The sequence below is a fragment of the Paenibacillus mobilis genome (genome assembly GCF_058267595.1).
Genome location: NZ_JBZCMS010000007.1, coordinates 230,428 through 288,098 on the forward strand (window position 1 = coordinate 230,428; position 57,671 = coordinate 288,098).

46 protein-coding genes and 1 pseudogene (1 of these 47 running past the window's edge) are annotated in these 57,671 nt (G+C 49.5%); all 47 read left to right on the plus strand.

The window, feature by feature from the left end; genetic code table 11:
- Positions 1 to 131: 131 nt before the first annotated feature.
- Complete coding sequence (locus tag AC3ZPD_RS14985; protein WP_490985080.1) at positions 132 to 4,334, plus strand: S-layer homology domain-containing protein; 4,203 nt, start codon at positions 132 to 134, stop codon at positions 4,332 to 4,334.
- A 174-nt stretch (positions 4,335 to 4,508) separates the two neighbouring features.
- Positions 4,509 to 4,850, plus strand: coding sequence for a hypothetical protein (locus AC3ZPD_RS14990; protein ID WP_490985081.1), 342 nt, complete (start codon positions 4,509 to 4,511; stop codon positions 4,848 to 4,850).
- Between the two features lie 510 nt (positions 4,851 to 5,360).
- On the plus strand, positions 5,361 to 8,690 hold the full coding sequence (locus AC3ZPD_RS14995) for an Ig-like domain-containing domain (protein WP_490985082.1): 3,330 nt from the start codon (positions 5,361 to 5,363) through the stop codon (positions 8,688 to 8,690).
- Between the two features lie 191 nt (positions 8,691 to 8,881).
- Complete coding sequence (locus AC3ZPD_RS15000) at positions 8,882 to 11,431, plus strand: hypothetical protein (RefSeq protein ID WP_490985083.1); 2,550 nt, start codon at positions 8,882 to 8,884, stop codon at positions 11,429 to 11,431.
- A gap of 94 nt (positions 11,432 to 11,525) precedes the next feature.
- A complete protein-coding gene (locus AC3ZPD_RS15005; protein ID WP_490985084.1) occupies positions 11,526 to 12,062 on the plus strand; it encodes a hypothetical protein in 537 nt (178 codons plus the stop codon).
- 143 nt (positions 12,063 to 12,205) lie between these two features.
- Positions 12,206 to 12,484, plus strand: a complete 279-nt coding sequence (locus AC3ZPD_RS15010; protein ID WP_490985085.1) for an alpha/beta-type small acid-soluble spore protein — start codon at positions 12,206 to 12,208, stop codon at positions 12,482 to 12,484.
- Positions 12,485 to 12,705: 221 nt separating this feature from the next.
- Entirely contained in the window at positions 12,706 to 13,908 is a 1,203-nt protein-coding gene (gene metK, locus AC3ZPD_RS15015) for a methionine adenosyltransferase (RefSeq protein WP_490985086.1), read from the plus strand.
- A 270-nt stretch (positions 13,909 to 14,178) separates the two neighbouring features.
- Positions 14,179 to 18,189 carry a SwmB domain-containing protein gene (locus AC3ZPD_RS15020; RefSeq protein ID WP_490985087.1) on the plus strand — a complete coding sequence of 1,337 codons (4,011 nt, stop codon included), beginning with the start codon at positions 14,179 to 14,181 and terminating at the stop codon, positions 18,187 to 18,189.
- Between the two features lie 269 nt (positions 18,190 to 18,458).
- On the plus strand, positions 18,459 to 21,152 hold the full coding sequence (locus AC3ZPD_RS15025; protein WP_490985088.1) for a stalk domain-containing protein: 2,694 nt from the start codon (positions 18,459 to 18,461) through the stop codon (positions 21,150 to 21,152).
- 52 nt (positions 21,153 to 21,204) lie between these two features.
- Positions 21,205 to 22,386 (plus strand): sensor histidine kinase, encoded by a 1,182-nt coding sequence (locus AC3ZPD_RS15030; protein WP_490985089.1) that lies wholly within the window; start codon positions 21,205 to 21,207, stop codon positions 22,384 to 22,386.
- Positions 22,373 to 23,101, plus strand: a complete 729-nt coding sequence (locus AC3ZPD_RS15035; protein ID WP_490985090.1) for a response regulator — start codon at positions 22,373 to 22,375, stop codon at positions 23,099 to 23,101. The genes AC3ZPD_RS15030 and AC3ZPD_RS15035 overlap by 14 nt, the downstream gene beginning before the upstream one ends.
- 234 nt (positions 23,102 to 23,335) lie before the next feature.
- Positions 23,336 to 23,767, plus strand: a complete 432-nt coding sequence (locus AC3ZPD_RS15040) for a hypothetical protein (protein WP_490985091.1) — start codon at positions 23,336 to 23,338, stop codon at positions 23,765 to 23,767.
- Positions 23,768 to 23,950: 183 nt separating this feature from the next.
- On the plus strand, positions 23,951 to 26,146 hold the full coding sequence (locus tag AC3ZPD_RS15045) for a helicase-related protein (RefSeq protein WP_490985092.1): 2,196 nt from the start codon (positions 23,951 to 23,953) through the stop codon (positions 26,144 to 26,146).
- A gap of 35 nt (positions 26,147 to 26,181) precedes the next feature.
- A complete protein-coding gene (locus AC3ZPD_RS15050) occupies positions 26,182 to 27,012 on the plus strand; it encodes a ComFC family protein (RefSeq protein WP_490985093.1) in 831 nt (276 codons plus the stop codon).
- A 119-nt stretch (positions 27,013 to 27,131) separates the two neighbouring features.
- A complete protein-coding gene (locus AC3ZPD_RS15055) occupies positions 27,132 to 27,539 on the plus strand; it encodes a flagellar protein (RefSeq protein ID WP_490985094.1) in 408 nt (135 codons plus the stop codon).
- A 110-nt stretch (positions 27,540 to 27,649) separates the two neighbouring features.
- On the plus strand, positions 27,650 to 27,931 hold the full coding sequence (gene flgM, locus AC3ZPD_RS15060; protein WP_490985095.1) for a flagellar biosynthesis anti-sigma factor FlgM: 282 nt from the start codon (positions 27,650 to 27,652) through the stop codon (positions 27,929 to 27,931).
- A 21-nt stretch (positions 27,932 to 27,952) separates the two neighbouring features.
- Positions 27,953 to 28,453, plus strand: a complete 501-nt coding sequence (locus tag AC3ZPD_RS15065) for a flagellar protein FlgN (RefSeq protein ID WP_490985096.1) — start codon at positions 27,953 to 27,955, stop codon at positions 28,451 to 28,453.
- 19 nt (positions 28,454 to 28,472) lie between these two features.
- Entirely contained in the window at positions 28,473 to 30,056 is a 1,584-nt protein-coding gene (gene flgK, locus AC3ZPD_RS15070) for a flagellar hook-associated protein FlgK (protein WP_490985097.1), read from the plus strand.
- A 26-nt stretch (positions 30,057 to 30,082) separates the two neighbouring features.
- A complete protein-coding gene (gene flgL, locus AC3ZPD_RS15075) occupies positions 30,083 to 31,012 on the plus strand; it encodes a flagellar hook-associated protein FlgL (protein ID WP_490985098.1) in 930 nt (309 codons plus the stop codon).
- A 20-nt stretch (positions 31,013 to 31,032) separates the two neighbouring features.
- Positions 31,033 to 31,596: a DUF6470 family protein gene (locus AC3ZPD_RS15080; RefSeq protein ID WP_490985099.1), complete on the plus strand. Its 564-nt coding sequence runs from the start codon at positions 31,033 to 31,035 to the stop codon at positions 31,594 to 31,596.
- Between the two features lie 75 nt (positions 31,597 to 31,671).
- Positions 31,672 to 32,124, plus strand: coding sequence for a flagellar assembly protein FliW (gene fliW, locus AC3ZPD_RS15085; protein ID WP_490985100.1), 453 nt, complete (start codon positions 31,672 to 31,674; stop codon positions 32,122 to 32,124).
- A gap of 1 nt (position 32,125) precedes the next feature.
- A complete protein-coding gene (csrA, locus tag AC3ZPD_RS15090) occupies positions 32,126 to 32,362 on the plus strand; it encodes a carbon storage regulator CsrA (protein WP_490985172.1) in 237 nt (78 codons plus the stop codon).
- A gap of 159 nt (positions 32,363 to 32,521) precedes the next feature.
- Positions 32,522 to 33,796 (plus strand): flagellin N-terminal helical domain-containing protein, encoded by a 1,275-nt coding sequence (locus AC3ZPD_RS15095; protein ID WP_490985101.1) that lies wholly within the window; start codon positions 32,522 to 32,524, stop codon positions 33,794 to 33,796.
- A gap of 122 nt (positions 33,797 to 33,918) precedes the next feature.
- Complete coding sequence (locus AC3ZPD_RS15100; protein WP_490985102.1) at positions 33,919 to 34,326, plus strand: flagellar protein FlaG; 408 nt, start codon at positions 33,919 to 33,921, stop codon at positions 34,324 to 34,326.
- An 18-nt stretch (positions 34,327 to 34,344) separates the two neighbouring features.
- Complete coding sequence (gene fliD / locus AC3ZPD_RS15105; RefSeq protein ID WP_490985103.1) at positions 34,345 to 35,868, plus strand: flagellar filament capping protein FliD; 1,524 nt, start codon at positions 34,345 to 34,347, stop codon at positions 35,866 to 35,868.
- A 15-nt stretch (positions 35,869 to 35,883) separates the two neighbouring features.
- Entirely contained in the window at positions 35,884 to 36,270 is a 387-nt protein-coding gene (gene fliS, locus AC3ZPD_RS15110; RefSeq protein ID WP_490985104.1) for a flagellar export chaperone FliS, read from the plus strand.
- Entirely contained in the window at positions 36,267 to 36,608 is a 342-nt protein-coding gene (locus tag AC3ZPD_RS15115; protein ID WP_490985105.1) for a hypothetical protein, read from the plus strand. The genes fliS and AC3ZPD_RS15115 overlap by 4 nt, the downstream gene beginning before the upstream one ends.
- A gap of 236 nt (positions 36,609 to 36,844) precedes the next feature.
- Entirely contained in the window at positions 36,845 to 37,042 is a 198-nt protein-coding gene (locus AC3ZPD_RS15120) for a cold shock domain-containing protein (protein WP_094094426.1), read from the plus strand.
- A gap of 195 nt (positions 37,043 to 37,237) precedes the next feature.
- Positions 37,238 to 37,801: a ribosome hibernation-promoting factor, HPF/YfiA family gene (gene hpf / locus AC3ZPD_RS15125; protein WP_490985106.1), complete on the plus strand. Its 564-nt coding sequence runs from the start codon at positions 37,238 to 37,240 to the stop codon at positions 37,799 to 37,801.
- Positions 37,802 to 38,040: 239 nt separating this feature from the next.
- Entirely contained in the window at positions 38,041 to 40,545 is a 2,505-nt protein-coding gene (secA, locus tag AC3ZPD_RS15130; protein ID WP_490985107.1) for a preprotein translocase subunit SecA, read from the plus strand.
- A 158-nt stretch (positions 40,546 to 40,703) separates the two neighbouring features.
- Positions 40,704 to 41,817, plus strand: a protein-coding gene (gene prfB / locus AC3ZPD_RS15135; RefSeq protein ID WP_490985108.1) for a peptide chain release factor 2 whose coding sequence is annotated in 2 segments (ribosomal slippage) — positions 40,704 to 40,775 and positions 40,777 to 41,817 — 1,113 coding nt in all. Because the reading frame shifts where the segments join, the coding sequence is not laid out codon by codon here.
- A gap of 132 nt (positions 41,818 to 41,949) precedes the next feature.
- A complete protein-coding gene (locus AC3ZPD_RS15140) occupies positions 41,950 to 42,837 on the plus strand; it encodes a YitT family protein (RefSeq protein ID WP_490985109.1) in 888 nt (295 codons plus the stop codon).
- A gap of 390 nt (positions 42,838 to 43,227) precedes the next feature.
- Positions 43,228 to 43,800: a GNAT family N-acetyltransferase gene (locus tag AC3ZPD_RS15145; protein WP_490985110.1), complete on the plus strand. Its 573-nt coding sequence runs from the start codon at positions 43,228 to 43,230 to the stop codon at positions 43,798 to 43,800.
- 258 nt (positions 43,801 to 44,058) lie between these two features.
- Positions 44,059 to 45,114 carry an N-acetyl-gamma-glutamyl-phosphate reductase gene (gene argC / locus AC3ZPD_RS15150; protein WP_490985111.1) on the plus strand — a complete coding sequence of 352 codons (1,056 nt, stop codon included), beginning with the start codon at positions 44,059 to 44,061 and terminating at the stop codon, positions 45,112 to 45,114.
- A gap of 20 nt (positions 45,115 to 45,134) precedes the next feature.
- Positions 45,135 to 46,364 (plus strand): bifunctional glutamate N-acetyltransferase/amino-acid acetyltransferase ArgJ, encoded by a 1,230-nt coding sequence (argJ, locus tag AC3ZPD_RS15155; RefSeq protein ID WP_490985112.1) that lies wholly within the window; start codon positions 45,135 to 45,137, stop codon positions 46,362 to 46,364.
- 289 nt (positions 46,365 to 46,653) lie between these two features.
- Complete coding sequence (argB, locus tag AC3ZPD_RS15160) at positions 46,654 to 47,433, plus strand: acetylglutamate kinase (protein WP_490985173.1); 780 nt, start codon at positions 46,654 to 46,656, stop codon at positions 47,431 to 47,433.
- 49 nt (positions 47,434 to 47,482) lie between these two features.
- A complete protein-coding gene (argD, locus tag AC3ZPD_RS15165; RefSeq protein ID WP_490985113.1) occupies positions 47,483 to 48,757 on the plus strand; it encodes an acetylornithine transaminase in 1,275 nt (424 codons plus the stop codon).
- Position 48,758: 1 nt separating this feature from the next.
- A complete protein-coding gene (gene argF, locus AC3ZPD_RS15170) occupies positions 48,759 to 49,715 on the plus strand; it encodes an ornithine carbamoyltransferase (RefSeq protein ID WP_490985114.1) in 957 nt (318 codons plus the stop codon).
- 60 nt (positions 49,716 to 49,775) lie between these two features.
- Positions 49,776 to 51,011, plus strand: a complete 1,236-nt coding sequence (locus AC3ZPD_RS15175) for an argininosuccinate synthase (RefSeq protein WP_094094416.1) — start codon at positions 49,776 to 49,778, stop codon at positions 51,009 to 51,011.
- A gap of 323 nt (positions 51,012 to 51,334) precedes the next feature.
- Positions 51,335 to 52,753: an argininosuccinate lyase gene (gene argH, locus AC3ZPD_RS15180; RefSeq protein WP_490985115.1), complete on the plus strand. Its 1,419-nt coding sequence runs from the start codon at positions 51,335 to 51,337 to the stop codon at positions 52,751 to 52,753.
- Positions 52,754 to 52,938: 185 nt separating this feature from the next.
- Positions 52,939 to 53,268, plus strand: a complete 330-nt coding sequence (locus tag AC3ZPD_RS15185; RefSeq protein WP_490985116.1) for a PadR family transcriptional regulator — start codon at positions 52,939 to 52,941, stop codon at positions 53,266 to 53,268.
- A 52-nt stretch (positions 53,269 to 53,320) separates the two neighbouring features.
- Positions 53,321 to 54,574 (plus strand): FtsW/RodA/SpoVE family cell cycle protein, encoded by a 1,254-nt coding sequence (locus AC3ZPD_RS15190; RefSeq protein ID WP_490985174.1) that lies wholly within the window; start codon positions 53,321 to 53,323, stop codon positions 54,572 to 54,574.
- An 11-nt stretch (positions 54,575 to 54,585) separates the two neighbouring features.
- Positions 54,586 to 54,903 (plus strand): annotated as a pseudogene (locus AC3ZPD_RS15195) (PD-(D/E)XK nuclease family transposase); the annotation flags it as partial.
- Positions 54,904 to 55,112: 209 nt separating this feature from the next.
- Positions 55,113 to 55,760, plus strand: a complete 648-nt coding sequence (locus AC3ZPD_RS15200; protein ID WP_490985117.1) for a YhbD family protein — start codon at positions 55,113 to 55,115, stop codon at positions 55,758 to 55,760.
- Entirely contained in the window at positions 55,753 to 56,484 is a 732-nt protein-coding gene (locus AC3ZPD_RS15205) for a polymer-forming cytoskeletal protein (RefSeq protein WP_490985118.1), read from the plus strand. Before AC3ZPD_RS15200 ends, AC3ZPD_RS15205 begins: the two co-directional genes overlap by 8 nt.
- Positions 56,485 to 56,505: 21 nt before the next feature.
- On the plus strand, positions 56,506 to 57,192 hold the full coding sequence (locus AC3ZPD_RS15210) for a hypothetical protein (protein ID WP_490985119.1): 687 nt from the start codon (positions 56,506 to 56,508) through the stop codon (positions 57,190 to 57,192).
- 130 nt (positions 57,193 to 57,322) lie between these two features.
- A protein-coding gene (locus tag AC3ZPD_RS15215; RefSeq protein ID WP_490985120.1) for an MDR family MFS transporter crosses the window boundary here: on the plus strand, positions 57,323 to 57,671 show its 5' portion. 1,256 nt of this gene lie beyond the right edge of the window; only the first 349 of its 1,605 coding nucleotides appear in the window; the start codon lies at positions 57,323 to 57,325; its stop codon lies off the right edge, out of view.

Sequence of the window (57,671 nt, forward strand, 5' to 3'; positions counted from 1 at the left end):
TCATATTTTTGCTAAAAAAATGGGACTTTGCCTCCGATAAAAGATAAGAGTCCTTATTGCTTATTGGACGGGCTTCCTAAACAAACTGTGTGACAAGGACAAATATCATTTGGACAAGGAGAGATGAAGGCATGCAGCGCTTTAAGAAACCGTTGGTCTGGCTGAGCCTGTTGGCACTGATCGTCGGTTTGATCCCAGTTGGTGCAACTCCGGCGGCCCATGCGGCAGGAACGACTACTTACTTTACTCCCGAGGACCGGGACATTTTGAAGACAGCAAACTTTGAGCTTGGGGAAATCGGAAACGATGCCTCGCTTAGAAACAAAGTCAAAGTGACGAATAATCCAACCATTTCTATAAGTGGAACTTACTCCAAGGTATCCGGAAGTAGCCTCAGCGCTCAAATTGATTTGCTTTCCTGGGATGCTGCAAACAATACCTGGGTTGCTGATGGAGTAAGCTCAGTACCGGGAACCGTGCTGGCAGACAGTAACAATGCCAACCGGTTTAATGCCTCTAATCTGACGTTATTCCCCGGTCTGAACCGTATCACCTTCAAAGGCACATTCGGAAGTGTGCAGGCTGCGGAAACTTTTTACGTGCTTTATGATAAAATCCCTTATTTCGCCAAGCTTTCTATAGCCGGCAGCGGTTTTCTTAACGATATTAGTCTTAATGAGGGCACTCGCGCTGTGGTTAAGAATCCGCAGATTTATTTAACGGGGGAAGTCTATAACACAACCAAAGCTACCGTTTCCGTGAACGGCGGATCGCCTCTCTCGACGGACATTTTTAGTAATCAGCTGACGACGCCACCGCTCAGACTTACGGCAGGATTAAATAAACTGAGCATTACCTTCACCAACGGTTCCGATTCAATTCAGATCACCCGGGACGTTTATTATTTTACAGATAAGGATCCGTTTGTGGACCTTCACATTTTGGATAATAATAATAACGGGAAGGCCTATGATGCGCTTAACAGCAGCCCTAATTTGAAAGAGGGCACAGTGGTCAATGACCTGGTTGTCCAAATGTTGCTTCCTTATTCGGCAAGTACACAAAGCTTTATGGCGGACCATTCCGTAACGGTCGATGGTACTGAAATGCCCATTACGTTATTGTCTCCAAATCTTTACAATGCTGCTCAGGACTTCGTGACTCCTCCTTCCACAGCAGGAGCTGAAGAGGTGATTATTGAGGATGCTACCGGGCCTGCGTACCGTTTGGTGACTTTCAAAATAGCCGGTGCGGCTTTCCAGCCAGATCCTGCTTCAACAACAACGCCACCAGCTAATAAACCTCTACAAAGCCCGAAGATTGTAGTTAATTATGGTACTAAGAGCGTAGATGCAACTACAGGTTTGAAAACGTGGAACTACACGGCTACCAAAACGCCGTCATATAAACTGTCAAATAAGACGACGATCAAGAGTATAAAGTATCTACCGGATTACGTCCCGGCGGATGCGGGGAATGTTGACAATATCAATCAGCTTCCACTGAATGGCGCAACTGTAGGAAAGAGTACGTTTTACATCATGGTTGCGACGGACGGTGCTGTTGCTGTCAACACGTTGGCGGGTAAATATCTGCCTTTAGGCACAAAGGGTGTGGAATTCGCGAAAGACGCTGCGGGTAATCCTCTGCCTCCGGTGCAAGCCAAGACAGGCACGACGGGTGACCTGATTCCTAATACTTATATTTATCAAGTAACTAATTTTGCCGTAGGAGAGCAAAAGGTTGAATTTGCCTATACGGATTCCTTGCCGTTCGATGTGACGATCTCTTATTCGTCTATTAGCGGGATTCTGGTCGATAATCTGACGGATGGACAAAGCTACACTTATAATTCGAGCGAGTCTACGTCTACTACGCCTACCCAAATTTTGATTACCGGCGAATATTATGGCTTTGATACCAGTACGCCTGAAGCGATTCAGGACATCAATGCGGAATACTTTGTCAACGGAATAAACATCGAGAAGGATACTAAACCGCCGACGGGAGGGTATGGTTCAGACATCGAACTGAACGGTCCCGATTCAGATACCGGTACGGTATTCCCAAGATTTAAATTGTCCCTTAATATTTCTCCGGAAGGTCCTTTTGTTGCCGGAGAGAATACGATTGAGTTCAGAGGACAATACCGGGATGCGGCCGGCAATCTTGTCCCTGTATCTAAAAAGCTGCGCATTTATATCATTGATGAAAATGTAGCCAGCGTCACGCAGTTCCACCCGGGTAAAGTTCCGGCGGTGGGATCCGATCGGATTCTGTTCCCTTCGTATGATGACTTTACGGCTACTCCTCGTTCAGCAGCTGTGGATCAACAAATTGGACAGATCCTGCAGATGCCGACGGAGTTCACTTTCAAGGACGATAAATACACGACCAGTGAACAAAACTATGATCTGATTCTTCGCGGAAGCGGGGCGACGAAAGTCAATTTAATGTCCGGAACGGAAACGATCTTTTCGGTAAATTTCAATGTTCCTGATACTAATGGAAACATGTTGCCTGACCTGGGTTCAGTTGGCACGTATCCTAAAACGAGCGCTCCAAAATACAATTATGAAATAGTAGGCAATAGCAAGGATTTCATGATCCGGCTAAGCAATTTCGAAACGGTTGATCCAACGGATAACAGCGTACAAGTAGCGGGTGATCTTAGCTTTGCCGGTGACAGTACAGGTTCTCATGTTTACAATTTGGAGCTGATTAACCCGACTGGTGCACGTACCACCCAACGTCTTGAAATTGACCGCGAATTGCCGCCATACCGTTTGTTGTCCCCAGTACCTACTGTGGGCGACCAGTATGTAGTGAACAAAAACTTTGTCCGTTTTGATGTTGAAGCGGAAGGCGCGACTAGCGTTGTCATTGGCAAAGATGAAGCTGTACGTAGTACCGATCCCGACAAGCAGGATCGCTTTACCTTGGACTATGTCGGCTTGAAGCCGGATAAGCAAAACGCGATCAAGATTCAAATTGTTCGCGTGAGCGGAACGATCAACGATACGATCAACGTGTATTATACGGGCCAGGTCGGCATTGACACGCAGTTTATGGCCGAGAAACCGGCAACGAAATATGCAGTGTTCAATAAACAGTTATCATTGTCCTTCCCTAAAGGAACGATTATGGAGTCTGCTAATCAGGATAGCAACCAGGTAACTAAATTTTATCCGGATACCAAGCTGTTGTTCGGGATTGCCGATCCGAAGGATGGCGTAGTTGAACGCCGCAACGATTATGGCGTTTATATCGATAAGAATACAGAGATCAACAATAACAACAATTTGCTGGATTCCTATAAGAGCAACTTTACGGCAACCGACCAAACCTTTAACTTCACGCGGGTTTCGAATATTTACTGGATCAGCGGCGGGGTTGGGGAGCTTGGCAATAAAGGACAGCCGGGTTACAAGCCGGCCACAAATGGTTTGCCTCCATATTCAACAGAAGGTATCTTTACGGCGTTTGAGCCTGAACGTACGGTTGTTCCTTCACAACGGGGCACTCTGACCATCGGATTCGACTCAAATGTCGTGGATGATGCGGGAACAACGATTACGGTCTTCAAATATACCGATGTCGGCGGGATCGGCAAATGGGCGCGTGTTCCAGCCGAGGTGGATACCAAGGCCCATACAGCTACTGTTCCATTTGACGAGTTTGGTTACTATGCTGTTTACAAACTGAACCGCAGCTTTACGGATATCACCAACCATCCTTGGGCCAGAAATATCTTGAATGCTTTGTATGCCAAAGGCATTATGGATTATCTGAGAGCGGATGCGTTTGGGGCCGATGACCAGACCACACGCGGCGAATTTGCTACCTTGCTGGTGAAAGGACTTAACCTGCCGATTAACGTAAACCAAGATGATCAAAGTTTCTTCGACGTTCCTTTTGGATCGAAGACGGTGACTTGGGACTTCGAACATTTGGAAACGGCAGCAAGAGCCGGGATTATCACCGGCATGTCGGAAGGCTTCTTCTCGCCGAACATGCCGATTACCCGTCAGGATGCGGCCGTTATGATTGCCAGAGCGCTCCAACTCAAGCTTCCGCTGAACGACGACAAGCTGAAAGCGAACCTGGCCAAATCGTTCGTAGACTCCGGCAACATTAATTTCTATGCACAGCCGGCCGTTCAGGCCGTTGCAGCGGCCAAAATCATGACGGGCAGCCCAATTACGCTGCCTGGCGCGAAGAAACCTTCATTCAACTTCAACCCGACCAGCAACATGACTCGGGCGGAAGCCGGTAAGGTCGCGGTAGAGCTGCTTAAGAAGAGCACAAGCTTGTTCCCCAAGAACTTTAGTTAATATCAGCTAGTGCAAAAGATGTTTTTGAAAAATGGGAGGGGCTTTCGGCCAAGCGGCTGGGAGCCTTTTTCATGGGAAAGCTATAATTACCAATTACATCTTTTTGTAATTTAATAGAATTTAGGATACAATAACTGAAGGACAGACATTTTTTGCAAAAGGGTGAAGGGGTATATGAAACCGATTTTATCGAAACCGCAGCTGAACTATACGAAAGCTAAGACGAAATTTGAGGATAGAGCGAAAGTTTTGGAGAAGAAAATCGAAGAAACACAAAAGCTGCAGGAAATTACGGAAGAGGTTATGGAAGGTCTCGTGCTGGAAACAGGATTTCATGAAGCTTATGTGGCCCTGACTGAAGCGGAAAACGAGCTGATCGAGTGGTCCCGCGTTACGATGAAACACGAGAAAGAGTATAAGGATAACAAAAACGCCATCGATAATTTCTATTCCAATGTAAGTACAAATCCGGAGCTGCGTTCGCAGCTGATCAATTTGGCTATGAAGGTAAGATAATTCAGCGACTATATAATAGTAGAAACAGTTTGAAGTTCGTTAAAGACATCCTGACACAGGATGTCTTTTTCTCGTTTCAGCTGCATAAAATTAGGTTATTGTATTGGGAAATGTTGCTTGATGACTGGGAGAATAAGGGGTGATATACTGAGTTCCGTAAGCAGCCATAACTGCTAAAATGTTGAAGAAAAGGCGAGCGGTAACAGTGGTTAAAAAAAAGTAATTTTTTTTAAAAACAGCCGCAACTTTTTCGAAACTACAGCGTTTAAGATGTAGAGCATTACGCAAGAGCGACCTAATTAGACATGGAAAACTGTACCTAATGGGGAAACTTGTCTATCTATTAGAAAATTTAGCTTTACGGCTAAAGTCGCACATTGTATAATGTGATAGGTAGTATTAGGAAACTACTCTATTTCTATCTGTGGAAATGTTTACAAGTTTCTGTGACGAACTCACAGACATCATTCATATGAAATCGCTCAACTCGGGAAAGGGGGTGCACGGCTAATGAGTAACACGAGCTATTCATCTAAAGAAAACTCTTATAACATGAAAGTTATTCAAGGAGGAGAAAAAAAGGTTATGAAGAAAATTTTATCCGTAGCTCTGTCTACAGCAATGGCATTCTCCATGTTTGCTTCTGTAGCATTCGCTGCTGACGCAGCAACAACTCCAGATCAAAAATTCGACGCTCTGAAAACAGCGGGCATCGTTAACGGTTTGCCAGATGGTTTGGCTCACCTGGAAAAAACTTTGACTCGCGCTGAGCTTGCAAAGATCATCACTAAATCCCTGGGGCTGAAAGAAGTAACAGGCGTATATTCTTACAAAGACAACAACTATGGTCCTAACCACTGGGCAGCTCCATTCATCGAAGCTGTAACAAGTGCTAAGATCATGCAAGGTTCCACAGTTAACGGCAAACAATTCTTCAACCCTAACGGCAACGTAACGGCTCAAGAATTGGCAATCGTTCTGACTCGCGCTTTGAAACTTGAAGTTCCTACAACTGACATTACTAACAATGCTGCTGTATGGGCTCAAGGCGAAGTTCAAGCTGCGATCAACGCTGGCTACCTGGACGCTAACACTACTTGGACTGCAAACGCAACTCGTTCCCAAGCGATCGTAGCTGCTTATGCGGTTTGGGAACAATCCCAAATCCCTACTGTAGCTTCCTACAAAGTAGTTGACGCTAGCAATGTTGAATTCACTTTGTCCACTGGTGAAGTTGTTAAAGTGAAACTTGACAAAGCTTTGGAAGCTAACGTTGAAACTCCAGTTGAGTTCAAAGACGCTGCTGGTCAAACAATCGCTACTAAAGTTACTTATGTTGTAACTGACGCTACTAAAGTTTCTAGCGTAGCAGCAAGTAACTTGAAAGAAATTACAGTATCTTTCGATGGTAATGTTGATAAAGATACTGCTGAAGATGTTTCCAACTACTCTTTGAGATCTGGCAAACAAATCAACACTGCTGTGCTTAGTGATGATGAGAAAACTGTTACGTTGACATTGAAAGACAACTATGCTCTTAACAACAACAAAGTTGACGCTTTAACAGTTTCCGGAATTAAAGCTGGTTCCAAAACTGTAAGTGCTTCTGCTGTTGAATTTACAACAGTTGACAACACTCTTCCAACTGTTGATTCGGTTGAATCTTTGGGGACAAAAGCCGTTAAAGTAGTATTTAGCGAACCGGTCAATGGGTTGGCTCAATCTAACTTTACTCTTGATGGAAAAACGTTTTATGGTAAATTAACTGTTGGTGCTAATGGACGTTCTGCTATTCTGACTCCATATTCCAGTGGTGCTCTTGCAGTGGGAGATCATTCTTTGGTTGTTAACGGGGTTAAAGATTTTGCTGGTTTTGTAGCTTTGAGCAAATCCTTTGACTTTACTGTAGCAGAAGATACTACTGCACCAACTATTACTGATGCTACTGCAACTTTGGAAAGTGTAACATTGACTTTCTCTGAAACAGTGGATCAAGATACAGTATCTGCCTCTAATGTTTACTGGTTGTCTGGAACTACCAAAAAAGTGGCTGGTTCTTATGTGAAATTGGCGGATGACAAGTACAAATTTGTATTTGGTGCTGGCGCTAACTCTTTGCCAACGGGTGCAGTTTCCATTAATGTAACTGGTGTTAAAGACTATTCTGGAAACGCAATTGCTACTGGAACAACAGTAACGGTTACTCCGACGATTGACCAAACTCGTCCTGAAGTAACTAAAGTTGTTGCTGTGGATTCCCGTACAATTAATGTTACTTTTAGCAAAGCTTTGGAACCTACTAGCGTTTCTTCTTCTAGCAACTACACTGTAACTGATAAAGATGCTAAAAACATCTCTGTTAAGAGTGCTAAGTTGCTTAGTGATGATGCCAATACTATTCAAATTACTTTATATTCTGATCTTTCCGCTGGCACTAATACAATTGCTATTCGCAATGTTAAGGATGCTACAAAACTTCAAAATACAATGTTGGATTATAGCGGTACAGTAACACTTGGGGATACTAATCCTCCTACGATTACTTCTCGAGTTGTTAGTGTTAAGGATCATCGTGTAGTTATTGGATTCAGCGAAGCGATGGATGTTGAATCTCTGACTAACTACTCTAACTACTTTGTAATTGTTGATAATAAAACAGTGCCATTGAATTCTTCGTTGGCAAGCTTTGATGTGTTGCAAGATGGCAAAACAGTAGCGATTACTTTTGCTGAATCTTACAACGGCAAAACTGTCTCCTTTACAAATCCTACTAGCACTACTGTAGCTAATGTATCCAAATTGACAGTTTTGGCACTCAAAGATGTAGCCGGTAACTTGTTGAAGGATTACAGTGACCCAGCCAACCCAGCTGATCCTACTAACGTAATTGATCTGAGTGATGAGGCTAACCAAGGTACTACTGTGGTTGCGTATGATACTACTTCTAGTAACCCTACAGCAGTAGCTAAACTGATCGACAATAAAACTGTTCAGCTTAGATTCTCTGCTCCAATTGTGTCTCAAAACGGTGCCTTCTCCGCAGGTGCTACAGTGCTTCCAAGCGACCATGTTGATGTCGATGGTTCCGCTTATGTAACACTTCACTTCGACAATAGCATTGGTACTGATGCTGCTGGTTTGAACGTAACTATTGATTACGCAAAATTGGTAACTGCCGCTGGTGATGCTGTTGCTGCTGATGGTGCAAAAACAGCAATTGTCAAAGCAGATGTAATTGATGCTGTAGCACCTGAACTTGTTTCTTCAGAGCCTTACACAGTAGGAACTGATGCTGATGGTAATGCTACTATTACACTTCAGTATTCCGAAGCTCTTACAGTACCTGCAGTTTGGGGAGCTAGCGACTTTACAGTAGTTCGTGACTCAGACAGCACTAAGCTTGATCCTTCTAGTGACTACACAGCAGTTCTAGGCGCTGATGGCAAATCGGTTGTTATCACACTGAAGGATTCCGCTGACAGAAATGACGGAACTACGTATAAAGTTTCTGTAGACTCCACAAAAGCGAAGTATATTACTGATGGTGGTGGCAACACACTTCCAGATTCTGAAGGGTTTTCCGGAATTGTGAAAGTGGATATTGATGCTCCTACTACTGCAGTAGCTCATGATGAAACTGTAGCTGGTGCAAACGATGGTACAATTACCGGAGTGACAAATGCGATGGAATACAAACTTTCCACTGCTACTGAATGGACTCCAATTACAGGTACTGTTGTAGAAGATTTGACTCCTGGAGATTACCAGGTTCGTTATGCTGCAACAGCAACTAATAATGCAAGCCCAGTACAAACAGTTACTGTTGCTGCCGCTGAGTAATCTAGGGATAATCTTCCTTTAATATTCAGCTAGTTTTAAGGCGATTTTCACAAAATTGATGTTAAGATAAAGTATAACCTTATAGTCTAATGACTATAAGGTTATACTTTTTTCATTTATGGGAATATTTAAAGAAACATTCTCCCCTGCCAAACGTTAAATACTATATCAAAGATTAGGAGGTCATAGCTTTGAAAAAGATTCAAATCACGGCAACAGCGCTAGGAATGACTCTTTTAGTTGGCGCTTCTCTCCCTGCGATGGCGGCAACAACTAGTACGCAGACATCCAAGACATCGACGGCAAAGTCCTCAACAGTTGTACATACGATAAACAATCTCCCCTCTGTCAAACTTACTTCCAAGAGCTACATAAGATTAACCGATATCAACACTCTTTCTCAGGACGACTCCAATTTAATCACTTATACCTTGACGGTAACGAATGGGGATACCAAAAGTCTAAGTCTGCTTGACTACTGGACTAAGGTGAAAACTGTCAGCGGCACTTCTTATAGTCCGACTTTAATTACGGCGGATAAAGAGAAGAAAACTGTTGCACCCGGTTCTTCGGTGACTTTAACTTATTACGTTCAAGTGGCCAAGCATATTACACCTTCCAGCTTGATTTTTGATATTGTAAAGTGGGATTTTAGTCAGCCGAACTATGAAAGCAAGCTGGGGCAATTTAAGATTCCGGCCGGTTATTTGTTGTCCACTCCTGCGGCTTACTCCAAGACTATCCGGATCAATGAGGCGCCTGTAAAATTAAAAGTAAACAATTTGACTTCCTTTCTTTCCGGGAATTATAACTATGTTGGTGTGGATCTGAATGTCCAAAATATCGGCTATAAATTATTAGAAGATCCGAAACTGAAATTTGTAATTAAAACGGCCAGCGGATCCAATTACCCGCTTACTGCTGATACATCCAGTACGGGTTACACGATTCAACCGCAGGATAACCAAACCTTAAAATTGATGGCTTCTATCCCTAAATCCGTTTCCCTTAAAAATTTGGAGCTGCAAGTCATCCAGGATGACGAAACGGCTAAAACAAGTCTGCCGATTGCAACTATGCAGCTTTCGTCCGTCAAAAATGAGACCATTGCTGTTAAACCTTATACGGAGAAAGCCATCGCTTTAACTAACGGGAAGCTGGCTGCCAGCGTAACCGGGGCTTGGGTAAATCAAAGTTATGGAAAAAGCGATTTGTCTATTCAGTTCCTGCTCCGCAATTCAGGTTCTCAAACGGTTACGATTCCTAAATACGGATTTGAACTCCATACTTCAAACGGGTATACTCTTCCGATTTCTACTACGGCCTTGGACAGTTTAACGCTTGCTCCGCAAGAGAGCCGAAGCATTAAACTGAACATTAACTTGGATTCTGCACTAGTTACGGATGGACTTCAACTGTTTGTAAATGCACCTCAGGTTTCCTCAAGCGATGTGGGAGGAAGTGGTGGTTCAGGCGGCACATCAACTTCTACTGCCTCTTTTAATTATCCAGTTGGTATTTTCCAATTGCCGGAGGCGACACAATTGCAAAATACGCTCGGAACCGAGCAGGTTATGCAAACCAATAGCGGTCTTGTTGGTGTAACCCTGTCTTCTATCGAACGTCTTCCTTGGAGCGATGGAGACCTGGTAAGCGCCAAAATCACTGTTTCAAACCGTGCCGGCAAAACGATTACGCTTCCTGATTTGACCGGACAGTTTACCGTGGATTCTGCCCAGCTTTCAAGTGATGTCAAACTGGTGAGCACCGCGGCTTCTGGTTTGCTTGGGGCTAATCAAAGCACAAACTTCTATGTGGTTAGCAAACTTCCTTCCAGTCTTGACGTGACTCAGCTCCAGATTGCGCTAATGGAAAAAATCGGAGAAAGCTCATCCGAGTGGTTCCGCTTCACCCATTTAGGCGAAATGCCGGAGCTGCCTGCCATTGATAAAGGCGACAGCTATAAGATCGATAATCAAGGCCGTGAAGAAGAAGTGAAGGAAATAAGATCAACCGTCTATACAGGTTCTTATAACGATATTATGTACACTGAGCTCGAGGTCAAAAACCTGGAGAATCATCAGCTGGACCTTTCTCAACTGGTAGGTTATTTTGAAACCAGCTCCGGACAAACCTATCAAGCCCAAGCTGTACAGGTAGATACTCCTGCACCCTCCCAGCAAAGCGGATTGGTTGTGCTTTGGACCAAGCTGCCAAAAGGTATTTTTACACAGGATATGAAGCTTGTAGTAGGGGAAGGCATTGCGGATAACAAATTGACCCCACTCAAAGGAGAGTCAACTGGTTACATTAATGCTGCCGAAATGGCTTTGAACGTGATCAAGCCTGGAACCAATTCAACGCTTACTGGAATGGCTATCAATCCATATGCTTTAAGCATTACAGATGTAGCCGCGACATTAACCGGGTCTCAAAATGTTCAGGTTGAATTCACTTACAATATGAGTAAGAGCAACGCTTACGTGATGGGCGAATTTGGCCATAAGTATGTACTCGAAATTAAGGATAACCTCGGCCAAGTATTCGAGAAGGAGTTAACTCCGGAAACGGACTTGAAGGTCGGTTCCGGAAACACCTTTAGCTTCAGCAACAGCAATTCCATTTATGAAGGAATTAAAGGCGGCAGCTTTACGGTAACGGTTTATGATGAATTCCAAGACGCTAGAATTCCGCTTGCTAGTCAAGGATACTATTACCTCTATAACGGAAATAATAATTAATCAGGTCTATTGCAGGGTTGTAACTCTTCCAAAAACCCCCTATCATTAAACTATCAAAACGTGAAATGATAGATTGATGTAATCAGGAGGATTTATGAACAGAATTTGGAAAGTTACGGCTGCAGTAGTATTGATCGGCGGAGGCCTGTGGGCCGGTTCGCTTCTGAATAGAAATGCGGAAGGTGCAGGAACGAGTTCCCAGCCGGGGACGGCAGATGATCCTGTGGTAACAAAGAGTTACGTGGACCAGCAGATTCAGGCGGCTTTGAACGGGAAATCAGCTTCTAATCCGTCATCGCCGTCCACACCATCTTCTCCTGCTTCGGGAAGCGGATCAGGTTCATCTACTGACAGTGATGCTGTTGAAGTAGTTACCGTTAAACCGGGTGAGAAGCTGATCGCGAAAGCCGGCGCAGAGTTTATTGTCCGTGTAGGTAAAGCCGCCATTTACAGCACCGACTCTAACGGAGTGGCCGACCTGACGGACGGAACGGATATTATGGATGGCAAGCCGGTAGGCAACAACCATTTGCTTTCTTTTCCGAGAGACGGAAGAGGAATTATGGTGCAGGATGGCGTGACCAGCAGCTTGACCGTTATGGTTAGAGGCGGCTATACGATTACGAAATAAGCTTTCAAGAATATAAGCATCAAAACAAAATGAACACCTTCAGGTATGTTTTTCCCTGTTTAACAATGATTCATACGTGTATGTCTAAAGCCAGGCGGCATAATACACGTACGGGGAACAAATATCATCTGGAGGTGTTTTTTATGGCGAGAAGTAATAATAATCGTAAGCTTATTCCGGAGTCTAAAGATGCGATTAAACAAATGAAGTATGAAATTGCGGCCGAGTTTGGTTTGCCTGTAGGATATGGCGCGGGCAGCGGTTTTGGGGATACAGAATTTGCCGGAGAACTTGGTGCTGCTGGAGAAGGTTCTTCCCAATCCAGTTACTGGGGACATCTGACTTCGCGTGAGAATGGTTCTGTAGGCGGCGAAATCACCAAACGTCTGGTGGCGATGGCGGAGAAAAGATCGCTTTTATAACTTTTTTAATCAGAATCTTTAATAAAATAGGGCTCGTGATCTCGGCGAGTTTCGTCAAAACCGGCTTTTTTTCCGCAGGCTGTTGATTGACAGTTGAGTTTTTAAATAAGATAATAATCATAAGGCTTGTATAACAACCTTTTCCATTCGGAAAAGGTTCATTTTTTGTGTAGGATGGTCAGGCAGCAGCCATACTATCCTTAATGGGAGGTTGAACATTTATGTCCATAAAAGGTCGACACCTTTTTACTTCCGAGTCTGTAACTGAAGGACACCCGGATAAAATTTGTGACCAAATCTCTGATGCCGTTCTTGACGCTTTTTTGGAGAATGACCCGAATGCCCGTGTTGCTTGTGAAGTTTCCGTAGCGACAGGTCTTGTTCTCGTTATTGGCGAAATCAGTACCAAATCAGAGTATGTAGATATTCCATCCATCGTGCGCAACACGATTAAGGAGATCGGCTATACGCGGGCCAAATACGGCTTTGACTCCAATACATGCGCTGTGCTGACGTCTTTGAACGAGCAATCGGCAGATATTGCCCAAGGCGTGAATGCAGCTCTTGAAGACCGTGATCCTGCCAAGGTTGCTGAAGAGACAGCCAATATCGGCGCGGGCGACCAAGGGTTGATGTTTGGTTTTGCTACTAATGAAACTCCTGAACTTATGCCTCTTCCTATTGCTTTATCCCATCGTATTGCACGCCGTTTGTCGGAAGTGCGTAAAGACGGTACATTGGAATACTTACGTCCAGACGGAAAAACGCAAGTGACTATCGAATATGTAGACGGAGTTCCTAAACGTGTAGATACTGTTGTGGTTTCTACTCAGCATTCGGAAGACGTTACTTTGGAGCAAATCCAATCGGATATTAAAAAACATGTCATCCTTCCTGTTGTACCAGCGGAATTGCTGGATGGGGAGACTAAATATTTCATTAATCCTACCGGCCGCTTTGTCATCGGCGGACCGCAGGGGGATGCCGGTCTGACAGGCCGCAAAATTATCGTAGATACTTACGGCGGTTATGCCCGCCATGGCGGCGGTGCCTTCTCTGGTAAGGATCCTACGAAAGTGGACCGTTCCGCAGCTTATGCTGCGCGTTATGTAGCCAAAAACCTGGTTGCAGCAGGACTCGCTGACAAAGTGGAGATTCAACTGGCCTACGCGATTGGCGTGGCTAATCCTGTATCCATTAACGTAGATACTTACGGCACAGGTAAAGTGCCTGAAGAGAAGCTGGTAGAGCTGGTTCGTAAAAACTTCGACCTGCGTCCAGCCGGTATTATCTCGATGCTGGATCTGCGTCGTCCGATTTACCGCCAAACGGCGGCTTACGGTCATTTCGGCCGTACGGATCTGGATTTGCCTTGGGAACGCGTGGACAAGGCGGAGCTGTTGAAGGAGCAGGCGGGACTGTAATTTTCATTCGATCCTAGCAACTAAATTCAAAAGTATTCTTAAAAACAGATATTCCAACGGGAATATCTGTTTTTCTTTTTCGCTGCGCCTTAAACGGTCCATGTCTAAAGTTTTTGATCTTCTTAACCGAAAAAAAGGATAAGTATGGATTTTTTTAAGAGGATCTAAAGGAAATGATGAAGAGTCTGCGTAGTAGAAGAATTGGCAGGCTTTGGGGGCTTGGACGGGACTGTTGACTGGTCAGCGAAATTTCAAGGAGGATTATACATAATGAAGAAATTTTTGATTTGTCTGGTTGTTCTGGTGTTGATGTTGAATATGGCGGGGATCGGGAACAAAGGGTATGCGGCAGCTGGATCATTTAGCTACCAGACGATTTCTCCGGCCCAGGGGGCGAAAGGCGTTGCTGTGGATACCCAAAGCCTGGTGATTACATTTGACCGTCCAGTTAAGAACAATCAGGGGACTATTGTTGTGAATCAGGTCAGCCCGGAAACCGAATACACACAGGCTTCGGTTACGCCTTCACCGGTTGGCGGCTACACCGAGGAAGTTAGTATTTCTTTGCCTAGTGATAAAACCATGGAATATGCCACGGATTATCATGTGACTGTACCGGCGGGAACTTTTATCGATCAAGACAACAATTTGTCCGTTGCCTTTGATTGGACTTTTACAACGGTCCATCAAAACAGCACGGTACCTACGGCAAGTTTGGAAAATCCTCCTGTAGTAGACAGCTCAACCGTAAAATGGACCATGGTTTTTGATCAGGTCGTGAACAGAGGCACCGGTAATATTTATATTAAACGTGCCTCTACGAATGAAGTGGTGATTTCTTTTCCGGTTTCTGACTCTCAGAAGGTTTTGCTGACCAATCAACCGGGTACCTCAGTAACGTCCGTTTTGATTTCGGTCCCTAGGACAAGCAGCATGACGGCTGGTGAAAGATACTACGTATTAATCGATCCGGGAACGTTTAAGAATGAGGATGATCTGCCTTTTGCAGGTATTTCGAGTGCACAGGGGTTGTATTTTAATATTGCGGGAACTCCTGTAACTTTTACACCGCCGGGAACGACGAATCAGCCTGTCACAAACCAAATTCAGCTGAAGTTTAGTCGTCCGGTATATCCGGATCGCGGAAATGTAAGGGTACGGCAGTCTAACAACGGGACAGAGCTTTTCAACAAACCGGTCACTTCTGACGGGATCAGCGGCGGGGGCACTAATACAATCAATTTGAGTTTGCCGTCCTCTCTGCAGTCGAACACAACTTATAACGTTCTAATATCCGCGGGTGCTTTTGAAGATACGGACGGTAATCACTTCCCGACGCAAGATTATACATGGAGCTTTACAACGGGAACAGTAAACTCCACGACACTTGCGATCAGCAGCCTAAGTCCTGCGGATAAAAGCACGGGCGTAAGTGGGAGCCCAACGATCAGAGCTACCTTTAACAGAAGTATTCGGGGAGCTAGCACTAACAGCTTCGCCAACGGAACAAACGGGGTAACCCTGCGGAAGTCGGGAAGCTCTGCGGTTCCGGCGGGAACGGTGACGATCAGCGGAACCACCCTGACCATTACGCCTTCGCAAGCCTTGGATAGAGGCGGAGTCTACTATGTAGATATTGCCGCCAATTCGATTCTCGATGCCAGCACAGGAGCGGCTTTCCCGACTCTGAGCGGCGCTGCCAGCTGGAGCTTCTCCACCACGTCTCCGGATCAGACGGCGCCTATTGTGCAAAGTGCGCAGATGTATTCGAACAGTGTCATCCAGCTCCAATACAATGAGGATCTGGACTCCAGTTCGGGCCTTCTTACCAGCAGTTTTTCGGTCAGTGTAAATGGGGAATCCCGGAACTTGTCTAATGCTTATGTCAGCGGGAGAAGCGTATACGTAACGCTTGAAACGGGTGTTGCGGTAGGTCAGGTTATAACGATCAGCTATAACGGGGGTTCGGTGAGGGCTATTCAGGACCTGGCTGGCAATAAGGCAGTTTCTTTTTCTAGTAGAAGTGTGACAAATGGCGTCGATTCCATCACCTTTAAACCAACGAACGGTTACGTATCGGGGAATACGCTGGTTCTTCAATTCCCGAACAGCCTGAAGACGGTATCAGGTTATGCCTACAGCCAATTTAGTGTTACGCAGGACGGCTCCAGTGTAGGGGTATCCGGTATCACGATTAACGGCAGCACGTCTCTTAGTTTAACGTTGTCGAGTACGGTCGGGAATGGAACGGTGGTTAAGGTCTCCTATTCGCCGGGCAGCTATCCGCTGCAGGATTACAATGGAACCAATATTTCCGGTTTCTCGGATTATTTTGTCCGCAATTCTAACGATACGGTTCCTCCGGTCTTTGTGGGAGCAGCAGGCTCGGATAAACAGGTCACCCTTACTTATAACGAGGCGCTTAGTCCAACCAACATCCCTATGAACAGCCAATTTTCCGTGTTGGTCAATAACAGCCCTATCTATGTAACAGCCGTGTCTATTGCGGATAACCAGGTTAAGTTGACTTTGGCTTCCTCTTTTACGAATACTCAAGGAGTGTCGGTTTCCTATGTGGCCGGATCTCCAGGAATAACCGATCTTAACGGGAACCGGGCGGTGTCCATTAATTTGGAGCCTGTCAGCTACAGCATAACCGTAGACGGGGTAAAGTCGGCTTCCATTAATGGCGATGCTTTGACTATTCAATTTACAAGCAATTTGACCTATAGCTCTCCTACTCTATCTACCCGAATGTTTTCAGTCATGGTAGACGGAACGCAGGTGGAGTTAAGCCAAGCTGTGGTGAACGGAAGTGTTATTACCTTAACGCTGACAGCGCCGGTTTCGAAAACGCAGACGGTAATAGTCTCGTTTATGAAGGGGACCACGCCTCAGGTTTATCAGAACGGAACGGCCTTGGCGTCCTTCAGCAGTTTGCCTGTCACTAATGCGACATCAACGTCTTCGGACAGCTCTAATGCCGGTTTACCTTCCAATTTAACCAGATTGGCTACCGCTGATTTTGGAGTGCAGGGTTACGTATTAAATTCCGGTAGTGCAAGTATCTCCACGGGAGGATCAAGAGCGGGGCAAACGGTCAAAAAATATTTGTTGGATGACAGTAAAACGCAAGCCGCTTACAACTTTATCGCCACGCAGCCATCTTCGGATGATAAGCAGCTGGTATTTGAGGTCCCGAGCACAGAAAAAGCAGCGTATGTCGGCATACCGCTCAGAACCTTAATGGCGGCTTATAATAGAAAAAGCAATGCTTCGTTTGGGGTGCGTTATGGCGATGTGCTGTATATGATCCCTCTCGACAAGGTTCCTTTTACGGATCTTTCCCGATCCCAAGCGTCCAGCTTTTCGAATGCGAACCTTTGGATTCAATTGGAGAGAAAGTCCAGAAATAACCTGAACGTGGTGACAAGCATGAATGGGGTAACGGTTTTGCCGGTTGTTGACCCTGTGGAAGTGTTTGATTCGATCAGCACGACTGCTACGGCCGCGCAAACGGCAGCTGCCATGCCGGGCAACCTCTTGTTCCGGATGAGCGGCACGGCTCAGCCTGAACAGACATCCATGGACAAGTTTGATCAGACTACACGTCAGATTTCATTTTTGCCTACCCAAATTACCAATTCAGGTTCAAGCACGATTGTCGGCGGCAAAATAAGCGGCGGCAATCTGATCGCAGGTCCAGCCAAAGGATATACGAACTACAGCGACATTAATAATCACTGGGCGAAGTCCGATATTGATGAACTGGGAAGCAAGCTGATTGTGGATACCCGCAACGGCCCGGGGTTCCTTCCAAAGGCGAACATCACACGCGCTGAATTCGCCAGCTTTATCGTTAAAGGGCTGGGTCTGACGCCGGACAATAACAGCGCCCGCCAATTCGCGGACGTATCCGGCTCATCACCGGCTTCCCCTTACATTGGAGCGGCCGTTCAGGCGGGCATCGTTACGGGCGTTACAAGTACGGCTTTTAAACCGAACAGTAATATCACCCGTGAACAAATGGCCTTGATGATGGTTAGAGCGATGTCGGCTGCCGGAAAAAGCATAACCATAAGCGGAACGCCCGCCCAGCAATTGTCAAAATTCAAAGACAGCAAGTCTATAGCGGATCCAAGTACGGTAGCTAAAGCGGTATCTGCAGGCATTATTCAGGGGACAAGCGCGGGAACCTTTAATCCGAAAGGAACGGCCACCCGCGCAGAGGCTGCCGTCATGCTTAAACGGGTTCTGGATAATCTGGGTTATTTGCAGTAACCTGTAAAACACAGGTTTCCTATCGAAGAAAATCAAGGCAGAAAAGATCAAATTACATGAGCCACTCTTATCCTCGCGGGGAAAGAGTGGCTCTTTTTTTGTTTTATTTTCCCATTTCAAGATTTTCCCTTAACATAAATTTCACTAGATTTCGTAACTTTTTTGTCATTTTGTAGTCTATTAATCTAGAGGAAGTATTCCTGACTTGGTAGTTTGAGGGGAAAAAGCCGTAAATAGACTGGGGAATAGATGGGAGAGTCGCTTCAAAAATGGTAGAACAACACGATGCAAAGCCGAAGTTGGTTTGGGGAAAAGCCGGCAGGAAATGGGTAGTCCTTTCATTGGCCGGATTGATTTGGGTGCAGCCCGTTTTGGGGGCAACGCCTTTTTGGGGAAATACATCTAAGATCTATGCCGCTTCCAGCCAAGCGGTTAAGCTGTCGGAAGATATTATTACGTCGGGTGCCAAGCTTCAGAAATACCAATACACCGTAACCCGGTCCGGGAAAGCGGTTAAGGTTTTGGCGGATGTGGTCCAGATTGATTTATCGAACCCTTACGTGAAGCTGGATACTATGACCGGCAAGAACGGCCAGGTCACAACCCGCCAGTCCGTAAGCGGCATGGTCAAGGAGACCGGCGCGGTGGCCGGGGTGAACGGGGATGTTTTTAACACTTCCGGCCAAGGGGTTGCGATGGGAGCCTCGGTTTCCGAAGGAACGCTCGTAACCAGTCCGAATGAGCTGAAGGGGATGTATGCTTTTTATCTTGATAAAAATCGCGTCCCGGCCATCGACAGTTTTACGTTTGAAGGCAGCGTGAAGGCTGCGGACGGGTCCACCTTCCCGCTTACCGGCATGAACAAAGAATCTTATAGAACCGAACCGGACAACGGCTACAGCCATGTCAACGCCATGTACATTTATACGAGCGCCTGGGCGTCTACCGACCGGCCGAAGGATTCTTCAACCACGCCGACGGAAGTGCTGGTGCAGAATGGAGTGATCCAGCAGATTTCGCCGGGTGCAGCCATTCCGGGGCCGGTTCCGGCTGACGGTTATATTTTGCGGGCGCATGGGACGGCGGCGACTTATGTAACTACGCATTTGCAGGTAGGCCAGGCGATTACCTCCAATTATGAACTGCGCACGGTTGCGGGCAACAAATGGGTGGATCCGTCCAATCTGGAAATGCTCGTCAGCGGGCATACGCTGCTTGTGGATCAGGGAAAAGCCTCCTCGTTCACCCGTTCCATTACGGGAGTCAGCGGAGGCAGCGCGGTGGCACGTACCGCCATCGGGTACTCCAAGGACGGCAAATATGCTTATCTGATTACCGTTGAGGAAAATGATAACAGCAGCGGCATGAAATTAACCGAGCTGCAGAGCTTTATGACCAGCATCGGAGTCTGGAAGGGTCTCGACCTGGATGGAGGCGGTTCAACGACCCTGGTTTCCCGCCCGCTCGGCGAAACGGCCGCAGCTTTGACGTTTACGACGTCAAACGGAGGAACCACGCAGCGGCAGGTGGCCAACGGCGTCGGCGTTTATACGACCGCACCGCAAGGTACGCTGAAAGGGTTGACCGTGAGCGGCACACAAACGCTGCTGATCGGCCAGGAAGCCAATTATTCGCTGAAAGGTTATGACACTTATTATAACCCGATAGATACATCCACCATTAGTCCGGCCTGGAAATCCAGCAACGGCAACGTGGTATGGACCGGCAGCGCATTTAAGGCGGTGCTGCCGGGAACGGCCCAATTGACGGCCGTGAGCGGCCAGGCTTCCGCCAGCACGAAGGTTACGGTTCTCGGCGCGGACAGCCTTAGCAGCCTGAGCCTGGGTGCGCAAAGCGGACCGCTGCAGGCCGGCGCTCAGGTTACGATTACACCGACGGCAAAGCTGACGAGCGGCAGTACGGTCGACGTGCCGGCCAGTGCTTTGAAGTGGGAGTTCAAAGGCATGAAAGCGAGCGTCGGCGGAGGGGTCTTGACGATCAGCTCGGTTGATCCCGGCGCTAAAGTGGCTTACGCGATTGCCCGCTATGACGGCTTCAGTTCCGTCATTACGTTCAGCGCGGCGGGAAGCCAGTCGTGGGAGGATTTTGAGAACCTCGCCTACAGCATCGGGTTTACAGGCAGCCCTGCACAGGTAACGGGGCAGGCGCAGGTCGTAAGCAGCGGGGACAGCCACGGAAAAGTGCTGCAGCTGAACTACGACATGACGGCGGGAACCGGCAGCCGGTTCGCTTATGCCCAGTTTAACGGAACAAGCGGGCGTGCAATTCCGAACGGAGCGTCGGCGATGTCGATCGATGTGCTGGGCGATTCCAGCCTGAACTGGCTCCGGGCCGAAATCGACAACAACGGTAAAACCGCCTACGTCGACCTGGCGAAGAAGGTAGATTGGAGCGGCTGGAAGAATATCAACATCGACTTAAGCTCATTTGGACTGGCTTCCGGCGCCAAGCTGAAACGGATTTACCTGGTGAATCTGGAGGACGGCCAGGATGAACGTGCGATGACCGGCAGCGTTTCGCTCGATAATATCAAATTTACGGTACCTTCTGGCGGAGACGATTTGTATCCGGATGCCCAAATGACGATGACCGTAGGACAGAAAGCATATTTCCTTAACGGACAGAAAAAAGCCTTTGACGCCGCACCGGTCGTTAAGGACGGGACAACTTACGTGCCGATCCGCTACGTAGTGGACTCCTTTGGAGGAAGCGCGGGATGGACGGCCGCCGATAAGCGGATTACGGTGCTTCGCGGCAGCGCGCTGATCGATTTGTTCGTAGGCCGCAAAGACTATGTTTTGAATGGCAGCCGCCAGGCCGCCGAGGTGACGCCTTTGATCGTTAACGGTAGGACTTTAGTCCCTCTGAGATTGGTGTCGGAGCGTCTAGGCATCTCTGTAAAATGGGAACAGAAAACGAAGCTTATTACCCTGGAATCATGATATGATAGGTTTGATAATTACACGGATGTAAAAGAATGGAGATTGGGCCTACGTGGATTTTCAAACCGATGCGATCGACCGCGTCATTAAAAATGCGATAAACGTCATGCAGGACAGCAAAATGCAAATGATCGAAATCCTCGATGCCGCTCAGTCCGAGCTGAAAATGCTGAGCTCTGAGCTTCAGCAGGTAATGAAAGAGACGGCTGAAACCGTTGAAAAGGTGGATCAGCTCGAACTGAATTACCGCCGCTCAAGAATCCGGCTGACGGAAGTCAGCCGGGATTTTGTGCGTTACAAGGAAGAGGATATCAAGCAGGCCTACGAGAAGGCCACGCAGCTGCAGCTGGATCTGCTCATTTACAGGGAAAAGGAAATGTACCTGAAGGCCCGCAGGGACGAACTTCAGAAGCGGGCGCGCAATGTCGAACGCTCCGTGGAACGGGCGGAAACCATAGGCACACAAATGAATGTGGTGCTGGAATACCTGTCAGGCGAGCTCGGTCAGGTCACGCGAATCTTGGAGTCGGCCAAGAACCGGCAGCTGATCGGCCTGAAGATCATTTTGGCCCAGGAAGAAGAACGCAAACGGATCTCCCGGGAAATTCACGATGGTCCTGCCCAATTGCTCGCTAATATGGTGCTAAGGACGGAAATTGTCGAAAGAATGCTCATGAAGCAGGATTTTAACACGGTAAGGGACGAAATAATAGATTTGAAGCAGCAAGTCAGATCCAGCCTGGAAGAGATGCGCAAGGTCATTTTCAATTTACGTCCGATGGCCTTGGATGATTTGGGGCTGATCCCTACACTGCGCAAATATGTTCACGATTTCGAAGAAAAATCCAAAATCAGAGCCACTTTTGAAACGAGAGGTAAAGAGCAGCGGTTGTCATCTGCAATGGAAGCGGCTATATTCCGTCTTGTACAGGAAGCTCTTAACAATGCGGCCAAACATGCCTATCCTACCTTTGTCGGTGTCGAAATTACTTATCAAGCACAGATGATAAAAATCGTGGTACAGGATAATGGTCTTGGCTTTAAAGTGGACTTACTAGAGCAGAAGACCAAAGAACACTCTCATTTTGGCTTGATAGGAATGCGTGAACGGGTTGAGCTGCTCGATGGCCGAATGGAGATTGAGTCGGCGGAAAACCAGGGAACGAAAATTATTATTCATATTCCGACAAACGTAGGAAAAGAGAAGGGAGCAATAGGAGATGGAGCAGAGTAACTTACAGGAAAACAAGACTATAAAAGTGCTTTTGGCGGACGATCACCAGTTGTTTCGTGAAGGCTTGAAACGGATTTTAAATATGGAGGAAGACATCGAGGTTGTCGGGGAATGCAGCGATGGATCGCAGGTTTTGGAAGCCTGCAGCCGTTTTTCTCCGCAAATCGTGCTGATGGACATCAATATGCCGGGCACAAACGGTGTAGATGCGACTGAGCAGCTGCGCGAAGCGATGCCTGAAATTAAAATCATTATTTTATCCATCCATGATGATGAAAGTTATGTGTTTGAAACGCTGCGCAAAGGCGCCACCGGTTATTTGCTGAAGGATATGGAAGCCGAGTCGCTGATTAACGCGATCCGTTCCGTAGCGGAAGGACATGCCTTTATTCATCCGAAAGTGACGGGCAAGCTCATTCAGCAGCTCCGCCGGATGGAATACCTGCATGAAACCGGAGCGATTGCCGAAGACGGCACGCTGCGTGAAGCCGGGGTCAAGTTCGTGGCCGGCGACGATAACCCGCTTACCCGCCGTGAAGCGGAGGTGCTTCGCCTGATGGCTGAAGGCCGCAGCAATAAAATGATCGGCGAACATCTGTTTATCAGCGAAAAGACGGTGAAAAACCACGTCAGCAGCATTTTGCAGAAGATGGAAGTTGACGACCGCACCCAGGCGGTTATCAATGCCATTAAGTTTGGTTGGGTAACCTTGTAACAACGGTAAAAACATCTATGCGGTTTTAACCGGCAGCAGGTTCAACTCATTGGCTGGAGTTGGAAGCTGGAGCTAAGAGCTAAGATCTAAGATTCGGAGCCAAAAGCCGGGTTAGCCCAGTAACCGCTTTTCCCATGGCCGCATATATTATCTTAGTTTAAAACTAAGGTTCCGCGGCAGGCGGCTTATGCTTTTCAAAAGCACTTCCGCCTGAACATCGGGGAGGTGGACTCCATGATCATGTTGGCTTTATGGATTGTTGCCGGATATGTTTTGGCCGCATTGGCCGTGCATGGGTTTTATCGCCGGTCGTTAAACAAGACGACTGCCGGCGAACGGCGTTTTGTTCATTATGTATTGGTGACGCGAAATCATGGGCGGCAGGTGGAATGGTATTTACGCGCCATTTCCTGGTACGCCAAATTGACCAGCATCCCTCATCTGGTAACGCTGGTGGATGAAAACTCCGAGGATGATACGGTAGCCATCGCTGAGCGAATGGGGAAATCGGAAGAGATGGAGCTGCAGGTCATCCTTTTTTCAGGGGAGCTGTCCAGGGAAGACTTGGCCCAGCATTCGCCCGAGCTCCAAACGGATGGATTCAAGTTTATCGATCTTCGCCAGCCCGGGGAGGCTTCCAAAATTCCCTATGTACATGTCGTTTAATTTCATACTCCGTTTCTGGATTTGGAAGAACAAAAGAAACGCCGGGTGAAGCACACTCTACAAGTTTTGAACTTGGAGTGTGCTTTTTTTGTTGCTTGGAACGCATGAAATTTAGAGGGGTAAGGGCCGCGCCGGTTCACTCTTAAAAATCAAATTATTGCAATGCAAAAGGAGGAGCGAAAGATGAAAGTTTCCTTGTATGTGGTGCGACGCTCAGGGCAATGGAGCGCATGGATCAGCCTGGATATGCGGGTGGATTTTCTTTGGTGGACAGGCCGGTCTCCTATGAAAGATTCAAGTATGGTTACGGCGGATAAGCTTATCTTGTTGGCATGCGGCGTCCCGCTGGGGGAAGCCGCAGCTTGGCGCGATCAGTTTATCTCCGGGCAGAGTTTGGACCGATTCACTTTGGAGGATTGGGCACGGTTGCTTTTGAATGGTGGGAGTGAAGGGGGAGGGCCGGGGGAAGCGCAGCGATTATTACGCTTTCCGGTTTGTCTATTTGCTTCGGAGGCGGGGATCCACCCCCGGTGGATGGAGTTGTGCAAGCCGGAGGACAACGGGGAAAAAGGATTCGCCGAGCCGGGCCGGTTTCCGTCGGCGGCCGATGCAGGGCGGTTCGCGGCCCTGATCCCGGGCCGCTCGCTGCTGCAGCCCGAGCTGCGAGGGCTGCTGGAAGCGGAGCTGCCGGGGCTGGCCGGCAGCTGGCGGACCCTCGCGCAGCTGGCCCAGCTTGCCGGGCACGCTGCGCTCATGGCCGGAGTCGCCCCGCCTGAAAGGGGGCGACGTGGGCCCGCCGGCCTGCTGCGCGGGCCGGCGCTTCCCCGCTGCCGGCGCTGCGGCAGCGAAGTGACCCGCACGGCGCCATGCGCCTCGTGCGGGCAAAGCGGCTGCGCCTACTGCGAGGCCTGCCTCGCGCTGGGGCGCAGCCGCTCTTGTGCGCTGCTGCTTCGCGGCAGCGCAGGCACCAGGGCCGCGGCGGAGCGCGCGGCCCGCCCGGCCCCCATCGGTCAGCAGCTCGACCGATGGGGGCTCAGCCCGGCGCAGCGCGAGGCAGCAGCCGCCGCGCTTCGCTTCCTGGCTGGGCGATATGAGCCCAAGCTATCCGAGCGATCCCAGCTATCCCGGCCGCCCTCGGCCTCCTATCGCTCGGGCCCATTCTCCCGTAGCCAGGCCTTGCCGTCAGATCAGCCAATCCTGCCCTCCAATCGTCAGGCTCGGCCACCAGACCAGCAAGCGCGGCCCTCTCACCACCCAACCCGGGTGCCGCGCACTGCAGCGTGGCTTTCAACCCTATGGGCCGGCCTTTCATACCCGGGGAAGCTTGCTTCTACGATAGGAAAAGTGGTCATCCCATCCCCCCCTCCGCCCGCTCGTCCGGCCCGCTTCCTGCTCTGGGCCGTGACCGGCGCAGGCAAAACGGAGATGATTTTCCCGCTGCTTGCACACGTGCTTGAAGCCGGAGGAAAAGCGCTGGTGGCGACGCCGCGACGGGACGTCGTGCTGGAGCTTGCGCCGCGGCTGGCCAAGGTTTTTCCGCAGCAGAAAATGAACGTTCTTTATGGGGGAAGCCAGGACCGCTGGGGCCCGGCTAATCTGGTGTTGGCTACTACTCATCAGCTGCTCCGGTTTCACCAAGCCTTTGACCTGGTCATTGTGGATGAGATTGATGCTTTTCCTTTCCACAACGACCCCATGCTCGCCTATGCCGCTGAAGCCTGCTGCAAAGATACGGGGCATTTCATTTTCCTTTCGGCGACTCCGCCTCCAAAGCTTCAGCGTGATGCCGCTGCCGGCCGCTGCGGAGTCGCCAAGGTCCCGGCCCGTTACCACGGCCATGCGCTTCCGGTGCCAATAAGAGTACAAATCCCCAGCACCGCTGAAAATCTCAACCGCAAGCGGCTGCCTGGCGAGCTGCTGTCCGCCTTGCAAAATTCACTGCGCCGGGAAGCGCAAATCTTCCTTTTCATTTCCCGGATTCAGCAAATTGAACCGTTTTTAACGCTGCTGCGGAACAAGCTGGCAGGGATACCAATTGAGGGGACTTCCTCGAGGGACGAAGGCCGTACAGTCAAGGTGCTTGCGTTTCGCAGCCGGGAGATCCGCATTCTGGTTACCACCACCATTCTCGAACGGGGAGTGACGGTGCCCCGCAGCGATGTTTTTATTTTGGATGCGGACAGCGGGCTGTTTGATGAAGCGTCCCTGATTCAGATGGCCGGCCGGGCCGGAAGATCCCAAGAGGATCCTGACGGCAGGGTTTATTTTTTCTCCAGACAGCCGACTGCGGCGCAGCGTGGAGCTATCAGGCAAATCAAGCAAATGAATCGGATCGGTTTGAGGAAAGGTTACCTTCTGCCTGAATCCAAAGAGCATTAAAGCAGTAAAAAAGAATATAAGGAGATGAACGTTCCATGCCCTCCATGCCTTTTTTTGAAAAGCTTTACTCTTTGCTCGCTCCTCCTGTAAGTACCTGTTTAGGCTGTGGGGCAACGATTCGGTCAACCTCCGCGAAATTTCCGGAGCTGTGTGAAGCCTGCGTCAGGGCCATTCCGTGGATCTGGAGCCCGCGCTGTCCCGTTTGCGGCAGGGGAATCGGCTGTCCGGACTGTACGCGCGGCGAATGGGCGGAGCACCGCTCATTCATTTTGAACCGAAGTGCGGTCATGTACAATGAGCAGATGCGCGAATGGCTGGGCCAATACAAATATAGAGGGCGGGAAAGCCTGGCTCCCCTGCTTGGACGAATGTTGCTTCAAGCGTATAAACTTATGGAACTGGAGATGCGGACAGTCTCTGGGGACCGAGGCTGGCGTGTAGACCTGATTACCAGTGTGCCGGTAAGCCCGTCCAGGCTGCTGGAGCGCGGGTTTAACCAGGCCGAGGTGTTGGCAACGGCAGTAGCCGGGGCGTCGGGACGAGCTTATATGCCGCTGTTGCAGCGTTCCCGCGAAACCGAAAAACAAAGTCTGAAATCCCGCTCTGAACGACTCCAGGATATGAAAAAAGCTTTTATTCCCCTTTGGCCTGCAGCAGAACAATTGAAGCAAGAATTGAATCAGGGAAGCTCGGAGTTTTTCATATCCGGAAAAAATCAACCCAAACAAGCGCTTCGCCTGCTCCTTGTGGATGATATTTATACGACGGGCAGCACTATTGGCGCTTGTGCCGCTCAATTGCGGGAGTTGTTTTTTTCCATGGGCCTGGAAGCCGAGATTTACAGCCTGACCTGGGCGCGTTCCTGATTCATTTTCCATGTTCTTCTTCCGATATAGAGAAATAGACTGGATAGACTTAAACGAAGGTATGAAGTAATCTATATATTAAGCATCGTTTTTTTAACATTTTTGGTGGAGGAATGAGCATGAATTTGGATAACTGTCCTCGCTGCGGAAAACTATATGCAAAAAACTTCATGGGTATGTGCGGCAACTGTATTAAAGATATCGAGATTGAATACGATACATGTAAAACTTATCTCCGTGAGAATAAGGGAGCCCATATGCAGGAACTGTCCGATGCAACGGGCGTCACCATCAAGCAGATCACCAAATTCATCCGGGAAGGCCGAATTTCTATCGAGAACAATCCCGGGATGATGTATCCTTGCGAGGTCTGCGGAACGACCATGCTTCGTGAAGGGAACATCTGCGAAAGCTGCCGTTCCAGGCTGACCCGCGACTTAAGCGCGGCCGCCAAGGAGATTTCCGGGGAAACAGAGGTCCAGGGAACTAATACATACGGGGCATTAAACAAATTGCGTAAGGAATAAAGCTCCATTGTGGGATTGGGCTAAATATCTATTAACATTGTTTTGAACCATGCCGATAAACTTTATATAAAGGTTATCGGCTTGTATTTTTTTAAAGGAGGACTACAATCGTGAAGATAAATGATATTGGACGGCTCGGAGCGGTGAATTCCTATCAGCGTCAAACGGACAATCAGCGTCAGGTTGAAGATAAGAAAATTAAAAAACAGGATCAGGTTTCGATATCTAATGAAGCGTTGGAGCTTCTCAAGTCGAAAGAAGGGGCCGATCCGGCTAAAGCGGAAAGAATACAAAATCTGAAGGCCCAGGTTTCATCCGGCACCTATCAGGTAGACGCCGGAAAGCTTGCCGAAAAGCTGGTGCCTTATTTTAAATCGTTTACCGATAAATAGTTGCGGCAATAGGAGGTTCAAATGTCAGTAGACGCATTGGTCGAAGTGTTAGAACGGCTGGATGAAGAACATCAAAACATGCTGAGCTTTGCGTCTGAGAAACGCAAAGCCATTATAGGCAATTACGTGGATAAGCTCATAGACATTCTGAATCAGGAATCGCGCTGCGTGAAGCGGATCGAACAGCTGGACGAACAGAGAGTGGGAGCTTGTCAGTCTTTTCTTCGTGAACGGGGAATTAAATCCCGGCTGAATCTTAACATGACGGAAATATCCCGTTTGGTGTTTGACCCTGTGGAGAAGCAGAAGCTTCAGGAGATCCAGGCCAAGCTTAGCCAGTCGTTGGATAAATTGAAAGCGGCTAATGATTTGAACCAGAAGCTTGTGGAACAGTCATTAAGCTTCATTGATTATTCGCTGGACCTGTTGGTCGGTCCCCCGGACGACGAAACGACATACCGCCATCCTGGAAACAAGTCTGGCGGCTACAATCGCCCAGGACTTTTCGATACCCGCGCCTGAGCGCTTTAAGGAGGAAAGTATGACATCTACATTTCATTCCATAGAAACGGCAAAGCGAAGTTTGCTGACCCAAACGGCAGCTTTAAATACAACAGGACATAATATCGCAAATGCCAACACGGAAGGATATACTCGGCAAACAGTGAATATGCAGGCTTCACGGCCTATTGAAGCCTATGGCTTGAATCGCTCCAATGTGCCGGGACAATTGGGTACAGGTGTTGAATTTGGCTCGATTAGCCGAATCCGGGATGCTTTTTTGGACTCTCAATATCGGAATGAGAACCAGTCCTTAGGTAATTTTACGATCCAATCGGATACGTTAGCCAAATTGGAACAGATCTTTACTGAACCTTCGGATACCGGCCTGAATACGGTTCTCGGTAATTTTTGGACAGCCTGGTCCACGCTCAGTAAAGATCCGCAGGATGTTACTGCTCGAAAGGTGCTTAAGGAAAGTACTTTGGCATTGACGGATGCGCTTAATCATACAAGCCAGCAGTTATCGGATTTGAACAGCGATTTGACGTCTAGTATTAGCATTAAGGCCGATGAAATAAACAATTACCTGACAAACATCTCAGATTTGAATACGTCGATTACACGAATTGAAGGGCTCGGGGATGACGCCAACGATTTGAGGGACCAGCGTGATCTGATGGTAGATAAGCTGTCAAACATCATTAATATTAATGTCACGGATGGGGATCAGGGATATTCAATCTCTATGGGCGGACAGGATCTGCTGACGGATGGGACCACTGTAACGCCGGTGACCAGTGATCTTTTGGAGGGAGCTTTCGCAGGCAATAACCTGACTAGCGGAGAAGTTTACGGAATGATCTACTCCAAGGATAATTACGTCGCTGACTATACCAAACAGTTAAATCAATTGGTTAACACGATTGCGAACGGTTCCGTTACGGTTACGGTTCCGTCGGGGATCACGATGGCTCAGGATACCGTTGCAGCCAAAGATACAGTCGTGCTGGTGAATGGTGTGGCGACGAATGTGGCTGCCGGACAGACCATTGCTAAAGGCTCTGTACTGCAAAACAGCACGGACATCACAGTGAAGGGTATCAATGGCCTTCATCAGCTCGGGTACACGAAAGACGGCTCGGCCGGACTCCCTTTCTTTACCGCCGCTGACGGTTCTTCAACGCTTACAGCTGGCAATATTACGATGAATCCGGACATTGCAAACAACCCGGATATGATCGCCGCCTCCATGAGACTGGACGAGAATGGCAAGCCGGTGATGGGGAATAACTCGCTTGCTCTGATCATGAATGATCTCCAAAACGGAGTGTTTACGGTTGACGGTACTACCAATCAGTCGACGATCAGCAGTTTTTATAACGGGATTGTCGGCCAACTGGGTGTCCAGTCTTCGGATGCTCAAAGAAAGGTCGAAAATGCAACGAGTATGGTGACATCAGTGGACAACAGCCGGCAATCCGTAAGCGGAGTATCCCTTGATGAAGAAATGTCCAATTTGATTAAGTTTCAGCACGCCTACAGTGCGGCAGCCAGATTTATGACCACTTTCGATGAAGTACTTGATAAGCTGATCAACTCGACGGGGACGGTTGGCAGATAATAATAGCCATTAGATGAGGTGATTTTATGCGTATTACGAATAATATGATGAGCAATCAAATGCTGATGAATCTAAACCGGACGGCTGTGCAGATGAATAATACCCAAAATCAGATGTCGACGGGCCGCAAGCTCAACAAACCTTCCGATGACGCTGTAGGGGTCACTTACTCCCTCCGTTATCGTTCGGAGCTTTCTTCTAATGAGGAGTATCAATCCAACGTTGACAGTGTGACTTCGTGGCTCGACTATAATGATACGGTGCTCAGCCAGGCTAACGATGTTATGACGCGATTAAAAGAACTGACCGTACAAGCGGCTTCTTCTACGAATTCGCAAGCCTCGCTGGACAGCATCAATCAGGAAGTTCAGCAGTTGAAGGAGCAAATGATCGATATTGCGAACAGCCAACTGAATGGCAAATATATTTTTAATGGACAGAACTATACGCAAAAACCTTATGACTTCCCGCAGAACGCCGACGGCGTTTCGGATACGTCTGATTTGACGATTCTTAATGTCGATACGAGCCCGATTAATTATGCGGTAAGCGGAGGAGCACAGTTAACTATTAATACTACCGGGGATCAAGTGTTCGGCAGCCCTAACGATGCTGATCCGGACAGTAATATCTTTACTATTTTTAATAATCTTTCGTCCGCTCTTTCGACCGGAGATTACAGTACCATTTCGGAACAGTTAACTCATCTGGACAATCGGATGGATACGATTAACTCGGCGCAAGCGGAAATTGGAGCCAAGTCAAACCGGGTTGATTTAATGAAAAGCCGTCTCGAGGATTTTAACGCGAACCTGACCGATTTGCAGTCCAAAACGGAAGATGTGGATTACTCACAGATCGTTATCCAGTCGAAAGTTCAGGAAAACGTCTACAATGCTACATTGTCTGCAGGGTCGAAGATTATTCAGCCTTCTCTGGTTGATTTTATGCGTTAATCATGAGAGGAGGAGTCTAGTTGGTTCCGATCCTGGGCATTCGCCAGACCAATGCGCTTATCGGAATAGATGCCGATCTCGGGCAGTATTCCATACGTCAGCCTAAGGCAGATCTTGAAATCCGCCAGCAGCCGGCGGAACTTGAACTCCATCAGCAGCCAGCTGATTTACATGTGGATCAGTCGCGTGCTTTCGCCGCTTACACTGGCGGGAATTTTCTGGATACGCTGACGCGGATGAACGGCAATATCAAACAGCTTTTTCTGCAGGGGCTTGCCAAACGGGTAGAAGAGGGCAACAGAATGGCTGCCTTCTATAAACCGGGGAATACGATTCCGGAAATTCTGGACGGGGACTGGAATGACAATCCCTTTGTAGAATTTCGGGGCGAAGCATCCCGGGCCAATGTGGACATTTCCTTTACTCCGCACCCCACCCAAGTGGAGGTCCGGACGCATAAACCTGACATCAGCGTTCAGATCAATAAACCGGAAATTGAGTATACCCGAGGGAAGCTGGACATTTATATGAGGCAGTACCCTTCAATACAATTTATTCCGCCTGCTTTAGATATCCAAATGTAAGAAACTAGCTATAGAGGAACTTTACTATTCCGTCTATAGCTTTTTTATGTAAACCCGTTATAGGAGCGATGTAGGATGAATATTGAAACCGCGGCCTGGGGCCGAATCGACATTGACGAAAATCAGATTTATTCCTTTCCAAAAGGAATACCTGGCTTCGAGCACGAAATACAATTTGCTTTAATTGAGCTGCCGGACGGCCCATTTAGTTATTTACAGTCCGTTAAGGAAGAGAATCTGTCTTTTTTATTGACGAATCCTTTTCAATTTTATCCGAAATATGAATTTGAGCTTCCGGATGCGGATGCGGAGGAACTGGAAATTGCCGGGGAGCTTCTAGTGCGTTCTGTAGTTACCTTGAGAGAACCGATGGATCAATCGACTATGAATTTGTTGGCTCCGGTGGTCATGAACCCCGTCAAACGGATCGGTAAGCAGATCGTACTCCATCAATCGGTTTATCAGACTCGTCACCCTTTGTTTTCGGTGTCTGCACAAAAACTAAATACCGGAAGGGGCGGTGAATGAAGTGCTTGTATTGTCCAGAAAAAAAGGAGAATCGATCATCATTGGCGATGAAATCGAAATTACAGTACTAAGCGTAGAAGGCGAACTGGTGAGAATAGGCATTTCTGCCCCTAAACACGTAGATATCCTCCGGAAAGAAGTCTATTTATCGATTCAGGAGTCCAATCGCGAGTCAGCAGCTCCCGATTCGAAGGGCATCCAGGAGCTGCTGAACCGTTTTCATTCGCCCCAGGATTAAGTATTTAGCAAAATTGGCCAAAATTTTTTGAATTAGCTATAAACAAGTCTACAGCGATAAACGATATAAATATTAGGTGCCAGTGAGGGGCGGCCGACCCACAAGCTGGTGTCACCACATGGACGTGGATATAACCAAATTTCAAGGAGGAAATTTAACATGATTATCAATCACAATATTGCGGCTTTGAACACTTCCCGTGCTCTGAACTCTGCTTCTAACGCACAAAGCAAATCGATGGAAAAACTGTCTTCCGGTCTTCGCATCAACCGTGCCGGTGACGACGCTGCCGGTTTGGCAATTTCCGAAAAAATGCGTGGTCAGATCCGCGGTCTGGATCAAGCTTCCCGTAACGCTCAAGATGGTATTTCCTTGATTCAAACAGCTGAAGGCGCGATGAACGAATCCCACGACATCTTGCAACGTATGCGTGAACTTTCCGTTCAATCCGCGAATGATACGAACACAGCTGATGACCGTGATCAATTGCAAAAAGAAGTAGATCAACTGTCCCAAGAACTTTCCCGTATCGGTAACGATACTGAGTTCAATACTCAGAAATTGCTGAGCGGTAAATTCAGCGGTACTTTCCAAATTGGCGCAAACCAAGATCAAAACATTTCCTTGTCTATTGGTGATGTTCGTGGGTTCCAACTGGGTGTAGCAGGAGCTACTAAAGTTACTGAGACCACTACAATTACTGATGGTGGTGATGGTAACACTAATTTCTCAGATGGGAACTATACAGTTAGTGAAGGTGCTACTGCCGGTACTTTCGAAATGAAAAATGCTGCTGGTGAGGTAGTTGGTACAAGTACAGACGGACTTACGTTCGAGTCTAAGAATGGCGATGATACCTTTGTACTTGACCAGAAAGCTGGCGCTGGTAGTAAAATTAATATCTCAGGCTCTGATGTAACCGCTCAAGCATCCTTTGCGAATACAAATGGTCTGCAAGCAGGGGATTACACAATTAAATTTGCAGCTGGTGCTTCCACAATTGAAGATCAAAACGGTAAAGTTATTGCTACTTCTACTGATGATCAAACCTTTACAAGTGTTGAAGATCCAACAAAAACTTTGTTGTCGCTCACTGCAGCAGTAACGGGAGATACAAATCTCTCCGTAGGCGGTATTGATATTTCTTCCCGTGATGCAGCCAACACTGCTATTACAACAATCGATAAAGCCATCACTAGCGTTTCCAGCGAACGTTCCAAACTGGGTGCTTACCAAAACCGTCTTGAACACACCATCAACAACTTGGGAACTTCTTCCGAAAACCTGACAGCTGCTGAATCCCGCGTTCGTGACGTGGATATGGCTTCTGAAATGGTTAACCAAACGAAGAACTCCATCTTGGCACAAGCGGCTCAAGCAATGTTGGCTCAAGCGAACCAACAACCGCAATCCGTGCTTCAATTGCTTCGTTAATTTTAAGCTTAATTCTCAGCCTCGGGCGTTTGCCTGGGGCTTTTTATTTTCCCCATAAGTCTAAAACAACCTCGTGAATCAGCCGATATATAAGGTAAACTATTCTGCCGGAGGTCATGTTTATGAATCTTCAGTTTTCGATGTCCGTAAATGCAGCTGTACCTCAGCCGAAAGCTCAGGTAACGGGAACCGCGCAGCAGGAATCACTTTCAACAGGTTCAACTCCGCCTGCTTCTGGTTCAGAGAAGATCCAAACTTTGCAGGAATTAAAGAGAGTAGAGAAGCAAGGTGTTCCGGTTTCTGTAGCGCAGGAAGCGTTGGTCCGCCGGATTGATCAAGCCATTAAGGCGTTGGATGGTCCAGAGACGACACTTGCGGTCAGCGTGCATGAGCCCACGCATTCCATCATGGTGAAGGTTCTGAACAAGGATACGGGAGAAGTGATACGGGAAGTACCTCCGGAGAAGACACTTGATCTGGTGGCCAAAATGATGGAGATCGCCGGAATTGTCGTAGATAAACGGATATAAATAAAGGAGGTTTTGAATTTGTCATCTGTAAACCCATCAAGCGCTTTAAGAATCAGCGGTCTGGCTTCAGGAATCGATACGGACAGCATGGTCAAGCAGCTGATGGCGGCACAGCAAGGGCCGCTGGATCAGTTAAATCAGCAGAAACAGATTTTGCAATGGCAGAGAGATACTTATAAAGATTTGAACAGTAAACTGGTTGATTTTAAATTAAATAAACTTTCTTTATACTCCAAATCCCAATCACTGGTTACCCAGACCGCTTCGGTTTCCGGGAATAAAGATGCTGTTAGTGCTCAGGCTACAGCAGATGCGAGCAGCAGCTCTATGTCGGTAACGGTAACCCGACTGGCACAAAAACAGGGTGTGCAGGCAAAGCTTATATTAAACGATCAATCAGGGAATTTGAACTCTTCAACAACGCTATCCCAATTGCAGGGCGGCAGCGGATCAGACAGTTATAAGATTACGGTTAATGGTACTACGCTTACTTTTAGCGGCAACGATACGATTGGCTCTGTGGTCGCGAAACTTAACAGCAGCAGTGACGCGGGCGTATCCGCTTCCTTTGATGAAGTCAGCGGAAGACTTCTGATCTCTTCTAAAGACTTTGGCGGGAAATTCAATTTGGACTCCGACATGGATAATAATAATTCCCTGCTGAAATTAGTTAATTCTACGAATGTTGACAAACAACAGGCTGAAGTGACGATATCGGTTCCAGATCCGGATAATACCAGCCAAACCATCGAAAAGACCTACACTTCCGATAGCAATACGCTTGTTGTAAACGGCGTGAGCCTCACGTTTAATGAAGTAACGGGGAACAACGGGCCAAGTAAAGTCACTACTACAACAGATAGCACGCAGCTAATAAATACGATAAAAGGGTTTGTTGATGCTTATAACAGCTTGCTCGGCGCTTTAAATGATACAGTGGGTCAGGAACGATACCGCGACTATCCTCCGCTTACGGACGCTCAAAAGAAAGATATGAGCGACGATGATATCAAGGCTTGGACCGAGAAGGCTCAGAGCGGTTTGCTCAAAAACGACGACATTTTGAAATCGGCAATCAACGATATGCGTTCGGCTATGACAAATGCCATGGGCGGCCACTCCATCAATCTGTCGGATATTGGTATTACAACCGGAGAGTGGTATGAAGGCGGCGTGCTTACGCTGGATGAAGACAAGCTTAAGCAGGCCATTGAGAACAACCCGCAAGGTGTGACAAACCTTGTTCATAATAGCAGCAGCACTGGAATATTTGATTCTCTTAGTAATTCACTAAACGATGTTATCAAGCAAATTTCGGATAAGGCGGGAACTTCCCAGTTCTCTACAAGCACTACGGCTGCATTAAACTCTCAAAGCGTCATGGGCAAATTGATGACGGATTATGACCAGCGGATCTCTGATATGCAGGATAAGCTGGATGCGATGGAGCAGCGGTATTACAGCCAGTTCAGCGCTATGGAGCAGGCGATTAGCCAGCTCAATAACCAGTCTACAAGCTTGACAAGTTTACTCTCCAGTTAAAGGAAGGAAGTTAATATGATTACAACTCCTTATGAGAAATATCGGCAGGCATCGGTGCAGACTTCTCCGGCACAGCTCCTGATGATGCTATACGACGGGGCCATCCGGTATACTCAGGCCGGGATCAAAAGTATTGGAGAAAACGATTTTGAGAAAGTAAACTTCAATTTGGGCAAAGCCCAGGCTATCTTCAGCGAACTGATGTCTACGCTGAACTTTGATTATGATATTTCCAAAAACTTATACGCTTTATATGAATATATGAACTACTTGCTCATTCAGGCTAATACCAAGAAGGAATCCGGGCCAGCTGAGGAAGCACTCGGATTTTTAAAGGATCTAAGAGAAACCTGGTATGAGGCCAGTAAGCAGGCAGGTAATTTGCCGGGCGGCCAAGCATGAAGCAGGAAGAAACGATTAATATGCTTGTGGAACTCACGGCCAATACGGTTTCCGGCTGTGTGGCGCTGACGGAGGAAGATCTCTCGGCCTTCATTCGTCAGCGTGAATATTTAACAGGTCAGATTATGCAGCAGGCCAAGCAAGAGCCATTGACGCCTGAACAAAAAGGGAAATTATCCTCGCTGCTGGAACATGATCGAGAAATATTGGAAAGAATGACTCTGCTAAAAAATCAGGCGGCTAAATGGCTGCTCCAGCGGAACCAGGCTAAAAAGCAGCGCGGAGCCTATGAAAATGATTTTTATGCGGATAGTATTTTAATGGATAAAAGAAAATAATAAAAAATAATTTCCTTGTTTCGATAATGGAAAATTTGTTTATATATATTTGCAGACTCCATTTTGTTTACGTCACAAAAACACCCGTCTCTTGCCAAAAGACACGAAAAAAGACAGTTTTCTACATTTCCCAACAATTTAACTGTTTTTACCCCGATTGACGTAGGGGGGAGCGGGTGGTATATTCGAAATGTGGGACTGACTCACTTATTTGACAATGAAGGGAATGTTAGTGCATGCAAGGTAAAGTTAAATGGTTTAATGCTGAGAAGGGTTATGGATTCATCGAAACTTCCGAAGGTGGAGACGTATTTGTTCACTTCTCCGCGATCCAATCAGAAGGCTTCAAAACGCTGGAAGAAGGACAAGACGTAGAGTTCGACATCGTCGAAGGCGCACGTGGACCGCAAGCGGCTAACGTTATCAAATTATAATCATCCCGGCACGGCCGACCTACATATACGGTATTGATGGTTAACAATTGAAATCGCTTAGCATAGCAGCAGACCCCAGAAATGGGGTCTTTTCTTTGTGTATTGCTTATGTAAAAATAGCTCTCCCGGCTCCTGCGAAATTTTTACACTGCCCTTACAGTGTGGTATAATTAAGGAGCAAAGGAGGAGTGCTTTATGCTAAATATAAGTGTTCGAGGTCAACAGATTGAAGTAACTGATGCTTTGCGTGATTACGTAAGCAAGAAGTTAACACGGCTAGAGAAATACTTTGATGCACCCCCCACTTCTGACGCAACGGTTACGTTGAATGTGGCCAAAGGCGTACACACGGTTGAAGTCACGATCCCGCTCCCCGGCATTCTGCTTCGGGCAGAGCACAAAAGCGACGACATGTATGGCTCCATTGATGCCGTTGTGGACAAGCTGGAACGTCAGATCCGCAAATACAAAACCAAGGTAAACCGCAGACGCCAGGAAGGCATTAAAGGCCTGGTGATCGAGGAGCCGGTGGATGGTCCTTTGCTAGCAGCGATGGAAAACGATGAGGAGGATTACAACGGACTTGAGGTTGTTCGGACGAAACGCTTTACGCTGAAGCCGATGGACGTTGAGGAAGCGATTTTGCAGATGGATTTGCTGGGACACAGCTTTTTCGTCTTCTCCAACATTGATTCGAGAGATGTCAACGTGGTTTACAAACGGAACGACGGACGGTACGGTTTGATTGCTCAGGATTAATCGCTTGAAGTCCTGATTCCGAGCCAAAGTTATCCATTGATGTGACTAATATGTGAATATAATATGAAATCTTTTGGAAAATGTCTGAAAATGGAGCCTTATTCGCACCCGAATAAGGCTCTTTACTCGTATATATTAGGAAGAGAAAAAGGAATTGGCATCAACACCCGTGTTGCGGCGTGTCTTACAAACTGTTACAATTTAGGCAAACGACCTGTTTTGCGTGAAAGGGGAAAACCATGCTAGGACTTGTAAAGAAGATTTTTGGCGACATGAACGAGCGTGATGTCAAACGTCTTTCAAAGACTGTGGACTTTATTAATACATTAGAACCCAAATTTACGGAGCTTACGGACGAGCAGCTGCAGGCGAAGACTGTAGAATTCCGTGAGCGGCTTGAAAAAGGAGAAACGCTGGACGACCTGCTTCCGGAAGCTTTTGCAACCGTTCGTGAGGCTTCCAAGCGTGTGCTCGGCAAACGCCATTATGATGTGCAGCTGATCGGCGGCATGGCGCTGCATGAAGGCAGAATCGCCGAAATGAAAACCGGTGAAGGTAAGACGCTGGTCGGTACCCTTCCGGTTTATTTGAATGCCCTTTTGGGCAAAGGCGTTCACGTCGTTACGGTCAACGATTACCTGGCGCAGCGCGACAGCGCGGAAATGGGCCAGATTTATAACTTCCTCGGCATGACGGTCGGCGTTAACCTGAACGGCATGGAGCATGCGGATAAGCAAGCTGCTTACGCGTGCGATATTACTTATGGTACAAACAACGAATTTGGTTTCGACTATCTTCGTGACAATATGGTTCTTTATAAAGAGCAGATGGTACAGCGTCCGCTGTATTTTTGTATTATTGACGAAGTGGACTCCATCCTCATCGATGAAGCGCGTACGCCGCTGATCATTTCCGGACAGGCTCAGAAGTCTGCGGAGCTTTATTATGCAGCGGACCGTTTCGTGAAACGTCTCGTGAAAGAGGAAGATTACACGGTTGATATTAAAGTGAAATCGGTTGCGTTGACGGAAGCGGGCGTGGCTAAAGCGGAAAAAGCCTTCGGCATTTCGAACCTTTACGACCACGCTAACGTTACGCTTAACCACCACATCGTGCAAGCCTTGAAAGCCAACGCGATCATGCGCCTTGACGTCGACTACGTTGTGTCGGAAGGCGAAGTGCTGATCGTCGACGAATTTACGGGCCGCATCATGCAGGGCCGCCGTTACAGCGATGGCCTGCATCAGGCGATTGAAGCGAAAGAACAGCTGGAAGTGCAGAACGAAAGCATGACGCTCGCGACGATCACTTTCCAGAACTACTTCCGGATGTACCGCAAGCTGGCCGGCATGACCGGTACGGCGAAGACAGAGGAAGAAGAGTTTAAGAAAATTTACGGCCTTGAAGTGCTTCAAGTGCCTACGAACCGTCCAAACCGCCGTGTGGATATGCCGGACGTCGTTTACAAGAGCGAAGCGGGCAAATTCCGGGCCGTCGTAGACGAAATCGTGAAACGCCATGCGAATAAACAGCCGGTGCTGGTAGGTACGGTATCCATCGAAAACTCCGAGCTGTTGTCCGAAATGCTGAAACGCAAAGGCGTTCCGCATAAAGTCCTGAACGCGAAATACCATGCTGAAGAAGCTGAAATCATTTCCCATGCCGGTGAAGCCGGTTCGGTAACGATCGCCACCAACATGGCGGGCCGTGGTACCGACATTTTGCTTGGCGAAGGCGTTGAAGAGGTTGGCGGACTGCACATTGTGGGTACGGAACGCCACGAATCTCGCCGGATCGATAACCAGCTGCGCGGCCGTTCGGGCCGTCAGGGCGACCCGGGTTCCACCCAATTCTATCTGTCCATGGGCGATGAGCTGATGAAACGGTTCGGCGCCGACAACGTGCTGGCGATGATGGACCGTCTCGGCTTTGATGAAGATTCGCCTATCGAATCCAAAATGATTACCCGTGCGATCGAATCGGCTCAGAAACGGGTTGAAGGCAATAACTTCGACGTTCGTAAGATCGTCCTCCAATATGACGACGTCATGAACCAGCAGCGCGAAATCATCTACAAACAGCGCCGCGAGGTTCTGGAGTCCGAGAACATCAAAGAAATCGTGCTGGATATGATCAAGCCGGTTGTTGAACGCATTGTGGAAGCGCACTGCAGCGACGACATCCCTGAGAACTGGGAGCTTGAAGAAGTGGCCGACTACGTAAATGCCAAACTGCTCGACGGCGAAATGACCAAAGACGAGCTATGGGGCAAAGAGAAAGAAGAGATCGTCGAGTATATTTTTGATAAAGTGCTGCAAAAATATAATGCTCGCGAAGAGCAAATCGGCGAAGAAATGATTCGCGAGTTCGAGAAAGTGATCGTGCTCCGCTCTGTAGACAGCAAGTGGATGGATCACATCGATGCGATGGATCAGCTCCGTCAAGGTATCCACCTGCGCGCATACGGCGGTACGGATCCGCTCCGCGAATACCAGTTCGAGGGCTTTGAAATGTTCCATGAGATGATCGCAACGATCCAGGAGGAAATTGCGACCTACATCATGAAAGCCCAAATCGAAACCAACCAGGAGCGTCAAGCGGTTGTCGACGAGAACCAGGTTTCTACGAACGGCGAACCGGCGGAGAAACATCCGGTACAGCGCGGCGTAGAGGTTGGACGCAACGACCTTTGCCCATGCGGCAGCGGCAAGAAGTACAAACACTGCCACGGGCAGGAAGCGTAAGCTTTCGCCGTTGGACGATTCGCCCGAAGCCCTTTTTGAACTTAATGAGTAACAGTTCTAGATACAAGGTTATATTCTTTTACTAATGCGGCCCCGTCTCTTTTTGCAGTTTTGGAAAGAGGCGGCGGCTATACTTTTGCCTGAGGTGATGAAATCAAATGATCGATCCAAGCGTGAAACAGGATCTGCGTGAGATAAGCAAGAAATTAACCAACCTTAGGGGGTCTCTTTGACTTAGATCTGAAGCAAGAGATGATCGCCAACTTCGAAGAGAAAATGGCTGCGCCTGATTTTTGGGATGATAACGATTCCGCTCAGCAGCTGATCAATGAAATGAACGCCGTTAAATCCTCTGTGGACCAGTACAGCAAACTGCAGCAGGAATATGACGATATTACGGTCATGATTGAACTGGCCGAGGAAGAGGGCGACGAGTCTCTCGAATCCGATATTGAAGCCTCTGTGCAGGAGCTTGTGGAGAAGCTGAACACGTTTGAGCTGCAGCTGCTGCTGAACCAGCCTTACGATAAAATGAACGCCATCCTTGAGCTTCACCCGGGCGCGGGAGGCACGGAATCCCAGGACTGGGGTTCGATGCTGCTGCGGATGTACACCCGGTGGGCGGAGAAACGCGGCTTCAAGGTCGAAACGCTGGACTATCTGCCGGGCGACGAAGCCGGTATCAAAAGCGTTACGCTGCTCATCAAGGGCTACAATGCTTACGGTTACCTGAAGGCGGAAAAAGGAGTGCACCGGCTCGTCCGGATCTCGCCATTCGATTCCTCGGGCAGACGCCACACTTCGTTTGTGTCCTGCGACGTGGTGCCGGAAATTTCCGATGATGTCGAAATTGATATCCGTACCGAGGATTTAAAAATCGATACCTACCGCGCGAGCGGCGCCGGCGGTCAGCATATCAATACGACGGACTCGGCCGTGCGGATTACACACATCCCGTCCGGGATCGTCGTGACTTGTCAGAATGAACGCTCCCAGATCAAAAACCGCGAGCGCGCCATGACGATGCTCCGTTCCAAGCTCTATGAACGCAAGATCGAAGAGCAGCAGAAGGAACTGGCCGAAATCCGCGGCGAGCAGTCCGACATCGCTTGGGGCAGCCAAATCCGTTCATACGTTTTCCATCCTTACAGCATGGTCAAGGATCACCGGACCAGCGTTGAAACGGGCAACGTAGGCGCGGTGATGGACGGCGACCTGGACGCTTTTATCGATGGTTACCTGAGAAGCCAAATCAAAACGGAACAGAATTAAGCGTGATTGAACAGATATCCCTGCAAGGTTTTCTTTCGAGAGCTGCCGGTTTTGCCGGCGTTTTCCGGGAGAGCTTTGTGGGGTGTTTTTATGAAGAACAATGCTTAGCCGCGTTAGAGGAGTGAAGTTCACATGCCGACTAAAGGCCGCAAACGCCGGATCAACGAATGGGTACCCGTAAACGGGCCGGGCCGCCATGCCGTCGATACCTTAATGATTATCATCGGTTCGTTTATTACGTCGCTGGCGTTTAATTTGTTTCTGCTTCCGGCACATATCGCTTCGGGCGGTGTGTCGGGGATTTCCGTTATTTTGAATTATACGCTGGGCATCAATCCGGCTTATGTGCAGTGGGCGCTCAACATTCCTTTGTTCCTGGCGGGCTGGTGGCTGCTGGGCCGGGAATATTCGATCCGCTCGCTGCTGGGCACCATTCTTCTCCCGCTGTTCGTTTTGTTTACGCAAAATTGGACAGCGCCCACTACGGATCCGCTGCTCGCCTCCTTATACGGCGGGATCGGCGTCGGTTTGGGGCTTGGCATCGTGTTCCGGGGACGCGGCTCCACAGGCGGTCTGTCGACTTTGGCGCAGATCGTGCAGAAGTACAGCGGTCTTAACCTGGCGACCTGCGTCGTACTGATGGACGGCACGGTTATTACGGCCGCGGGCTTTTTACTGAGTTGGGAAAAAGCGCTTTACGCCCTTATCGGGCTCTACATCACCGGAAAAATCATCGACGCCGTCGAGCTCGGCTTCAGCTACACGAAAGTCGCTTACATTATCGCCGACAAAACGGATGAGCTGTCTGAAGCCATATTGGTTCAGATGGACCGCGGGCTCACGAAGCTGGAGGGTCGGGGCGGATATACCGGTGATGACCGGACCGTTTTGATGGTGGTCGTAAACCAAAGCGAGGTTATCCGGCTGAAAACGATCGTTCAGGTGATCGATCCGGACGCTTTCGTCATCATCAGCAATGCGCATGAAGTGTTGGGCAAAGGGTTCAAGAGACAGGACTAGCTTTGAGAGGTTTTTTGCCGCAAGGGTTTAAAGATCACTGTAGGGTTCAAACCAAGCTCCTTTGCCGGAGCTTTTTTGATTTTTCGGGGGAACTGCGGGTTACAGGGTTACCTATTAATAATTTCTATCCACGTATAGGGCAAGTCTATTATCCAAATGATTGACTGCATAGGGGGAACAAGATAAAGTAAGATTCACAATCCTTATTTAACCTGTAGGAATTAACTGGATTAGGGGCCGATGACAGCCAGGAAGGCTGGAAAAGCCGGGTTTATTAACGAAGGGGCAGGGCGCTGAGCAGCTGCTAAACCGCTCTGTGACCTTTTTAAAGAGGAATCTGGCTGGATGTATTTCCGGCAACGACGGGGAAGATAAAAGGAGGCAGGAAACGTGACGGAATATCCGGGCAAGGAAGAAAATCAAGTGATAATTCGGGACGCGCAGGAAAAGGACCAACCGCAGATTGAACGGCTGCTGCTGGAAGCTTACGGCCAGTATGAAGAGACCATGCCTGCCGACCGTTGGTTGGAGTACCGCGAGAGCATCCGGCAATCGGTGTATAAAGAGGGGCCAGTCGCCAGGATCGTGGCGGAACTGGATGAAGAGATTGTAGGCAGCGTGCTGCTGTTTTTATCGTCGGATATTGCCTACGGTCGTCCCGAACTGGATATTCAGAACCCGATCATCCGGCTGCTTGGGACCTCGCCAAAGGTCCGGGGACGTGGGGTGGCCACCCTTCTGATCCGCGAGAGCATCAAGCGGTCCAAAGAGCTTGGAGGAGAAAAGCTGTACCTGCATTCCTCCGACCTCATGGCGCCGGCCATTCGCCTTTACGAACATTTGGGTTTTGCACGGACACCGGAGAAGGAGATGTACAACGGAACAACGCTGGTGAAATGCTACAGTCTTCCTTTACAGCAGGAAACAGCCGAAGCGGGAGCTGGCGACTCTTTAAACAGATAATAGGAAAAAGATACAAAGGGACTTTAGGCCACGGCCTGGAGTCCTTTTTTGTTTGGCACAACGGAATGAGCTTTCAAAAGGTAGAGAAACGGAGTTTCGCTAGAGAGGGCTTCTCCGTATGTACACCATCCGAGCAGATAGTAAATTTTTTTAAAATCGTTGTATTTATATAAACGTGAATGTATAATAATTCATAAATGTTATCGGCCATGAATAATTCATTAATAACAGTCCGAACAAGAAAGCGGGGTTAGCAGGTTGGCAGAGTCAAACAAAGTGAAAATCGCTATTGTAGGTTCCACCGGGTACGGAGGGGTGGAGCTGATTCGTTTTTTGTTAAACCATCCTAACGCGGAAATCACCTCGGTCATCTCGTCTTCGAATGCCGGAGAGCTGATTACGGAAGGGTTTCCGCATCTGTCGGACCTTTTGGTGCTCCCGCTGGACGGGGTGGACCCGGCCTTGATTAAGTCGAAGGCAGACGTGGTATTCACGGCAACGCCATCCGGCGTCAGCGGCAAGCTGGTGCCCCAGCTGCTGGATGCAGGCCTTAAGGTGATCGATTTGTCCGGTGATTTCCGGATTAAAGACGGCGCTGTATACGAGCAGTGGTATAAACATGACGCGCCTCCGGCAGAACTGCTGGAGCAGGCGGTTTATGGCTTATGTGAGGAAAACGGGGACAAGGTGCGGGGTCTCGACTTCGTTTCCAATCCGGGCTGTTATCCGACGGCAACCCTGCTGGGGCTTCTGCCGGCAGTCAAAGAAGGCTGGATTGATCCGGACAGCATCATTATCGATGCCAAATCCGGCGTATCGGGGGCGGGCCGCGGAACAAGCCTGATGACCCATTATGCGGAAATCAATGAAAATATGAAAGTTTATAAAGTAAACAAACACCAGCATATTCCGGAAATCGAGCAGGCCTTGTCGATAGCGGCAGGCAAACCGGTGACCGTAACGTTCACCACCCATCTCGTGCCCATGACGAGGGGAATTATGAGCACGATTTATGCCAAGCTGAAGGGCGGCCGAACGGAACAGGAGCTTGTGGACTTATACCGACATTATTATGAAGGAAAATCTTTTGTGCGGATCCGTGAGGCCGGCAAGTTCCCGGCAACCAAAGAGGTTTTTGGGTCGAACTATTGCGATATCGGATTCTCCGCGGATGTCCGCACCGGCAGGGTGACGATCGTATCGGTCATCGACAATGTGGTGAAAGGCGCGGCAGGCCAAGCGATTCAAAATTTGAATTTGATGATGGGCTGGGAGGAGACGACCGGACTCAAGCTGAGTCCCGTATATCCGTAAGGCTTCGAGAGGAGACAATCATGGAAACAGTTGAGCTTTGGAAAGTGGTGGAGAACGGCTCCGTCACTTCACCGTTAGGATTTCAGGCAGGCGGACTGCACTGCGGTTTGAAAAAGAACGACCGCAACGATCTCGGCTTCATACTCTGCGAAGTGCCGGCTGTAGCCGCTGCGGTTTATACAACTAACGTATTCCAGGCCGCTCCGCTGCTGGTTACGCGGGACAGCTTAAAGGACCGGAAGCTGCGCGCGGTTGTGGTGAACAGCGGCAATGCCAATGCCTGCACGGGCAAGCAGGGTGAGGACGACGCTTTTGCGATGCGTGCGGCGGCGGCTTCCGTTTTGGGCCTGAAGGAAGGTGACGTAGCGGTAGCGTCTACCGGCGTGATCGGGGAGAACCTGCCGATGGAAAAGGTGGTAGGCGGCATTGCCAAGCTGCCTCAGGCAGCGGCTTACGGCGACGAAGGGGCGGAGCAGTTCAGCCAGGCGATTTTAACCACGGATCTCGTGAAAAAGACAGCCTGCGTCAAACTTACGATCGACGGCCGCGAGGTCACGATCGGCGGTGCCTGCAAAGGTTCGGGCATGATCCATCCGAACATGGCGACGATGCTGGCGTTTGTCACCACCGACGCCGCCGTGGAGCCGGAGGCGCTGCAAAGCCTCCTGGTAGGCACCACCAACGTGACCTTTAACATGATCACGGTTGACGGGGATACCAGCACCAACGATATGCTGCTCGTCATGGCCAGCGGGCTGGCGGGCAACCGGCCGCTTTCGGCTGAACATCCGGAATGGGAGCCGTTTGCGGAGGCGTTCCGTTATGTCAACGAATCGCTTGCCAAACAAATCGCGCGGGATGGAGAAGGCGCTACGCATTTAATTGAGGTTCAGGTGAAAGGCGGGATTAATGATACGTCGGCCGGCGCCATCGCGAAAACGATCGTAGGCTCCAGCCTCGTTAAATCGGCCGTCTTCGGAGCGGATGCCAACTGGGGCCGGATCATAGCGGCGGCAGGCCGCGCCGGTGAACCGATTGACCCGTCCAACGTTGATATCCGGCTGGGACCGATCATTGTGCTTAAGGGTTCCAAACCGGTCGCTTTTGACGAAGAGGAAGCTCTCGCTTACCTAAAGGGCGACACGGTACAGATTTTTGTGGACCTGCACGGCGGTGAAGGCGCGGCAACGGCTTGGGGCTGCGATTTGACCTATGACTATGTGCGGATAAATGCGGCTTACCGGACTTGATCTTTTTTTAGTTTCGATAGGCAAACCTGCTATCCTATAAATCATTTTAGAAACGAACTAGCTTTTTCTTTTTCTTGATAGAGCATAAGTAGGACGTCATAGAGTTAATCGTTATAGAGACAAAGATTATGGACCGAACTCGATAAAATAACTTGCAGACCCCCGTTCCGGTCTCCGCGTGAGCCGGATTAAGGGTCCAGGGAGAGGGGCAGGAAAGATGAGCATATTGTCCGGTCAGGCCGTGCAAACGGGAAATCAGTCAGAAAGCGGCGCCGCTTCGGCGAAAGGCATGTTCGTCATGAAATGTGGGGGCAGCACCCTGGCGGCGCTGCCGGAGGTGTTTTTCGAGGAGCTGGGCGCCCTGCAGCGGCAAGGGGTTGAGCCGGTGATCGTTCACGGCGGCGGACCGGCGATCTCGGACAATTTGTCCAAACTCGGCATAGAGACGAAATTTGTGAACGGTTTGCGGTATACGACGGAAGAGGTGCTGGATGTCGTTGAAATGGTGCTGGCCGGCACGATCAACAAACAGATCGTCCGCCGCATCCAAAGCGCCGGGGGGAAGGCGATCGGGCTGTCCGGCAGCGACGGTTCGCTGCTCCTTGCCAAACCGGTGGCCCAAAGCCGCGAGGTGGGTCTGGTCGGCGAAGTGACCCGGGTGGAGGCAGGAATTTTGAAGGGCGTGCTGGAACTGGGATATATACCGGTTGTAGCTCCGCTTGGCGTCACCCCTGACGGCCAGCGCCTGAACATTAACGCCGATACCGCCGCAGGAGCCGTGGCTTCCCGGCTGGGGGTCAAACAGATGATCGTGGTGACTGACGTCCCGGGCATCATGCGGAATGTAAACGGCGAAAAGAGAGTGCTGCCGGTGGTGACCGTCCAGCAGACCGAAGATATGATCGGCAGCGGCGAAATTTACGGCGGCATGATTCCGAAGGTGCGGGCGGCCATTGACTGCATCCATGGTGAGGTGCAGGAGGTTGTTATCGTGCCGGGGGCTGAACCTAAGGTCCTCAGCCGCGTGCTGGCGGGCGAACCGATCGGGACACGAATTGTACGGATGTAATAGTGGCGGATGTAGATCATAAAACCATTTCAGGAAGGGGTAGAAACAAATGACCATGACACCATCCGAAACCCAAGCGGCCGAAACGCCGCAGGGGCAAGGTTTGAACCAGGCGGCGGGGGCCGCTGCCGGAGAAGCGCCAAGCGCGCTTTTTCCCAATTACAGCCGGTATCCGCTTGCTCTGGTGAAAGGCCACGGCAGCTGGCTGTGGGACGACAAAGGCAACCGTTATCTGGATTTTATGAGCGGCATTGCCGTCACGAATCTTGGCCACGCGCCGGAGAAAGTGAAGGAGAAGCTGAAGAACCAGCTGGACCAGCTGTGGCACGTCTCGAACCTGTACCAGCTTCCGCTGCAGGAGCAGGCGGCGCAATTGCTCACGAAGCACAGCGGTTTGGATGCGGCTTTTTTCTGCAACAGCGGAGCTGAAGCGAATGAGGCGGCGATCAAGCTGGCACGGCGTTATTTTCAGAAGGTAAAAGGCGAAGAACGTTATGAGATTATCACGTTTAAACAGTCTTTCCACGGACGGACGCTCGCTACGCTGACGGCTACGGGCCAGGATAAGGTCAAAGAAGGTTTCCTGCCTCTTCCGGAAGGTTTCAAAACGGTGCCTCTGCATGATGAAGAAGCGCTGAAAGCGGCGATCGGCCCCAACACGGCGGCTATTATGCTGGAGATGGTCCAGGCGGAAGGCGGCATTTATGCCGTAACGCCGGAATTTGTGCAGACGATTACGGGGCTCTGCAAAGAGCACGGGCTGCTGCTGATCATCGACGAGGTGCAGACCGGCATGGGCCGGACCGGGCGATGGTTCGCCCACCAGCATTACGGCATCCAGCCGGACATCATTACGGTGGCCAAAGGGATTGCCAGCGGTTTCCCAGCGGGGGCGATGCTGGGCAAAGCCTATTTGCGCGAAGCTTTTTCTGCGGGCAGCCATGGCTCGACGTTCGGCGGTACGCCGCTGGCGACATCAGCGATCGTGGCGACTCTCGAAGTGATGGAGGAAGACCGGCTGCCGGATCGTGCGGCAGAGATGGGCGTTTATTTGAAAGAACAGCTGGAGCAGAAGCTGTCCGGGCTTTCTTTTGTGAAGGAAGTCAGAGGACTTGGCCTTCTGGTTGGCATCGAATGTGCCGGCTCGGTCGGCGACCTCGTGCTCGCCGGGCAGGCCAACAAGCTGCTGTTCATCACAGCCGGCCCTAACGTGATCCGCCTGCTGCCGAACCTTTATGTGACGCATGAAGAAGTCGACCAGGCGGTGGAGACTTTGTACAACGTGATCAGCGCTTATGAAGCGCAGAGCCAGGAGGACGTTTAACATGAGTTTGGCACAAGCAGGAGCAACCTTCGCGCTGAAGGGGCGCGATTTCATAGAATTGACGGACTACACCAGCGAGGAAATCCGCTATTTGATCGATCTGGCGATCGAGCTGAAGCGCAAGCAGAAGAACGGCGAGGTTTACCAGCCGCTGGCGGGCAAGACGGTTGGACTTATTTTTGAAAAATCCTCCACCCGCACCCGTATTTCCTTCGAGGTTGGGGTGTACCAGCTGGGCGGGCATGCCCTGTTCCTCAGCAAAAACGACATCCAGCTCGGCCGCGGCGAAACGATCGCCGACACGGCCGGCGTGATGTCCCGCTATCTGGACGGCATCATGATCCGTACGTTCGGTCATGACCGCGTCCTTGAACTGGCGAAACACGCCGACATTCCGGTCATCAACGGACTCAGCGATGCGGCGCATCCGTGCCAGGTGCTGGCGGACTTCCAGACCGTGTACGAATACAAAGGCAAGCTGGAAGGCTTGAAGCTCGCTTATATCGGCGACGGCAACAATATGGCTCATTCGCTGATGCTCGGCGGCGCCAAACTTGGCGTTCACGTGTCGATCGGCTGCCCGGCCGGCTATGAGCCGGACCCGCAGATCGTGGCGCAGGCCCGCGAGATCGCGGCAGCTACGGGCGCTGTGATCGAAGTTGTAGGCGATCCGGCTGCGGCCGTCAAAGACGCCGACGTGATCTACACCGACGTGTGGGCGAGCATGGGTTTTGAAGAAGAGCAGAAGGTGCGTGAAGCGGCTTTTGCTGCTTACCAGGTGAACGAAGAGCTGGCTGCGCTGGCGAAGCCGGATTATCTGTTCATGCACTGCCTCCCGGCCCACCGCGGCGAAGAGGTGAGCGAAGGTGTGATCGACGGCAAACATTCGATTATTTTTGACCAGGCGGAGAATCGTCTCCACGCGCAAAAAGCGCTGATGGCGGCTTTGATTGGATAGAAGAATGGAATAGAAAAATGGAATAGAAGAACCACAATTGGAAGGGGAACCGGAACTCTTATGGCAAAAGAAAAAATCGTCCTCGCCTACTCGGGCGGACTGGACACCTCAATTATTTTGAAATGGCTCAAAGAGACTTATGACGCGGAGATCATCGCTTTTACGGCCGATATCGGCCAGAAAGAAGAGCTGGACGGCCTGGAAGCGAAAGCGCTGGCGACCGGCGCCTCCAAAGTATATATCGATGACCTGCGCGAAGAATTCGCCAAAGACTTCATCTACCCGATGTTCCAGGCGGGCGCTTTATATGAAGGGCAATATCTGCTCGGCACCAGCATTGCCCGTCCGCTGATCGCGAAACGGATGGTCGAGATCGCACGTGCTGAGGGCGCAACCGCCATTGCTCACGGAGCAACGGGAAAAGGCAACGATCAGGTGCGCTTTGAACTGAACGCGGCGGCGATTGCTCCGGAAATCAAAGTAATCGCCCCTTGGCGCCTGCAGGAGTTCCGGGATACGTTCCCGGGCCGCGCCGAAATGATCGCCTACGCGGAATCGCACGGAATTCCGGTTACCGCCTCCGCGGCGAAACCTTATTCCACGGACCGCAACCTGCTGCATATCAGCTACGAAAGCGGCGTGCTCGAGGATCCTTGGTTCGACGCCAGCGCGCCGGAGAACAAAGATATGTTCCTGCTCAGCGTAGACCCGGAGGATGCGCCGAATGAGCCGGAATATATCGAAATCGAGTTTGCGCAAGGCAACGCCATCGCCTTAAACGGCGAGCAGCTTGAGCCGCTCCGCATGATGGAGAAGCTGAACGAGCTAGGAGGCAAACACGGTATCGGCCGTGTAGACATGGTGGAAAACCGCTTCGTCGGCATGAAAAGCCGCGGCGTGTATGAAACCCCGGGCGGCACGATCCTGTTCACCGCTCACCGCAAAATGGAGTCCATCACGATGGACCGCGAAGTCATGAGCCTGCGCGACAGCCTCATTACCCGCTACAGCAACCTCGTGTACAACGGTTTCTGGTTTGCGCCGGAACGGCTGGCTCTTCAAGCTCTGGTGACGGAAAGCCAGAAAAACGTATCCGGTACCGTACGTCTCAAGCTGTACAAAGGCAACGTTATCGGCGCCGGCGTTAAAAGCCCGGTCAGCCTGTACAACCCGGACATCGCTACGATGGAAGCCGACCCTACTCAGTCATACGACCAGGCCGACGCCGCCGGCTTCATCCGCCTGAACGCTTTGCGTCTTAAAGTAAGTGCGGGTGTTAACCAGCAGAATAAGTAGTATTTTTTGTATAAGAAAAATAGCTTTATAGGACTTGGGATTTGTGGAAGAAGGAGCCTTGCTAGTTGCAGGACAGAAGTTTAGCGGAGGGCTCGAATGATTCTGGAGAAGCGTGAGCGTTCGCCTAAAAGCTTTCCGGAGGAAAGCTGCATCGGAAGCATAAGCTTGTATCTGAATTTTTTCCATGAGTTCATCTAATCAGAAAAATTCAGATACAACAGCGATCGGAAGAACATTCGAACTGTAGCGGACCGGAAGGACGTAACTTTTTAGCGAGGTCTTTCTCCCCCATGCCCTATAAAGCCACCCAAGGAGTGAACCATTTGAGCAAGCTGTGGGGCGGTCGCTTTACGAAGCAGACCAACAAGCTGGTAGAAGAATACACCGCTTCGATCGGATTCGATCAGAAGCTTGCGGAAGAGGACGTGCAGGGCAGTCTGGCGCATGTCACCATGCTCGGCAAATGCGGGATCGTGCCGCAGGAAGACGTAGAGACGATCAAAAAAGGCCTGCTGAACGTGCTGGAGAAGATCCGCAGCGGCGAAATCGAATATTCGGTATCCGACGAAGATATTCATATGAACATCGAAAAAAACCTGATCGAGCAGATCGGACCGGTCGGCGGTAAGCTGCATACCGGACGCAGCCGCAACGATCAGGTGGCGACGGACATGCACCTTTACCTGCGCAAGCGGGTTGTGGAATTCGTAGAACTGCTGAAAAACCTCCAGGAAGCGCTGATCGGCCAGGCCAAGGCTAACACGGATACGATCGTTCCCGGGTATACGCATCTGCAGCGGGCGCAGCCGATTTTGTTCGCCCATCATCTGATGGCTTACGTCGCCATGTTCGGCCGCGATATCGAACGGCTGCAGGACAGCTACAAACGGATTAATGTGCTGCCGCTGGGCGCCGGAGCGTTGGCGGGAACAACATTCCCGATCGACCGTCATTTTGTGGCGGAGCAGCTGCATTTTGACGCTGTATATGAGAACAGCCTCGACGCAGTCAGCGACCGGGACTTCATTCTGGAATTCCTGTCGAATGCATCCGCCATCATGATGCACCTGTCCCGGCTCAGCGAAGAGCTGGTGCTGTGGAGCAGCACGGAGTTCCGGTTCGTCGAACTGGACGATGCCTTCTGCACCGGCAGCAGCATCATGCCGCAAAAGAAAAATCCGGACGTCGCCGAGCTTGTCCGCGGCAAAACAGGCCGTGTCTACGGCAACCTGTTTGGCCTGCTGACCGTGCTGAAATCCCTTCCTTTGGCGTATAACAAAGACATGCAGGAAGACAAGGAAGGCATGTTCGACACCGTGGCTACCCTGCAGGGGGCGCTGCAGCTGTTTGCGCCGATGATCGCCACGATGAAGGTGAACACCGGACGGATGCGCGAGGCGGTGAACCAGGATTTTTCCAACGCTACGGATATCGCGGATTTCCTGGTCGGCAAAGGCCTGCCTTTCCGCCAGGCGCATGAAGTCATCGGCAAAACGGTGCTGTACTGCATCCAGAACGGCAAGTTCCTGCTGGACCTTACCCTGGACGAGTTCAAGCAGTTCTCCGACCTGTTTGACGACCGCATCTACGAGGTGCTCCAGCCGGAGACGGTCGTGAACGCGCGTAACGTTTACGGCGGCACGGCCACCGCGCAGGTGGAAGCCGCCATTGCCCGGGCCGAAAGCAAGCTGGCCGAAACCGTCAGCTGGGTGCAGGAGTTTGAGGCGAAGGTGAGTATTTAAAGCAAGCCATGATAGACGCTGAAAAGTGGGGATGTTCCCTACATTCAGCGTTTTATTTTTCTATCAAAATAAGGAAAAATAAGGTTGAATAGTTAGAAATGCTTTATTATACTTTAATACATAGATTTGCGATGTATAGTGATGCGATGTATGAAACGGAAGATATACAGAAAAGAGGACAACTGATGAGGGTGAACAAAGAACTGCTTAAAGGGAGTACTGCCACTTTGATTCTCTCTGTGTTGAATAAACAGGAGATGTATGGGTATGAACTGATCAAGGAAATCGAATCCCGGTCAAATGGCGTCTTTGTGATGAAGGAAGGGACTCTGTATCCGATCCTACATACATTGGAAGCTGAAGGCTGGCTGCAGTCTTATTGGGATCAGAAGGATGGAAGGAAACGGAAATACTATAAAATTACTGACCAAGGAAGCACGCAGCTTCAAGAGAAAACTCGGGAATGGGTTCAATTTCGCGATGCTGTCGACACCGTGATCAAGGAGGGATCTTAAGTTGGATCATCACTTGCAACGTATAGAGGATTATCCGGTCGTTAAAATCTTTTTGGATGAAGTATGCTCTTATGTCAGGACGAAGAAAATCCATTATGAGATCAGGCAGGAGCTGATCAGCCATCTTGAGGACAGAATCGAAGCTTTAATATTGGAGGGGTCTTCTTCGGAGGACTGCATTCAATCTGCTGTCTCCCAAATGGGTTCGCCCGAACAAATCGGCAGACGGTTTGATGCCGCTCATCGTCCTGTTACGGACCGGATGCTTCTTTTCCTTGTCGGCTTATTTGCTGGATTAGGGCTCTTTGGGGCTTTGAATGTGCAGTTTATGGATACCGCCTCCCCCTTGTATGGTCAAAACTTTATCAAAGTGGCTTCTTTTATGGGGATCGGGCTCCTATTTTTTATTGCTTTTTATTATCTGGATTACCAGAAAATCAAAAGGCACTCAGATCTATTATTCCTGGGGATAATGATCCTTTCTCTGCTGGCTAATTCTAGTGGAAATGTTACGATCAATGGAAAGGGCGGTTATCTCATTGCTGGTTTCCTCACCGTTAACTTTGTCGGCTTATCCGTACTGCCTCTGCTTATTGCCTATGGCGGAACCAGACCGGCATCCAAGTGGGGAAGAACAGAAGGGCTGTACCGGATATTCTGCCAAGGAATTTTGCCGATCGGGATATACGTCTATACCAACCAGTTCGTATCAGCCCTTATGTATTTGGCTGGTTTCCTGGTGCTTACATGGATCGCCAAAAGGAGCCTGATTCAGTTCGTTTCCCTGGTGGCTTTGCCTTTTACATTTCTATCTGTTTATTTATTTAATCATCAGGATTATTTTAGGACCAGAATCGAAAACAGCTTTGGTCCTAATTCTTATTACGCCGTCAAAACCCTTGAAGCGGTTCGCTCGGCGGGCTGGTTTGGGCAAGGATTTGGGGCGGTAAATACCAATTTGCCTAACCTCTTTAGCGATTACATCGTTCCTTATCTTATTTATTGCTTCGGCTGGAGTTTTGCTTTGCTGCTGGGCTTTATGGTGACCCTGCTTCTGGTAAGGATGTGGGAGGTGAGAAACACGGTACAGGACTTTCACGGCCGTCTGATGATGACCGCAATCATCGTTATTTTTGGCTTTAGGTTAGTTTGGCCTCTGCTCGTAGCCTTTGGGTTTCTCCCGCATATCAGCGTCGTTATTCCTTTCATCGGGTATGGAGGTACTGCTCAAATTTCTGACTTTGCTGCAATGGGCTTCTTGCTTTCCATTTATCGGCGGAAAAATATGAATCCGAGTTTAGTGTAGAAGCCGGTGCGAGGAATAAGATCTTGAACTCATTAATGTTCTTGAAAGGCGCAGACAAATCAAATTGGGAGGTGCTGACTGTGAAAGAGCCCATGCTGAAAAAAGCGATGAATACGCTGGAGTTCCTTAGCCAGGATGCTGCAGCCCGCATGGCCTACGATGCCCGGATGAAGGCGCTTAGCGATGAGAAGTCGAGGATTGAGAGTGCTATGAAGGTAGGAGAAGCTAAAGGGAAAGCGGAAACAGCACTCAAGCTGCTAGAAATGGGTATGGCTATTGAGAGGATAGCCGAAGCGACCGGGATGTCGGAAGAGGAGTCAAAGCATTAAAACCGCAGCAACCGTAAAAATAATTCTATACATGTACAGGTCACGGATACAGGGCAGCAGCTTCTTTAGAGGCGGCTGTTTTTTTTGCTGCCATAAAATAAACTAAATTCCTTTACGGAGAAGAACAGTGGAGGATTGTTTCGCCCCACCCTTTACAACGTAACAATGTTATGTTACGATGGCTTCAGATTAGCAAGGAGGCACAACCTATGAGTGAAGATTTAATTTCGAAGAAAGAGCTGCTGGATTTGACGGGGATATCTTACGGTCAATTGTACCGCTGGAAGCGGAAAAACCTCATTCCCGAGGATTGGTTTATCCGCAAATCTTCTTTTACCGGTCAGGAGACGTATTTCCCCAGACAGCAGATCTTACCGCGGATCGATAAGATTTTGAATATGAAAGACGGCTTGTCGCTGGATGAGCTGGCGAATGTTTTTTCCCCGGCGCTCGGCGAAGTTCAGCTGGATCGTACCCAGCTTATCGAACGAAACATTGTTTCGGATAGCTCGCTGTTGTTGTATAAAGAGATCCATGGCGAGCCGCCCTTTTTCAATCTGGATCAGACGCTACAGCTTTACGTGCTGGATAAACTGCTGCGCAGCGGGGAAATTACCCGCGAGGAAGGCCGGATGCTGCTGGAGGTTATGGGCACGTATTACGGCCGATTTGCCGGCAAACCCTGCGATTTGGTGCTGATCCGAAAAATGGGCGTCCCCGTGTTCCTGCTGATTGCAGGCGGCACGGAGGTTTTTGCCGATCATGAAGCCAAATTCGTGCTGAAAAAGCCGATCGGGCAGTTTACGGAAGAACTGAAACTATTAATCGGGGACACGGGAGGCAGAGTCCATGAATAATCAGGAACCGCAGCAAATTCGCAATGATTTGAACATATCGGGCATGAGCACGACAGCCGGCGGGGTCTACCGGAATGTGCGGATCGACGGCATGGCTAAAGTGAACGGAAATCTGGACTGCTCCAGCTTGAGAATCAACGGAACGCTTAGCATGAAAGGAAGCGTAAAATCCGAAGAAATTACGGTTAACGGCATCGGCACTATCGACGGACCGGTTGAAGCGGCAGAGATTCGGATCGATGGGATGTTTACTCTTAAGGGAGAGGTCAGCTGCACCGATCTGGACGTGAACGGCAAAAGCAAAATCGAAGGCCGGCTGCAGGGCGACAAAATTAACATCGGCGGCGAAGTCACCGTGAAGGGTGATGTGCAGTGCGAAGCTTTTGAGGCGGAAGGGAACATCAAGCTGGACGGCTTGCTGAACGCGGAGACGGTGGATATCCGGCTTCATTCCTTGTCGACGGTGAAAGAGATCGGCTGCGAGCGGATCGAGGTCCGGCGGATCGAAAGAGGTTTTTGGAAAAATTTCAGTCTCATGGGCGGGCCCCGTTTGAAGTCGGAGGTTATCGAAGGCGACGATATTTTTCTGGAGGACACGGAAGCCGAAACCGTACGGGGAACCCGTGTGTACATCGGGCGCGGCTGCAAAATCAAACGGGTGGAATACAAGGAAACGCTGCAGACGGACGGCGATGCGGTTATCGGCCAAAGCCTGCAGGTATAAAGAGCGGAAAGGAGGGGCTAAATGATGGAAAGATCCAATATAAATATCATTGGCGAGGGCAGTTCGGCGGGCGGCCAATACGGCAAGGTAAAGGTTGTAGGGGAAGCGGATTTTTTTGGAGCGATGGAATGCGAGCAGTTTAAAGTGACGGGTGAAGTGACGGTGGACGGCGGGCTTGCCGCCGAAGAGATTAAAGTGACCGGTACTCTTTTGTTGAAAAAAGCAGGCGCTGCGCAAAGAGAATCTTTTGCACCGGACACCCCGGGAGGCACAGTAGAAGCGGCGGGAGCAGCCCCCGGCATACGGGCCGAATCCGTCAAAATTACGGGGGAGCTTACCGTGCCTGGAAGCTGCGAGGCCGAAGAGTTTAAGCTGCGCGGGCAGATCGAAGCGGGCGGCGTGCTTAGCGCCGAAGAAATCGACATCAAGCTCCACGGGGCAAGCCGGGTCCGGGAGATCGGCGGATCGCGTATTTCGGTCAAGTCCAAAACGAACATTCCGCTGGGCGGACTTTTTCAAATCGGATTGGGCACGCTGAAAGCGGAACTTATTGAAGGCGACTATATCTATCTGGAAAATACGGAAGCGGACAGCGTACGTGGCATGCGCGTCGAGATCGGTCCGGGCTGCAGGATCGGCAATGTGGAATACCGCGATTCGCTGGACATTGATAGCCGGGCAGAGGTGCTTTCACAAAACCGGGTGTAGGAATGGGACTGGGCAAAGAGACGGGCAAGAGACGGGCAAGAGATCGGTCCCGAGACCGATTATACGTTCGTATTCCCGCCGCTATAATAGTTGAGGACTGAATTAAAGAGAAGAAACGGAGAGTGACCTGGTGTCGGCGAGTAAAAATAACATGGGCCTTGTGCTGGCAGGCCTGCTGCTCGGCATTTTGATGGCATCGATGGACAACACCATCGTGGCGACGGCAATGGGCGACATTGTCGGCAAGCTGGGCGGCCTGGATAAGTTCGTCTGGGTAACCTCGGCTTATATGGTGGCCGAAATGGCGGGGATGCCGATTTTTGGCAAGTTGTCGGATATGTATGGCCGGAAGAGATTTTTTGTGTTCGGGATAATCGTGTTTATGCTGGGTTCGGCTTTGTGCGGAACCGCAACTTCCATCGTGCAGCTCAGCATTTACCGGGCGATCCAGGGGATCGGGGGCGGCGCGCTGGTGCCGA

Bases quoted from the DNA above. Each gene is read 5' to 3' on its own strand.
- AC3ZPD_RS15140 (WP_490985109.1), top strand. From the start codon at position 41,950: ATGCCGACTAAAGGCCGCAAACGCCGGATCAACGAATGGGTACCCGTA.
- AC3ZPD_RS14990 (WP_490985081.1), top strand. From the start codon at position 4,509: ATGAAACCGATTTTATCGAAACCGCAGCTGAACTATACGAAAGCTAAG.
- fliS (WP_490985104.1), top strand. From the start codon at position 35,884: ATGATTACAACTCCTTATGAGAAATATCGGCAGGCATCGGTGCAGACT.
- AC3ZPD_RS15065 (WP_490985096.1), top strand. From the start codon at position 27,953: ATGTCAGTAGACGCATTGGTCGAAGTGTTAGAACGGCTGGATGAAGAA.
- secA (WP_490985107.1), top strand. From the start codon at position 38,041: ATGCTAGGACTTGTAAAGAAGATTTTTGGCGACATGAACGAGCGTGAT.
- flgL (WP_490985098.1), top strand. From the start codon at position 30,083: ATGCGTATTACGAATAATATGATGAGCAATCAAATGCTGATGAATCTA.
- hpf (WP_490985106.1), top strand. From the start codon at position 37,238: ATGCTAAATATAAGTGTTCGAGGTCAACAGATTGAAGTAACTGATGCT.
- AC3ZPD_RS15010 (WP_490985085.1), top strand. From the start codon at position 12,206: ATGGCGAGAAGTAATAATAATCGTAAGCTTATTCCGGAGTCTAAAGAT.
- metK (WP_490985086.1), top strand. From the start codon at position 12,706: ATGTCCATAAAAGGTCGACACCTTTTTACTTCCGAGTCTGTAACTGAA.
- AC3ZPD_RS15200 (WP_490985117.1), top strand. From the start codon at position 55,113: ATGAGTGAAGATTTAATTTCGAAGAAAGAGCTGCTGGATTTGACGGGG.
- fliW (WP_490985100.1), top strand. From the start codon at position 31,672: ATGAATATTGAAACCGCGGCCTGGGGCCGAATCGACATTGACGAAAAT.
- AC3ZPD_RS15035 (WP_490985090.1), top strand. From the start codon at position 22,373: ATGGAGCAGAGTAACTTACAGGAAAACAAGACTATAAAAGTGCTTTTG.
- AC3ZPD_RS15100 (WP_490985102.1), top strand. From the start codon at position 33,919: ATGAATCTTCAGTTTTCGATGTCCGTAAATGCAGCTGTACCTCAGCCG.
- AC3ZPD_RS15020 (WP_490985087.1), top strand. From the start codon at position 14,179: ATGAAGAAATTTTTGATTTGTCTGGTTGTTCTGGTGTTGATGTTGAAT.
- argB (WP_490985173.1), top strand. From the start codon at position 46,654: ATGTTCGTCATGAAATGTGGGGGCAGCACCCTGGCGGCGCTGCCGGAG.
- AC3ZPD_RS15040 (WP_490985091.1), top strand. From the start codon at position 23,336: ATGATCATGTTGGCTTTATGGATTGTTGCCGGATATGTTTTGGCCGCA.
- AC3ZPD_RS15175 (WP_094094416.1), top strand. From the start codon at position 49,776: ATGGCAAAAGAAAAAATCGTCCTCGCCTACTCGGGCGGACTGGACACC.
- AC3ZPD_RS15115 (WP_490985105.1), top strand. From the start codon at position 36,267: ATGAAGCAGGAAGAAACGATTAATATGCTTGTGGAACTCACGGCCAAT.
- AC3ZPD_RS15050 (WP_490985093.1), top strand. From the start codon at position 26,182: ATGCCCTCCATGCCTTTTTTTGAAAAGCTTTACTCTTTGCTCGCTCCT.
- argJ (WP_490985112.1), top strand. From the start codon at position 45,135: ATGGAAACAGTTGAGCTTTGGAAAGTGGTGGAGAACGGCTCCGTCACT.
- AC3ZPD_RS15120 (WP_094094426.1), top strand. From the start codon at position 36,845: ATGCAAGGTAAAGTTAAATGGTTTAATGCTGAGAAGGGTTATGGATTC.
- AC3ZPD_RS15055 (WP_490985094.1), top strand. From the start codon at position 27,132: ATGAATTTGGATAACTGTCCTCGCTGCGGAAAACTATATGCAAAAAAC.
- AC3ZPD_RS15045 (WP_490985092.1), top strand. From the start codon at position 23,951: ATGAAAGTTTCCTTGTATGTGGTGCGACGCTCAGGGCAATGGAGCGCA.
- AC3ZPD_RS15210 (WP_490985119.1), top strand. From the start codon at position 56,506: ATGATGGAAAGATCCAATATAAATATCATTGGCGAGGGCAGTTCGGCG.
- AC3ZPD_RS15005 (WP_490985084.1), top strand. From the start codon at position 11,526: ATGAACAGAATTTGGAAAGTTACGGCTGCAGTAGTATTGATCGGCGGA.
- argD (WP_490985113.1), top strand. From the start codon at position 47,483: ATGACCATGACACCATCCGAAACCCAAGCGGCCGAAACGCCGCAGGGG.
- AC3ZPD_RS14985 (WP_490985080.1), top strand. From the start codon at position 132: ATGCAGCGCTTTAAGAAACCGTTGGTCTGGCTGAGCCTGTTGGCACTG.
- AC3ZPD_RS15095 (WP_490985101.1), top strand. From the start codon at position 32,522: ATGATTATCAATCACAATATTGCGGCTTTGAACACTTCCCGTGCTCTG.
- AC3ZPD_RS14995 (WP_490985082.1), top strand. From the start codon at position 5,361: ATGAGTAACACGAGCTATTCATCTAAAGAAAACTCTTATAACATGAAA.
- AC3ZPD_RS15025 (WP_490985088.1), top strand. From the start codon at position 18,459: ATGGTAGAACAACACGATGCAAAGCCGAAGTTGGTTTGGGGAAAAGCC.
- flgK (WP_490985097.1), top strand. From the start codon at position 28,473: ATGACATCTACATTTCATTCCATAGAAACGGCAAAGCGAAGTTTGCTG.
- AC3ZPD_RS15185 (WP_490985116.1), top strand. From the start codon at position 52,939: ATGAGGGTGAACAAAGAACTGCTTAAAGGGAGTACTGCCACTTTGATT.
- AC3ZPD_RS15205 (WP_490985118.1), top strand. From the start codon at position 55,753: ATGAATAATCAGGAACCGCAGCAAATTCGCAATGATTTGAACATATCG.
- argF (WP_490985114.1), top strand. From the start codon at position 48,759: ATGAGTTTGGCACAAGCAGGAGCAACCTTCGCGCTGAAGGGGCGCGAT.